General features: G+C 68.5%; 59 protein-coding genes. 33 read left to right on the forward strand and 26 right to left on the reverse strand.

What is annotated here, in order from left to right; translation table 11 throughout:
- Positions 1–976: SGNH hydrolase domain-containing protein (locus tag ON23_RS15170; RefSeq protein WP_276326894.1), on the forward strand; the 976-nt coding region annotated here is incomplete at its 5' end.
- On the opposite strand, the gene ON23_RS15175 is transcribed toward ON23_RS15170, so the two are convergent.
- The 3 genes from ON23_RS15175 to ON23_RS39585 form a co-directional block, all read right to left on the reverse strand.
- Positions 903–1,880, reverse strand: coding sequence for a glucosyl-3-phosphoglycerate synthase (locus tag ON23_RS15175; protein ID WP_051042715.1), 978 nt, complete (start codon positions 1,878–1,880; stop codon positions 903–905). The two genes, ON23_RS15170 and ON23_RS15175, sit on opposite strands and share 74 nt — an antisense overlap.
- 10 nt (positions 1,881–1,890) lie before the next feature.
- Complete coding sequence (locus ON23_RS15180; protein WP_051042716.1) at positions 1,891–3,360, reverse strand: ArnT family glycosyltransferase; 1,470 nt, start codon at positions 3,358–3,360, stop codon at positions 1,891–1,893.
- Positions 3,361–3,745: 385 nt separating this feature from the next.
- On the reverse strand, positions 3,746–5,170 hold the full coding sequence (locus ON23_RS39585; RefSeq protein ID WP_039778939.1) for a condensation domain-containing protein: 1,425 nt from the start codon (positions 5,168–5,170) through the stop codon (positions 3,746–3,748).
- A 249-nt stretch (positions 5,171–5,419) separates the two neighbouring features.
- Here ON23_RS39585 and ON23_RS15190 point away from each other — a divergent pair, with 249 nt between their 5' ends.
- Positions 5,420–6,466, forward strand: a complete 1,047-nt coding sequence (locus tag ON23_RS15190) for an alpha/beta hydrolase (protein WP_039778940.1) — start codon at positions 5,420–5,422, stop codon at positions 6,464–6,466.
- On the opposite strand, the gene ON23_RS15195 is transcribed toward ON23_RS15190, so the two are convergent.
- Positions 6,463–7,350 carry an IclR family transcriptional regulator gene (locus tag ON23_RS15195; protein ID WP_039778941.1) on the reverse strand — a complete coding sequence of 296 codons (888 nt, stop codon included), beginning with the start codon at positions 7,348–7,350 and terminating at the stop codon, positions 6,463–6,465. The two genes, ON23_RS15190 and ON23_RS15195, sit on opposite strands and share 4 nt — an antisense overlap.
- 71 nt (positions 7,351–7,421) lie before the next feature.
- Between ON23_RS15195 and ON23_RS15200 the strand changes: the two genes are divergently transcribed.
- The 4 genes from ON23_RS15200 to ON23_RS15215 all read left to right on the forward strand — a co-directional run bounded on the left by ON23_RS15200 (position 7,422) and on the right by ON23_RS15215 (position 11,518).
- Complete coding sequence (locus ON23_RS15200) at positions 7,422–8,876, forward strand: hypothetical protein (RefSeq protein WP_083903983.1); 1,455 nt, start codon at positions 7,422–7,424, stop codon at positions 8,874–8,876.
- Between the two features lie 398 nt (positions 8,877–9,274).
- Positions 9,275–10,021 carry a DUF8020 domain-containing protein gene (locus ON23_RS15205; RefSeq protein WP_036507978.1) on the forward strand — a complete coding sequence of 249 codons (747 nt, stop codon included), beginning with the start codon at positions 9,275–9,277 and terminating at the stop codon, positions 10,019–10,021.
- A 109-nt stretch (positions 10,022–10,130) separates the two neighbouring features.
- The gene (locus ON23_RS15210) at positions 10,131–10,529 is read left to right on the forward strand and encodes a BlaI/MecI/CopY family transcriptional regulator (RefSeq protein ID WP_039778942.1); all 399 of its coding nucleotides are present in this window, start codon (positions 10,131–10,133) and stop codon (positions 10,527–10,529) included.
- Positions 10,526–11,518, forward strand: a complete 993-nt coding sequence (locus tag ON23_RS15215) for a M56 family metallopeptidase (RefSeq protein ID WP_051042717.1) — start codon at positions 10,526–10,528, stop codon at positions 11,516–11,518. The genes ON23_RS15210 and ON23_RS15215 overlap by 4 nt, the downstream gene beginning before the upstream one ends.
- A 52-nt stretch (positions 11,519–11,570) precedes the next feature.
- On the opposite strand, the gene ON23_RS15220 is transcribed toward ON23_RS15215, so the two are convergent.
- Both ON23_RS15220 and ON23_RS15225 read right to left on the reverse strand, forming a co-directional pair.
- A complete protein-coding gene (locus tag ON23_RS15220) occupies positions 11,571–12,197 on the reverse strand; it encodes a hypothetical protein (protein ID WP_039778943.1) in 627 nt (208 codons plus the stop codon).
- Positions 12,198–12,253: 56 nt separating this feature from the next.
- Complete coding sequence (locus ON23_RS15225; protein ID WP_039778944.1) at positions 12,254–13,234, reverse strand: helix-turn-helix transcriptional regulator; 981 nt, start codon at positions 13,232–13,234, stop codon at positions 12,254–12,256.
- A 167-nt stretch (positions 13,235–13,401) separates the two neighbouring features.
- On the opposite strand from ON23_RS15225, the gene ON23_RS15230 reads away from it, so the two are divergent.
- From ON23_RS15230 to ON23_RS15245, 5 genes are all read left to right on the forward strand, one after another.
- Positions 13,402–14,196: a dienelactone hydrolase family protein gene (locus ON23_RS15230; protein WP_051042718.1), complete on the forward strand. Its 795-nt coding sequence runs from the start codon at positions 13,402–13,404 to the stop codon at positions 14,194–14,196.
- A gap of 4 nt (positions 14,197–14,200) precedes the next feature.
- A complete protein-coding gene (locus ON23_RS15235; protein WP_039778945.1) occupies positions 14,201–15,067 on the forward strand; it encodes an alpha/beta fold hydrolase in 867 nt (288 codons plus the stop codon).
- 155 nt (positions 15,068–15,222) lie between these two features.
- Positions 15,223–15,813, forward strand: a complete 591-nt coding sequence (locus tag ON23_RS15240) for a hypothetical protein (protein ID WP_094027302.1) — start codon at positions 15,223–15,225, stop codon at positions 15,811–15,813.
- Positions 15,814–15,915: 102 nt separating this feature from the next.
- Positions 15,916–16,047, forward strand: a complete 132-nt coding sequence (locus ON23_RS39590) for a hypothetical protein (RefSeq protein ID WP_262985074.1) — start codon at positions 15,916–15,918, stop codon at positions 16,045–16,047.
- Positions 16,048–16,053: 6 nt separating this feature from the next.
- Positions 16,054–17,193, forward strand: coding sequence for a wax ester/triacylglycerol synthase domain-containing protein (locus ON23_RS15245; protein WP_223273751.1), 1,140 nt, complete (start codon positions 16,054–16,056; stop codon positions 17,191–17,193).
- 90 nt (positions 17,194–17,283) lie between these two features.
- Here ON23_RS15245 and ON23_RS15250 read toward each other — a convergent pair whose 3' ends face one another.
- Complete coding sequence (locus ON23_RS15250; RefSeq protein ID WP_063821274.1) at positions 17,284–18,009, reverse strand: hypothetical protein; 726 nt, start codon at positions 18,007–18,009, stop codon at positions 17,284–17,286.
- A gap of 364 nt (positions 18,010–18,373) precedes the next feature.
- Complete coding sequence (locus ON23_RS15255; protein ID WP_039778948.1) at positions 18,374–18,736, reverse strand: GFA family protein; 363 nt, start codon at positions 18,734–18,736, stop codon at positions 18,374–18,376.
- Between the two features lie 256 nt (positions 18,737–18,992).
- On the opposite strand from ON23_RS15255, the gene ON23_RS15260 reads away from it, so the two are divergent.
- Both ON23_RS15260 and ON23_RS15265 read left to right on the forward strand, forming a co-directional pair.
- Positions 18,993–19,802, forward strand: coding sequence for a metalloregulator ArsR/SmtB family transcription factor (locus tag ON23_RS15260; RefSeq protein WP_039778949.1), 810 nt, complete (start codon positions 18,993–18,995; stop codon positions 19,800–19,802).
- 28 nt (positions 19,803–19,830) lie between these two features.
- The gene (locus tag ON23_RS15265; RefSeq protein ID WP_039778950.1) at positions 19,831–20,424 is read left to right on the forward strand and encodes a dihydrofolate reductase family protein; all 594 of its coding nucleotides are present in this window, start codon (positions 19,831–19,833) and stop codon (positions 20,422–20,424) included.
- Between the two features lie 13 nt (positions 20,425–20,437).
- Here the strand turns inward: ON23_RS15265 and ON23_RS15270 are convergent, their stop codons facing one another.
- Positions 20,438–21,478: an alpha/beta hydrolase gene (locus ON23_RS15270; RefSeq protein ID WP_039778951.1), complete on the reverse strand. Its 1,041-nt coding sequence runs from the start codon at positions 21,476–21,478 to the stop codon at positions 20,438–20,440.
- Positions 21,479–21,769: 291 nt separating this feature from the next.
- Here ON23_RS15270 and ON23_RS15275 point away from each other — a divergent pair, with 291 nt between their 5' ends.
- Together ON23_RS15275 and ON23_RS15280 are read left to right on the forward strand one after the other, a co-directional pair.
- Complete coding sequence (locus tag ON23_RS15275; protein ID WP_083903998.1) at positions 21,770–22,804, forward strand: alpha/beta hydrolase; 1,035 nt, start codon at positions 21,770–21,772, stop codon at positions 22,802–22,804.
- A 75-nt stretch (positions 22,805–22,879) separates the two neighbouring features.
- Positions 22,880–24,067, forward strand: coding sequence for an AI-2E family transporter (locus tag ON23_RS15280; RefSeq protein WP_039778953.1), 1,188 nt, complete (start codon positions 22,880–22,882; stop codon positions 24,065–24,067).
- Between the two features lie 9 nt (positions 24,068–24,076).
- On the opposite strand, the gene ON23_RS15285 is transcribed toward ON23_RS15280, so the two are convergent.
- Complete coding sequence (locus tag ON23_RS15285; protein WP_051042750.1) at positions 24,077–25,327, reverse strand: PucR family transcriptional regulator; 1,251 nt, start codon at positions 25,325–25,327, stop codon at positions 24,077–24,079.
- Positions 25,328–25,697: 370 nt separating this feature from the next.
- Between ON23_RS15285 and ON23_RS15290 the strand changes: the two genes are divergently transcribed.
- Both ON23_RS15290 and ON23_RS15295 read left to right on the forward strand, forming a co-directional pair.
- Complete coding sequence (locus ON23_RS15290) at positions 25,698–26,309, forward strand: dihydrofolate reductase family protein (protein ID WP_039778954.1); 612 nt, start codon at positions 25,698–25,700, stop codon at positions 26,307–26,309.
- Positions 26,310–26,477: 168 nt separating this feature from the next.
- On the forward strand, positions 26,478–26,909 hold the full coding sequence (locus ON23_RS15295; protein WP_039778956.1) for an organic hydroperoxide resistance protein: 432 nt from the start codon (positions 26,478–26,480) through the stop codon (positions 26,907–26,909).
- 59 nt (positions 26,910–26,968) lie between these two features.
- On the opposite strand, the gene ON23_RS15300 is transcribed toward ON23_RS15295, so the two are convergent.
- Positions 26,969–28,465, reverse strand: a complete 1,497-nt coding sequence (locus ON23_RS15300; RefSeq protein ID WP_051042722.1) for a flavin-containing monooxygenase — start codon at positions 28,463–28,465, stop codon at positions 26,969–26,971.
- Between the two features lie 489 nt (positions 28,466–28,954).
- Here ON23_RS15300 and ON23_RS15305 point away from each other — a divergent pair, with 489 nt between their 5' ends.
- Positions 28,955–29,752: an SAM-dependent methyltransferase gene (locus tag ON23_RS15305; protein WP_039778957.1), complete on the forward strand. Its 798-nt coding sequence runs from the start codon at positions 28,955–28,957 to the stop codon at positions 29,750–29,752.
- Positions 29,753–29,759: 7 nt separating this feature from the next.
- Here ON23_RS15305 and ON23_RS15310 read toward each other — a convergent pair whose 3' ends face one another.
- Together ON23_RS15310 and ON23_RS15315 are read right to left on the reverse strand one after the other, a co-directional pair.
- The gene (locus ON23_RS15310; protein WP_039778958.1) at positions 29,760–30,794 is read right to left on the reverse strand and encodes a Gfo/Idh/MocA family protein; all 1,035 of its coding nucleotides are present in this window, start codon (positions 30,792–30,794) and stop codon (positions 29,760–29,762) included.
- Between the two features lie 129 nt (positions 30,795–30,923).
- Positions 30,924–32,720, reverse strand: coding sequence for an MFS transporter (locus tag ON23_RS15315; RefSeq protein ID WP_245555961.1), 1,797 nt, complete (start codon positions 32,718–32,720; stop codon positions 30,924–30,926).
- A gap of 102 nt (positions 32,721–32,822) precedes the next feature.
- Here ON23_RS15315 and ON23_RS15320 point away from each other — a divergent pair, with 102 nt between their 5' ends.
- Complete coding sequence (locus ON23_RS15320) at positions 32,823–33,431, forward strand: TetR/AcrR family transcriptional regulator (RefSeq protein ID WP_039778959.1); 609 nt, start codon at positions 32,823–32,825, stop codon at positions 33,429–33,431.
- 28 nt (positions 33,432–33,459) lie between these two features.
- Here the strand turns inward: ON23_RS15320 and ON23_RS15325 are convergent, their stop codons facing one another.
- The 4 genes from ON23_RS15325 to ON23_RS15345 all read right to left on the reverse strand — a co-directional run bounded on the left by ON23_RS15325 (position 33,460) and on the right by ON23_RS15345 (position 35,762).
- On the reverse strand, positions 33,460–34,257 hold the full coding sequence (locus tag ON23_RS15325; protein WP_039779091.1) for an SDR family NAD(P)-dependent oxidoreductase: 798 nt from the start codon (positions 34,255–34,257) through the stop codon (positions 33,460–33,462).
- Positions 34,258–34,764: 507 nt separating this feature from the next.
- Complete coding sequence (locus tag ON23_RS15335; RefSeq protein ID WP_039778961.1) at positions 34,765–35,085, reverse strand: hypothetical protein; 321 nt, start codon at positions 35,083–35,085, stop codon at positions 34,765–34,767.
- Entirely contained in the window at positions 35,082–35,330 is a 249-nt protein-coding gene (locus tag ON23_RS15340) for a hypothetical protein (protein ID WP_039778962.1), read from the reverse strand. Before ON23_RS15340 ends, ON23_RS15335 begins: the two co-directional genes overlap by 4 nt.
- A gap of 33 nt (positions 35,331–35,363) precedes the next feature.
- Positions 35,364–35,762: a hypothetical protein gene (locus ON23_RS15345; RefSeq protein WP_039778963.1), complete on the reverse strand. Its 399-nt coding sequence runs from the start codon at positions 35,760–35,762 to the stop codon at positions 35,364–35,366.
- A 454-nt stretch (positions 35,763–36,216) separates the two neighbouring features.
- On the opposite strand from ON23_RS15345, the gene ON23_RS36510 reads away from it, so the two are divergent.
- Together ON23_RS36510 and ON23_RS15355 are read left to right on the forward strand one after the other, a co-directional pair.
- On the forward strand, positions 36,217–37,122 hold the full coding sequence (locus ON23_RS36510) for a helix-turn-helix domain-containing protein (protein WP_083903985.1): 906 nt from the start codon (positions 36,217–36,219) through the stop codon (positions 37,120–37,122).
- Positions 37,119–37,328: a DUF397 domain-containing protein gene (locus tag ON23_RS15355; protein WP_039778964.1), complete on the forward strand. Its 210-nt coding sequence runs from the start codon at positions 37,119–37,121 to the stop codon at positions 37,326–37,328. Before ON23_RS36510 ends, ON23_RS15355 begins: the two co-directional genes overlap by 4 nt.
- A 98-nt stretch (positions 37,329–37,426) precedes the next feature.
- On the opposite strand, the gene ON23_RS15360 is transcribed toward ON23_RS15355, so the two are convergent.
- Together ON23_RS15360 and ON23_RS15365 are read right to left on the reverse strand one after the other, a co-directional pair.
- Positions 37,427–37,966, reverse strand: coding sequence for a hypothetical protein (locus ON23_RS15360; RefSeq protein ID WP_210744294.1), 540 nt, complete (start codon positions 37,964–37,966; stop codon positions 37,427–37,429).
- A gap of 140 nt (positions 37,967–38,106) precedes the next feature.
- Positions 38,107–38,451, reverse strand: coding sequence for a PEP-utilizing enzyme (locus tag ON23_RS15365; protein WP_051042724.1), 345 nt, complete (start codon positions 38,449–38,451; stop codon positions 38,107–38,109).
- A gap of 160 nt (positions 38,452–38,611) precedes the next feature.
- Here ON23_RS15365 and ON23_RS15370 point away from each other — a divergent pair, with 160 nt between their 5' ends.
- On the forward strand, positions 38,612–39,010 hold the full coding sequence (locus ON23_RS15370) for a DUF4870 domain-containing protein (RefSeq protein WP_051042725.1): 399 nt from the start codon (positions 38,612–38,614) through the stop codon (positions 39,008–39,010).
- A 120-nt stretch (positions 39,011–39,130) separates the two neighbouring features.
- Here ON23_RS15370 and ON23_RS15375 read toward each other — a convergent pair whose 3' ends face one another.
- From ON23_RS15375 to ON23_RS35975, 3 genes are read right to left on the reverse strand one after another with little or no spacing between them, the layout of a single operon-like run.
- Positions 39,131–39,556, reverse strand: a complete 426-nt coding sequence (locus tag ON23_RS15375; protein WP_039778967.1) for a DUF2871 domain-containing protein — start codon at positions 39,554–39,556, stop codon at positions 39,131–39,133.
- A gap of 44 nt (positions 39,557–39,600) precedes the next feature.
- A complete protein-coding gene (locus ON23_RS15380) occupies positions 39,601–39,990 on the reverse strand; it encodes a DUF4267 domain-containing protein (RefSeq protein WP_210744290.1) in 390 nt (129 codons plus the stop codon).
- Positions 39,974–40,336, reverse strand: coding sequence for an antibiotic biosynthesis monooxygenase family protein (locus tag ON23_RS35975; RefSeq protein ID WP_051042727.1), 363 nt, complete (start codon positions 40,334–40,336; stop codon positions 39,974–39,976). The genes ON23_RS15380 and ON23_RS35975 overlap by 17 nt, the downstream gene beginning before the upstream one ends.
- A 79-nt stretch (positions 40,337–40,415) precedes the next feature.
- Between ON23_RS35975 and ON23_RS15390 the strand changes: the two genes are divergently transcribed.
- Entirely contained in the window at positions 40,416–40,904 is a 489-nt protein-coding gene (locus ON23_RS15390) for a MarR family winged helix-turn-helix transcriptional regulator (RefSeq protein WP_039778968.1), read from the forward strand.
- 267 nt (positions 40,905–41,171) lie between these two features.
- Here the strand turns inward: ON23_RS15390 and ON23_RS15395 are convergent, their stop codons facing one another.
- Together ON23_RS15395 and ON23_RS15400 are read right to left on the reverse strand one after the other, a co-directional pair.
- Positions 41,172–42,059 (reverse strand): LLM class flavin-dependent oxidoreductase, encoded by an 888-nt coding sequence (locus tag ON23_RS15395; RefSeq protein ID WP_039778969.1) that lies wholly within the window; start codon positions 42,057–42,059, stop codon positions 41,172–41,174.
- Between the two features lie 246 nt (positions 42,060–42,305).
- Positions 42,306–43,103 carry an SDR family NAD(P)-dependent oxidoreductase gene (locus ON23_RS15400; RefSeq protein ID WP_039778970.1) on the reverse strand — a complete coding sequence of 266 codons (798 nt, stop codon included), beginning with the start codon at positions 43,101–43,103 and terminating at the stop codon, positions 42,306–42,308.
- Between the two features lie 184 nt (positions 43,104–43,287).
- Here ON23_RS15400 and ON23_RS15405 point away from each other — a divergent pair, with 184 nt between their 5' ends.
- Positions 43,288–44,406, forward strand: a complete 1,119-nt coding sequence (locus tag ON23_RS15405; RefSeq protein WP_039778972.1) for an alpha/beta hydrolase — start codon at positions 43,288–43,290, stop codon at positions 44,404–44,406.
- A gap of 37 nt (positions 44,407–44,443) precedes the next feature.
- Here ON23_RS15405 and ON23_RS15410 read toward each other — a convergent pair whose 3' ends face one another.
- Positions 44,444–45,004: a TetR/AcrR family transcriptional regulator gene (locus ON23_RS15410; protein ID WP_039778973.1), complete on the reverse strand. Its 561-nt coding sequence runs from the start codon at positions 45,002–45,004 to the stop codon at positions 44,444–44,446.
- A gap of 169 nt (positions 45,005–45,173) precedes the next feature.
- Here ON23_RS15410 and ON23_RS15415 point away from each other — a divergent pair, with 169 nt between their 5' ends.
- Positions 45,174–45,491: a DUF222 domain-containing protein gene (locus ON23_RS15415; protein ID WP_039778974.1), complete on the forward strand. Its 318-nt coding sequence runs from the start codon at positions 45,174–45,176 to the stop codon at positions 45,489–45,491.
- 81 nt (positions 45,492–45,572) lie between these two features.
- Here ON23_RS15415 and ON23_RS15420 read toward each other — a convergent pair whose 3' ends face one another.
- Positions 45,573–46,937 carry an LLM class flavin-dependent oxidoreductase gene (locus ON23_RS15420; protein ID WP_039779097.1) on the reverse strand — a complete coding sequence of 455 codons (1,365 nt, stop codon included), beginning with the start codon at positions 46,935–46,937 and terminating at the stop codon, positions 45,573–45,575.
- Between the two features lie 187 nt (positions 46,938–47,124).
- Here ON23_RS15420 and ON23_RS15425 point away from each other — a divergent pair, with 187 nt between their 5' ends.
- From ON23_RS15425 to ON23_RS15460, 8 genes are all read left to right on the forward strand, one after another.
- Positions 47,125–48,426, forward strand: coding sequence for an O-acetylhomoserine aminocarboxypropyltransferase/cysteine synthase family protein (locus ON23_RS15425; protein WP_039778975.1), 1,302 nt, complete (start codon positions 47,125–47,127; stop codon positions 48,424–48,426).
- The gene (locus tag ON23_RS15430; protein ID WP_223273739.1) at positions 48,419–49,240 is read left to right on the forward strand and encodes an alpha/beta fold hydrolase; all 822 of its coding nucleotides are present in this window, start codon (positions 48,419–48,421) and stop codon (positions 49,238–49,240) included. Before ON23_RS15425 ends, ON23_RS15430 begins: the two co-directional genes overlap by 8 nt.
- Before the next feature lie 11 nt (positions 49,241–49,251).
- Positions 49,252–50,814 (forward strand): ABC transporter substrate-binding protein, encoded by a 1,563-nt coding sequence (locus ON23_RS15435; protein ID WP_039778976.1) that lies wholly within the window; start codon positions 49,252–49,254, stop codon positions 50,812–50,814.
- 4 nt (positions 50,815–50,818) lie between these two features.
- Positions 50,819–51,769, forward strand: coding sequence for an ABC transporter permease (locus ON23_RS15440; RefSeq protein WP_039778977.1), 951 nt, complete (start codon positions 50,819–50,821; stop codon positions 51,767–51,769).
- Positions 51,766–52,677 carry an ABC transporter permease gene (locus ON23_RS15445; RefSeq protein ID WP_174376490.1) on the forward strand — a complete coding sequence of 304 codons (912 nt, stop codon included), beginning with the start codon at positions 51,766–51,768 and terminating at the stop codon, positions 52,675–52,677. The genes ON23_RS15440 and ON23_RS15445 overlap by 4 nt, the downstream gene beginning before the upstream one ends.
- Positions 52,674–53,483 carry an ATP-binding cassette domain-containing protein gene (locus tag ON23_RS15450; protein WP_039778978.1) on the forward strand — a complete coding sequence of 270 codons (810 nt, stop codon included), beginning with the start codon at positions 52,674–52,676 and terminating at the stop codon, positions 53,481–53,483. The genes ON23_RS15445 and ON23_RS15450 overlap by 4 nt, the downstream gene beginning before the upstream one ends.
- Positions 53,480–54,253, forward strand: a complete 774-nt coding sequence (locus ON23_RS15455) for an ABC transporter ATP-binding protein (RefSeq protein WP_039778980.1) — start codon at positions 53,480–53,482, stop codon at positions 54,251–54,253. The genes ON23_RS15450 and ON23_RS15455 overlap by 4 nt, the downstream gene beginning before the upstream one ends.
- Positions 54,254–54,341: 88 nt before the next feature.
- The gene (locus tag ON23_RS15460; protein WP_051042728.1) at positions 54,342–55,553 is read left to right on the forward strand and encodes a GNAT family N-acetyltransferase; all 1,212 of its coding nucleotides are present in this window, start codon (positions 54,342–54,344) and stop codon (positions 55,551–55,553) included.
- Positions 55,554–55,555 lie beyond the last annotated feature (2 nt).

Raw genomic sequence — 55,555 nt, forward strand, 5'->3', positions numbered from 1 at the left:
GACGGACGCACCGATGTTCGGGCCGCGGTATCGCCGCACCGCCGGGGTCGCGCTGTCGGTGACCGCGGCGGTGGTCGCCACCGCCGCGGTCACCTGGAGTGCGGTCGTGCAGACTCATCCGCCGCGTGCGGTGGGCGACCTCGACCCGGTGCAGTATCCCGGCGCCGAGGCACTGGTCGGCGGCGCGTCGGTCCCGCAGGCGCGCATGCGGCCCACGCTGTACGAGGCGCCGGCCGAACTGCCCAGCCCGACCGTCGACGGCTGTATCGCCGACTGGGATCACCGCGAGGTCGTCACCTGTACCTACGGGCCGGCCGACGCCCCGCACACGCTCGCGGTGGTCGGCAACTCCCATGCCGAGCACTGGATGCCGGCGCTGCAGCAGCTGGCGGCGCAGCACAATTTCAAGATCCTGGTGCATCTGAAGATGGGCTGCCCGCTCACCCTCGATCAGAACGCGATGTACAAGGGCGAACCGAATCCCGATTGCCGCGACTGGTCACACGATGTGATCGATCTGCTGGGCAACGAGCGGCCCGAATGGGTGTTCACCACCGGCACCCGTCCGGTCGACGCGGGCGGCGACGAAACCCCGGCCGACTACCAGGATGTGTGGAAAGCCCTGTCCGACAAGGGCATCCGGGTGATCGCGGTCCGCGACACCCCGTGGCTGCGCCGCGACGGTGTGCGCTATCGCGCGATCGACTGCCTGGCCCGCCACGGCGATCGGATCAGCTGCGGCATGCACCGCGCCGATGCGCTCTCACCGGTCAACCCGGCCCTCGACGCATCCGCCGCCTTCCCGAACGTCTTTCCGATCGACCTCACCGACGCCGTGTGCGAACGCGACGTCTGCCCGGTGGAGGTCGGCAACATCCTCGTCTATCACGACGAACATCACTTCACCGCGAGCTACGCGCGTTCGCTGGCCCCCGAACTCGGCCGGCAGCTGAGCCCGCTGCTGGGTTGGTGGTGATCAGCGACGCCAGCGCCGGACGCTCGGCCGCCGACACCGGAGTCGTCACCCGCCGCCATCCCGTCGCGCCGGGCCGGAACTGAGTCAGCCCCACCCCCGAATCGGCGATGTCGAGGCGCGCGAGCAGTGTCGCGATGATCTGACGGCTCATCACGGCCAGTTCGTGGGTGGGCCGATTGCGGTGGATGCGGACGCCCAGGTCGACCTCGCCGATCGCGGCGCGCCCGTAGCGGTGCAGGGTGTCGAGCAGGATGCCGATCTCGACGCCGTAGCCGGGCGCGAACGGAATCTCGGTGAGCAGGGCGCGGGTGGCGGCGTATTCACCGCCGAGCGGCTGCCGCACATCGGCCAGCTCGGGGGCGAGCGCGGTCAGCAGCGGCCGGGCCACCAGCTGGGTCACCCGCCCGCCGCCGTCGGTATCGCCGTGCGGATCGTCGCCGAGCGGGCGCCGATAGAACCCTTTCACCAGCTGAATGCGCGGGTCACGCAGCAACGGTGCCACCAGCGCGGGCACGAAGCCCGGGTCCGGATCGTGCAGGTCGGAGTCGATGAACACGACGATATCGCCGGTCGTCACCGCCAGCGACCGCCACAGCACCTCCCCCTTGCCCGCCCGCACCGGCACCCCGGGCAGCGCCTGCTCGCGGGTGAACACCGCGCTCGCACCGGCGGCACGGGCGCGGGCGATCGTGTCGTCGGTCGAGCCGGAGTCGACGACGACCAGTTCGTCGACGAGTCCGCCGACCAGATCCCGTATCGAATCGATCACGCCCGCGATGGTGTCGCGTTCGTTCAGGGCCGGGATCACGACCGAGACGGTCCGGTCGCCTTTGGCCCGGATCAGGTCGGTCGTGCCGACATCGTCTGCGGGACAGGCTGATTCGGCGGGTGCGGCATACGTCATCGATATCTCCTCAGATACCCGGGTCCAGAATGTCGGTCGTCAGCTCCGGCCACAGCCGCGCCCAGGTGTCGCGTGGCCCGGCGCACCGCCAGATGGTCACGTGGGCATCGATACCGGGGAACCCACGCGGATCGTCGAGCCGGACGACGGGTTCGACGGTGGAAAACGTTCGGCGCAAGCGTGTTTCGGCGGTGTCGGTGTCGACGTAGATGATCGTGGTGGTGCCGGGCGGCGGGCGGCCGAACTCCGCGAAACCGCGATCGGGACTGTAGACCGGCGGCAGACCGGGCAGCCCGAAACGAGCCAGTGCCGCCGCCTGCCAATAGGTCCGGGTCAGTATCGCGGTCCGCGCGTGATCCGGACCGGATCGTTCGGCGGCCAGCGACACCCCGGCGACGAGCGCGTCCCAGCCGGTGGTGCCCGAAACCCGCATGCGCGTGGACAATTCGGCCCTCGTGCCGACCGGTCGCGCCGGGCTGCCCGACGGCAACAGCAGCACCACCCCCAGCGCGATGACGATCGACATCGTCGCGGCGGTGCAGGCCGCGACTCGCGACCATCGCGCGGGCAACCGCTCCACCAGAACGCAGGCGCCCGCCGCGAACAGCACCGGCAGCAGCCCGGCGAGGTAGTAGGGGCGCCCGCCGGTGACGGCCACGAACACCACCATGACGCAGACGGCGACGGCCAGGAAGCGGTGATCGCGCAACCGGCGACCCGCGAACCCCCGAGCGGCACAGCCGATCAGCACCACCCCCAGCACGCCGGCCATGGTCACCAACTGCACCGGCAAGCCGGCCGTCCCGCCGGTCGCCGCCCGCTGTTCGTCGCGGATCACCGCCCCCATGGCCAGCTGTGGCCACCCGTGGCGCGCTTGCCACAGCAGCGCGGGCGCCGCCGACACCGCCGCGATCCCGGCGGCGGCCCACAGCGTGGGCCGGCGCACGATCTCCCGCGGCCCGCAGCAGGCGATGCCGACGGCGAAGGCGCCCACGACCACGGGCAGCAGCAGTTTCACCTGCAGATCGATCGCCGCGACCACCCCCGCGATCAGCAGCAACCGGTCCGCTCGGGTCCGCACCCAGCGTGCCGACAACCAGGCCAGGACGGCGACGGCCGTACTGTCGAGGGCGAAGGTCGACAGCGAGGCGGTCTGGGTGACCACATAGGGACAGCAGGCATATCCGACCGCGGCCAGGATCCGCGCGGCGCGGCCGCCGCCGAACTCCCGCGCCAGCGCCGCGGTCACGACGATCGCCACCACCCCGGCCAGGATGGCCGGCAGCCGCAGCACGGTCAGGGAGTCGGGCGCGACAGCGTGCGCGGCGCGGGCGAGCAGCGGAATCAGCGGTCCCTGATCGACATATCCGGCGGCCGGGTGATATCCGGCGGCGACGAAGTACAGCTCGTCGCCGAACCAGTCGTACCGCGCGGACCGTATCGTGAGGACCGCCGCGGTGAGCGTCGCGATCACACCCACCCAGACTACGGTCCCGTGCCGCGAGACGCGTTCCAGCACAGGGCCTTTCAGCACCGCTCGCGCACATGGTGCCGGCGGGGGCGACCAGCTCGCCGCGACCGAGTCCCGATGTTGTCTCGCGGCCTTCGCGGACGACTCCCGGGAGCGGATATCCACAGCGGGTTGCCGGTCCTGCCGTGCCGGTGGAGGCGGAGCCGACGTCGCGGCATCATCGCCGACATGCCCTTCGGCCGAGAGGTTTTCGGCTGTGGCGGCGCGGACCGACTCGCCCCGCTTCCGGCCGGGGATCGCTTCCCGGTCCCCCGACTGCGACGCCCGGGTGCCGCGCCCGGACATTCCACTCACCCGCATCTCGCCGGTCGGTGACCCGGTGCGATCCGCCGCGTCACAGTAATGCGGCATCGACCCGTTCGGTGCCGGTCAGTGCGATGTCGCGGCACAGCTTCGTCAGTGTCGACAGATACTGCGCCACCGCCTCGTGCGCCCGCGGCGTATCCGGGAACACCATGCTCAACTGGGTGATGTCGGGGAAGCGGTTGATCCACAGGTAGACCTCGCTGGAACTGGCCCGGTTGCCGTACAGCCCGCCGTTGATGCGGTCGAACATCTCCGCGCCCGCCATCCGCCGCACATCGACGTAGGAGACCATCGGCGCCGAGAATCCGAGCCGGGTGTGGATGCGCGGATCGTCGGCGGCCAGTTCCAGCACCCGGTGCACGCACACCTGCGCCAGCTCCTTCGCCGCATCGGCCTGGGCCTGGGCGCGGCCCACCAGGGAGGTGAACGTCTCGTCCGGGCGCACCGCCACCGCGACCGGCACCAGACTCGTATACCAGCCGATCGCCCCCTGCTCCCCCGGGGTCGAGCGCGTGTTGACCGGCGTGAACACGAAATACTTGTCCCTGCCGGTCAATTCATGTTCGGTCAGCGCGATCGCGGCGAACACGCCGCCGAGGAACTTCCCGCCGAAGTCCTGGCACACCTGCTCGAACCGCAGCGCCTCCGCCTCCTCGAACAGCGGCACGGTGATCTGCGCGCCGCGGGTGAACCCGCTCGCGCCCGGCGCCACGCCGAGGTCCATCGGGAACGACGGCACCGCGCCGTCGTGGCGGATCAGCAACTCCAGCCAGCGCTGCACCGGCGCGGAGTCGGTGGTGAGCTCGGCGTTGTAGCTCAGTTCCCGTTCGCAGTAGGCGAGATGACCGTCGACCGGTTCGATGGGGACCTGGCCGCCGGACAGTTCGTTGCCGTAGAGCAGCAGCAGATCCACACACGACAGCGCCTGTCCCACACCGTCGGTGTGCAGGTGGTCCACGGCCGCGTAGACGGTGAACGAGTCACCGCGATCGATGACGCCGAAACCGAAACAGTCCCAATCGAATACGTCGCGCGCATGCCGCTGCACATGGTCGCGGACGGCATCGCTGTCGGTGATCTCGCCGTAGTCGCGGGGCTCGAACTCGATATCGCCCGGGTCGGCGACGTGGCGCGCGATGCGCTCGCCGGGTTCGCAGGAGAACCAGCTCCAGAACGTGTCGTGGCGGCGGGCGAACGCGGTGATCGTCCGGGTCATGGCATCGCGGTCCAGGGCGCTGGGAAAGTCGAAGGCGATCATGCACAGCCGGGAGGCGCGAGATCCGCTGCCGCGCTGGCGATACGCCGCGCGCAGATATTCGCGCTGCTGGTACGACGGGCCGACCGGATGCTCCGGGGCGGCCAGAACCGCCGCACGCGACTGCGCAGTGGGTGCCCAGGCGATGAGTCTGCCGGGCTGCGGATGCCAATCGTCGAAGAAGCCGAAACCGACCATGGAAACCCTCGTTTCGTCCAGATGTGACGACCCGCCGGCGCCGGCCGCGCCGCCGAATCACGCGGACCGAGTCAACGGCACCCGCGCCCATCCGCCAACCGTCGCCGTGGAAGTTTGTGACCTTCCCCAGATCCGGTCGAGCCCGATAGGCCGCCGGTCCCAACAGTCGGCGGAACACCTTGCGGCCGTGCCCTTCGCGGGCCTACGTTGACCGCCGTCCAGACCCGCCGGAACGAGAGAGGTAGGCGGATGATTCGCCGCTCACTGCCCACCGCCCTGCTGGCGTCGGTGCTGACCGCGGCGCTGTGCGCGACACCCGCGGTGGCCGACGACCCGCCGCCTGCCCCGGTCAGCATCGCCGCGCTCACCGCCGCCGCCGAACCCGCCGCCGACGGCGCCCACCTGCTCGGCGTCGAGCAGGAATCCGACGGCATGCTGGATCTGCGCGTGCACTCCGCGGCGATGAATCGCGAGATCGAGGTGAAAGTCCTTCGGGCGCCGGACGGTTCGGCCCCGGCGCCGGTGCTGTATCTGCTCAACGGCGCCAGCGGCGGTTCGGAGGCCAGCAGCTGGCCCGAACAGACCGATATCGTCGACTTCTTCCGCGGCAAACAGGTCACGGTGGTGACGCCGATGGGCGGCAACGGCAGCTATTTCGCCGATTGGCGCGCCGACGATCCCGTGCTCGGGCGGCAGAAGTGGTCGAGTTTCCTCACCGCGGAGCTGCCGCCGATCATCGATTCGGCCTTTCACGGCTCCGGCGCGAACGCGGTGGCCGGCATCTCCATGGCCGGCACCTCCGTGTTTCAGCTGGCCCTGGCCGCGCCCCAGCTGTACCGGGCGGTCGGCTCCTACAGCGGCTGCGCGCGCACCAGCGATCCGCTGGGGCAGGCGTTCGTCGACGGTGTGGTGCTGCGGTGGCGCGGTGATCCGCTGAATCTGTGGGGTGCGCCCGACGATCCGCTGTGGGCGGCCCACGATCCGTACGTCAACGCCGACCGGCTGCGCGGGCTGGCGATCTACGTCTCGACCGGCAGCGGAATTCCCGGTCCCTTCGACAATCCGGACGGGCCCGGAATCCACGGCAACACCCGCAAACTCATCGAGCAGCTGGTCTACGGCGGCGTGCTCGAGGCCGCCACCCACAATTGCTCGATCGCGCTGCGGGACCGGCTGACGCGGTTGAACATTCCCGCGACCTTCGACCTGCGCGCGAACGGGACCCACTCCTGGGGCTATTGGCAGGAGGATCTGCACCGCTCCTGGCCGATGTTCGAGCAGGCCCTGAACCGCTAATCCGCCGCCGCGATTCTCCGTGCGGCGGAGACGGTTTCGCGCACGTACTCGGCGCGCTCGACCGCGCCGACGGCGGCACTGAGCGGGCCGATCTGAACCTCCATCGCCACCCGCTCACCGTCGAAGACCGGGACCGTGAGATAGCTGATCGGCAGTGCGCGATCGCTGTCGAGATCGGCCCAGCTGTGCGCCGTGCCACCGATCGTGGCCAGCAGCGCCAGGACCCGCTCCCGCAACGCCTTGTCGGCGGGCCGGTCGGACAGATGATCGACCACCTCGGCCAGCACCCGCAGCGTCGGCAGGCTGGCCGCGTCCAGGCCCCACGCGCAATACCCCAGGGCGCGAACGGTTTCCAGCACCTGTTCGAATTCGGCCCGGCGCTCGGGCGGCGCTTGCTGCAACCACGCGCGCTGTGCGGGCAGCCCGGCATGGGCCAGGACGGCCGCGCCTGCCGGTGGGCGCAACGGTATCCGGGTGCCGGCCTCGATTCCGGCCGGGATCAGCCCGGGCCCACCGGCCACCGCGACGAAGATCACTTCACTACCGGCGATGGAGGTGAGCGCGGCGCCGCAGCCCACCCGTTCGGCCAGCCGGCGCAGTTCGGCCTCCACCCGATCGTGATCGCGCAGGCGGTCCCGTAACCTTCCGCCCAGCACGAGCAACGCGGGACCGGGTTCGTAGCCGAGGTCGGGAAGCCGCCGCACCCAACCGGTTTCCTCCAGGGTGCCCAGGATCGCACCCATGGTGGAGCGACTCAATCCCAGCGTGTCGGCGATCTCCGCCGAGGTCAGCGCGCCGTCGTGCGCGGCGAGCAGTTCCACCACCGACACCACCCGCCGGGTCGGGGGCGAGCTTTCGGCCCGCCCGGTGTTGCCAGTCGGCACGGGGTCTCCTAACCTGTCGCGATACGAATAATTGAATCATTCGATACGAATAATCATATCGAGGAGTGCTTGTGCGACGTAAGGGCTTCACCGAGGGCGCGATCACCTCGATCGCTGCCGCCGCGGCCGCGATACTGACCATCGGCGTGGGAACCGCGAGCGCCGCGTTCGGCCCACCCCCTCCGGTCGATCCGTATCTCGGGCCGGTCGGCACCGCCACCATGCACGGCGACGCGGAATCCTCCGACAGCACTCCGCTGCCGGGCGTCGGCACCGGCGCGGTGAACGCGCAGTTCCGGGAACTGGCCGCCGCGTGCCCGACCATTCTGCAGGGCGCCGACGGCATGCCACAGGCGTTGTGCACCACCGTCACCGACCGTTCGCCCAAGATATTCCTACTCGACCCGAACAGCGGTCAGCCGCTCACATCGCTGTCACTGCCCAAGGGCGGTCTGCTCGGCGGGGTCTACGCCTATCTGGACAATGCCGATCACTTGGTCATGGTCGACGGTGACGACAATCTGGTGCGGGTCGCGCATACGAAGGAGGGCAACGGCTGGAAGCTGGCCATCGCGTCCTCGACTCCCCTCGGCGCCGCGGTGACCGGTCACTGCGGCGGGAACGGCTGCGACAGCGTCGCCTCGCTGATGCCCGATCGCGACGGCCGGGTGTGGTTCGCCACCGCCGACGGCGCGGTGGGTGCCGTCGATCCGAAAACCGGTGCCGCGCAGTCGATCACGCTACCCGGGGAACACGTCGACAACAGCATCTCGACCGCCCCGGAGGGCACCGCGGTCACCACCGATCACGCCACCTACCTGTTCACCGCGGACGCCTCGGGCGCTCCGCACCAGGTGTGGCGCCAGCCCTACGATCGCGGCCCGGCACGCAAACCCGGGCAGCTCAGCTGGGGCAGCGGGGCCAGTCCGACCTTCTTCGGCCCGCGCGACGGTACCGATTATCTGGCCATCACCGACAATGCGGTGCCGCAGGAGAATCTGCTCGTCTACGACACCCGCACCGGCCGCCCGGTCTGCTCGGTGCCCGCGGTGGACGGCAACGAGAACTCGCCGATCGGCTCGGGTAACAGCGTCTTCGTGGCGAGCACCTACGGCTATCCGTATCCGGCACTGCCGGACAACGCCGGTCCGAGCGAGCCGGACAAAGCCGACTTCACCGGCGGCATGGTCCGCATCGATGTGAACGCCGACGGTAGCGGCTGCACCCGGAAGTGGACCAGCGATGTGAAATCCGCCGCGGTCCCCCGGCTTTCACTGGCGGACGGCAAGATCTACACGGTCGCCCGCAAGAATCGGATCGCCGGCATCGATACCGGCAGCGCCGGAGCGGTGGTCGACACCTATCACCTCGTCGTGATCGACGCGGAAACCGGCACGGAGAATTCCAGCCGGTTGATCGGCACCAGCACCGTGCACGACACCCTGCAGATGGTCGGCACGATCGCGCCGGGCCGCGTGCAGTACCAGGGCACCACGACCGGACTGTTCCGGATCACACCGAGCTGAACGACGCTTCGACTGCCACGGGGGCGAGACCGCTACGGTCTCGCCCCCGTGTTTTTCGGATCGCTCGGAGATTGCTACTGTCGACGACGGATACGTACGAACTTCTACTAAATGCGTACGTACATAGTCGAATGGCCGCGACGATGTCCGGAATCCGCTCGGCCCATTCGGTTCTCACGTTAAAGGCTTATTACGCAGCTGTATCCGCTTGGTTAGCAACATTTCTCAACCGTAAACGTTTTCGCGTCGTACCTTTACACGGGTTCGGTACTCGTTAATCTCGGTTCGCGCGGTCCGGATAATCCGGATTTCGCACCGGCAGCGGATAATTCGGCAATTCTCCCTCTGGAATTCCCGATCGCTCGCCGCCTTATCCGATCGACCACGATGAGGATCCGATGAACAAGACCACCCGTTTGGTCTCCGGCGCGACCATAGCTCTGATGGTGACCGGTGCCGTAGCCACCACCGCCACCACGGCGAACGCCGCCACCGGCACGCCCGCGGCCCCCGCCGCCGGCGCACCGATCGCCGCCGACCCGTTCACACTGACGACCGAAATCCTTCCGGGCGTGCGCTACACCAGCAACACGCAGGACGGCTCGGTCAGCATTCAGACCGGCCTGGGCTCGCTCACCACGGTGGGCACCCAGTTCCAGGTCAAGGACGGCAGCGGCGCGCTCGTCGCCGGTACCGCCCTGGCCACCTCGCCCAAGGCCGAACAGGCCGCCACCGCACCCGCCTCGCTGCCGGAGACCCAGCAGGCGGCCGCTCAGCAGCCGGCGCCCCAGCCGGCCGCCGTCGAACAACCGGTCACCTCCGCCCAGCCGATCTACACCCAGGACGAGTTCAACTCCGCCCTGAGCGTGGCCGCCACCCAGTTCGGGCTGGCGACCGGTATCGGCAGCCTCGCCGGCGGCGCGGTGGGCGGCATCACCGGTTGCGTGCTCGGCGCGACGATCGGCTTCGCCCTGGTGCCGGAGTTCTTCCTCGGCAGCGGCGCGGCCGGCTGCCTGGTCGGCGCCGGACTCGGTGCCACCGTCGGACCGCTGATCGGCGCCGCCATCCTCGGCGTGCCGGTCGGTATCGCGAGCGCGGTGCAGATGTACAACACCCTCAACGCACCTGCTCCGGCCGCTTCCTGAAATCGGCTCTCCCACCCCTGTGGCCCCGTCGTTGCGGCGGGGCCACAGCCGTTCCCGGGGGCCGGGAATGGGTACTATCCCGGTACGTAGTCGATGGTGGAGAGGTGCGATGGCACATCGTTTCGGGGATCTGGAGGCGGTGGTGATGGACCGCATCTGGTCCGCTCCCGACACCATCACCGTGCGGACCGTGTTCGAGGATCTGCTGCGCAGCCGGGAAATCGCCTACACCACGGTCATGACCACCATGGACAATCTGCACCGCAAGGGCTGGCTGGAACGCGAACGCGAGGGCAAGGCCTATCGCTATCGAGCGCGCCTGAGCCGCGAACAGTACAGCGCCCAGCTGATGCGCGAGGCGCTCGGCGGCGGCCGCTCCGATCTGGTCCTCGCTCACTTCGTCGAGCAGATCTCCGACGACGACACCGCCGCCCTGCGCAAGGTGCTGCGCCGCGCGAAATCCCGCAATACCCACACCGAGCAGCCGGGCACCGAGGTCGCCGAGTGACCCTCGCGCTGTGCCTGCTGGGTTATTCGGCACTGGTCTGCGTTCTCGGCCCACCGATCCTGACCCGGCTCACCGCGCACGGCAGCGTCCCCGCGCTCGGGGTGCTGGCCTGGCTCACCGCGATCGCCGCCGTCCTCGGCGCGTGGGCGGCCGCGGCGGTGGCTCTGGCCGTGCAGGTCGCCCACACCTGGGATCTGCCGATGGCCCACCTGTTCGACGACTGTGTGGTGGCCGTGCATGCGACCGCCGACGGCAGCCACGGTCCGGTCGCGCAGTTCGCGGCGCTGATCTCGGCGCTCGCGCTGATCGGATTCGTCGCGGTGCGGGGCGTGCGGGTGATCGGGGCGGTGGTGCGCGCGGGACGCAGCAGCGCCCTGCACGCCCGCTCGGCATCACTGGTCGGACGGCGGCTGGACGACGAGTCGGGTGCGGCCGCGGTGGTCATCGATGCGCCGCAACGGGCGGCCTACTGTGTGGCGGGGCGACCGGGGACGGTCGTGGTGACCAGCGCCGCGGTGGCCGCGCTGGATCGGCCGCAACTGGCGGCGGTACTCGCCCACGAGGACGCCCACCTGGCCGGGCGCCATCATCTGATCCGCGCCTCGACACGTGCGCTGACCACCACCCTGCCGCGCATTCCGCTGTTCGCGGCCGCCGACGACCGCATCGCCCAGCTGCTGGAAATGTGCGCCGACGACCGCGCCGCCGGTCGCCACAGCCGCAGCGCCGTACTCACCGCGCTGCTCACGCTGTCCGGAGCCACCGGCGATGCCGAGATCCGCTCGCTGCTACCGGATACCGCGCTGGGCACCAGCACGCTCGCCGTCGCCGACCGAGTGCACCGGCTGGTGCGCGCGGACTCGCGGACGCGGCGGGCCGGGCGCGGGATCCCGCTGGCGTTGTTCGCCGCTCTCGTCGCCGCCGTACCGGCGTCGGGTTATCTGCTGGTGCACTTCGGGATGGCGGGCTGTCTGCCGTTCATCCACTGACATGGCGGCGGGACCGGTTCGCCGCGAACCGGTCCCGCGCACTGTCGTCCGCTCAGTTGTAGAAGGCGCCGAACGACGGGACGGAAATGGTGCCCAGCTGGTACTGGAAACCGTCCGGGTTGGCATCGGAAACCGGGACCGGCCACCGGTGCCAGAGCGTCCCGTACACCGCGGCCACGACCATGCCCGCCCCCGGATCGAAGACGGGCGTGCGGATGGTGGTGTCCACCGGCACGTCGTTGTGTTCGAGCAGGGTTTGGGTGCCGCTGCGCCCGTTCGACAGATTGTACCAGACGACCTGCAGATTCGCCCCCGCCTGATTCGGGGCGATGGTGCCCGGGCCGCCGAAGAAGCCGAGGCGGAAACCGTCGTAGTTCAACGCGATTCCGGACCCGTAGACGCCGGGGCCGGTGCCGCGCCCGATGTCGGATTGGGCGGGAATCTGAAACGGCTGCGCGGGCAGAGCCGCCTGCTCGACGGTCGGTCCGGCGGCGAGCAGCCGGTCGATTGCCTGTTCGGCCGCCGGATTCCCGGCCGCCGCCGCACGCAGATGCGCGGTCGCCGCGGACCAGTCCACGGCGGCGGGTTCCGCCGCGACGGGACCGGCGAAGACCACGGACGCCGCCGCGGCTGCCGCCGCTGCCGCGCCGAGACGACGGGTGACACTCAGTCGACGCATAACCAGTTCTCCTCGAGTATTCCGGTACAGCTTGCTGAGAAATTGCGTATATCCGGTCACCGTAGCTTTTTCGCCCCCGGATGCGCGGGTGCGGCGCGCTGCAAACGGGCGCCGAGTTCGCGGACATGGTCGGCGAGCTCGGGCGGGGAGTCGACGCGGAAGTCGTGGCCGAGCCGCAGCAGTCGCACGACGAGCCATTGCACGGTGTCGGCCTCGGTGCGCAGCCGGCAGGTGTGCTCGTCGACCTCCTCGATCTCGCCGAGCGCACTCGCGGTGGCGCGGACGGCGGCCGCCGCAGCGAACACGGTCACCTCCGCGCGGTACACCGGCGCCATCGAATACAACGATTCGCGGACATAGGTGGCCGCGTCCTCGGCGGGCAATTCCCGTGCCTCGGTGCGCAAGCCGATCGGCTGCGGACTCTCGATGCGATCGATCCGGAAGATCCGCCAATCGTCGCGTTCGCGATCGAAGGCGACCAGATACCAGCGCTGCCCCGCGGCGACCAGGCGATGCGGGTCGACCAGCCGCCGGGTCCGCGCACCGGAGTTCGAGACGTAACCGAAGCGCAGTTGTTCCCCCCCGCCGATCGCGGCCGCCAGCACCGTCAACACGGCGGTATCGACCGGCGAATCCGATTCGGCGGCAAGGGTTTCGGTGGCCGCACTCACCGAACGCACCCGGGCCCGCAGCCGGGTCGGCAGCACCTGTTCGAGTTTGGCCAGCGCTCGCACCGCCGCCTCGTCCGCACCGGGCAATGCGTGCGCGGCGACGGTCCGCAGCCCGATCGCGGTGGACACCGCCTCGTGGTCGTCGAGCAGCAGCGGGGGCATCGCCGTCCCCGCGGCCAGCCGATATCCGCCGTACACACCCATCGTCGCCTGCACCGGATAGTCGAGTTCGCGCAGCCGATCGATATCGCGGCGCACGGTCCGGGGGCTGACGCCCAGTCGCTGCGAGAGCTCACTGCCCGACCATTCGCGCGGCGTCTGCAGCAGCGACAGGAGGGTGAGCAGGCGCTGCGTCGTATCGGTCACCGGCCCATTCTCGCGCAGAATTAGGACAGTTTCCGGCCGTTATGGGCGCCGCTCGCCGAGCGCGTGGTCCGCCACGTCGCCGATTCAGCGCTGGGGACAGCGCCCGGACTGCGGCAGAATGCCTGGGGCGCAACCTGATCCGCAGGCCGCGCACAGTGGAGGCTGAAATGACCGAGGAAATCGTGGGCCGGCATGCCGAGGTCGAGGTCGACGGTTCACCGATGGCCGTCTATCTGGCGCGACCGGCACGCGGCGGCCGGTTGCCGGTGGTGCTGGTCGGCGCCGAATTGTGGGGTCTGACAGCCGAAGTGCGGGCGGTGGTCGACCGGGTGGCCGCGCTGGGATACGTGGCGGTGGTCGCGAATCTGTATCACCGGTGCGGGCCGGAGACCGCCGCCGGACTGGCCGAATCCGACGAGAACCGGGCGCGGGCCTTCGACCTGCTCGGCACGCTCACTCGCGACGGTGTGGAGGCGGATCTGCGTGCGGCCGTGGCCTTCGCCCGCGAGCAGGGTGAGGGCGGCGACACCACCGGCGCGCTCGGTTTCAGCCTGGGCGGGCATATCACCTACTTCGCCGCGACCAGGCTGGATCTGGACGCCGCGGCGATCTTCTACCCCGGCTGGTTGCCGGTCGCCGGTACCGCGTTGAGCATCCCGGATCCGCTGCTCGCCCACACCTCCTCGATCGCCGAACGCGGCACCCGGCTGCTGTTGCTGCTGGCCGAGCGCGATCATGTGATCGACGCCGAGCAGCGCGCGGCCATCGACGCCGCGCTCGCGCAGGCCGGCGCGGATTACGAACTGGTGGTCTACCCCAGTGCGCAGCACGCCTATTTCTTCCCCGGACGTCCGGTGCACGATGCGGCGGCCGCGGCCGATTCCTGGCAGCGCGTGACCGAACTGTTCGCCGCGACACTGGGGGCGGTGACCGATGAATTTCCGGCGCCCGCCTCGTCCTAGGGGCATGCAGACAGAAATCCTCAGCACCCCCGAGGCCGACCTCACCTACGACGTCCGCGGTCCGCTGCCCACCGCCGACGGCCGGGCGCCGCTGCTCATGGTCGGCCAGCCGATGACGGCCGACGGTTTCGCCACTCTGGCCTCCTACTTCCCCGACCGCACCGTGATCACCTACGACCCGCGTGGGCTGGGGCGCAGCGTGCGCAAGGACGGGCGGACCGACAATTCGCCCGTCGTGCAGGCCGGGGATCTGCACGCGCTCATCGAACACATCGGCGGCCCGGTGGAGATCTTCGCCAGCAGCGGCGGAGCCGTGACCGCCCTGGCCCTGGTAGCCGCCCACCCCGGCGACGTGACCACACTCGTCGCGCACGAACCGCCGATCCTGCCGGTGCTGCCCGATGCGGAAGCGGCCCGCCGCGCACAGATCGGCGTGCGAGATGTGTACGAGGCCAAGGGATTCGGCGCCGGTATGGCCGCCTTCATCGCGATGGCATCGTGGGAGGGCGAATTCACCGACGAGTTCTTCGCCCTCCCCGCCCCCGACCCGGCCCAATTCGGCATGCCCACCGAAGACGACGGCTCCCGCGACGACCCGCTGGTCTCGGACCGCTCCTGGGCGGTCAGCGGCTACCGGCCCGACGTCGCCGCACTGACGGACGTCCCCACCCACGTCCTCATCGCCGTCGGCGAGGAGACAGGCAACGTACTGACCGGCCGGACCGCGGCAGCGACAGCCGCCCTCCTCGGACAGCATCCGGCCGTATTCCCCAGCCATCACAGCGGTTTCGTCGGCGGCGACGCCAGCTACGCCGGGCAGCCCGAGGCTTTCGCGAAGCGATTGCGAGAGGTGCTCGACGCCCACCGCTGATCCGGAAACCGCCGGGCGAGATCGTATCGACGATCGCTCCCCGCCGGTCCAACAGATCCGGTAACGCGATCGGTCGAATATCTCCTCCCAAGGTCTCAGGGCGACGTTACCTTCGGCCCTGGGGCGGCTACGGAGCTGTGCCGATGATGGGATCTATGACGACAGGATCCGGTGTCGGCCCGATGCTTATCGAGTCCGCGGTGCCGGCCTTCGACGCCGGCCTGATCGAGCATCTGGTGGTGCACGCTGATCCGCGTGTGACCTACCAGGCGGCACGCGGTCTGGATCTGCTGAGCGTGCGTACGCCGCTGACGACGGTCTCGATGTGGATTCGGGGGCTGCCCGCTCGCTGGAGCGGCCGGGCGGTTCCCACTCCGCAGCGACTGGTGGTGGGTGAGGGGGTCGGGCTGCCGGGCTGGCTGCTGCTCGGCGAGATACCGGGACGTGAGATCGCGTTCGGTGCGGTCGGCAAGTTCTGGCGGCCGGATATCGAATGGCGCGACGTACCACGGGCGGCCTTCGCCGGCTTCACCGAGCCGGGATGGGGGAAGATCGCGGCGAACTTTACCGTCACCGGTTATGGCGAGCACGCCAGCCTGCTCGGCTACGAGGTTCGCACCGTCACCACCGATCCGGTATCACGGCGGCGATTTCTGCGGTACTGGTGGTTGATCCGCCCGTTCGTGGCGCACATAATGCGTGCCACGTTGCGCACGATCGCTGCGGATGCGGAAACACGGGGATGAATGGATATCGCCCGGAAGTCTTTGCGAGCCGACGGATTCCGATCGCACGCTGACAGTTCACGCCGAGGCCGGATCGACCGAGCCGGGCCTGCGGACCTGACGGTGCTGGCCGCAGACCATGCCTCGGTGCCGATGAACCTCGGCGCAATCTTGATCTTCGACGGTGCCGGGCCGACCCCGGCCGAAGTCCGCGCGTTGCTGCACGAACGTGTCCCGCATGTCCCGCGGCTGTGACAGGCGCTGCGCGACACCCCTTTCGGCTGCGGCCGACCGATCTGGGTCGACGATCCGACGTTCTCGGTGGACCGGCACCTGACACACCTGCGGTGGCCGCAACCAGGCACTCGCCGGGCACTGTTCGATATCGCCGCCGACCTGCTGTGCCGTCCATTCGCACCCGACCTTCCGCTGTGGCAGGCGTATTCGGTGACCGGAACCGGCGATACCGCACTCGTCGTCGTCCTCCATCACGTGCTCGCGGACGGCCTCGGCAGTCTGGCCGTCCTGACTGCCCTGGCCGACGAAGGCAACCACGCAGCCGTCGCGCGGTTTCCACGCCCAGCGCCGAGCATCCGGGAACTTGCGGTGGACGCGACACTGGCGAAGCTGCACGCGATCGGCTCGCTTGCGGCCGATCTCCGGCGTGGCTGTGCGGGACTGCGGGAACTGACATTCGGAGCGCCCTTACTGCGTCCGGCCGAACGGATCTCGCTGCTCCGGCCCACCACACATCGCCGCAGAGTGGCATCGACCGCCGTGGCGCTGAACGAGGTGGCCGCCACCGCACACCGGTTCGGGGGCACCGTCAACGATGTCGTCCTCGCCGCAGTCACCGGTGCCCTGCTCGAGATCCTGGACGCTCGCGGGGAACGACCGCACCGGCTGGTGATGTCGATTCCGGTCTCCGGGCGCCGTACCACCACCGTGAGCGATCTCGGCAACGACACCGGCGTGCGCCCGCTGGCGGTGCCGGCCATCACCGATGATGCGGCTCGGCTTACCGCGATCGTCACCGCGACCACCGCCGCGAGAGGATCGTCGCCCCGGGCGAGCTCGGCGAGGCCGCTGGGGCTGGCATTCCGGCTGATTCATCGCTTCGGCTTGTTCCGGCTGTTCATCGACCATCAACGACTGGTGCACAGCTTCGAAACGAACCTGCACGGCCCCGCCACGGCCCTGCACCTGGTGGGCCATCGGATCGACGCGCTCGTGCCACTGGTAGCAACACCGGGAAACGTCGGCGTCACCTTCGCGGTGCTGTCCTACGCGGGCACCCTTACGGTCAACACCATCGCCGACCCCGACATCCTCCCCGAGCAAGACACCCTCACCCGCGCACTACACGCAACCTTCACCCGCCTGGCACACACCCGGCCGTGAATCACCCGCTCGGAGTCAGACGTTCCATGGATGCCCTACGGTTCGAGTTGATCCCCGGGCCATTGATCACCCCCCACCGAACCGGACCGATCAATCGAGACGGACGTCGCCTGACATGCCACCATCCGCAGGTCTTGGCTGTGGCTCGGCGAGCGCAGAGGCCGTCCGCTCGACGTTGCGCTTCAGCACGGCCAGCATGCGCGCCTGCATCGTCCACACCACTAGGGGAAAGACCCAGTCGTACATCAACCGCTCGAACCATCTGGGGCGGGCGGCTTGGTAGCCGCCGATGACCAGGCGGGTGCGTCGGCCAGGCAGCTCGGTCAGGCGAAAGCCCCAGAGCCCCTCCATGTAGGCCGAGGGCCGCGGCCGGCTCGGATCGAGCAACTGTCCCCGGAGATCGGCTAGCCAATAGAGCCCCAAGAATCGGTTCGGTTCAAGGGTTACCACCGCATAAGAGGGGAGGCCGAGGCACTTCAAACGGTCCCCGACGCCGAGGTCCTGCCACTCCGGGTGAACCTCCCGGGCGCTGGGACGGCCCGCGTTGTCGAAGAGGTCCCAGGAATAGAAGCCTCCGCGGTCCCAACCCATTTGAACCAGCCACGGCCAAACCTGCTCCACGGCCGCCTCGATGGTGACGGCCATGGTTGCTCCGCGCTCCCCCTCAGGGACGAGGTCGCCACCAGGAAAGGGGCCGGTAACTTCGTCATCGGTCGCACCCCACGTCAGCAGTCGAGGCGCCAGAAAGCGCCGGTAGGCCACCGCAGCCGCTATTCCCACTGCCGCGGCACCCGTGATGTCGAGCACACCGGTCATGCGACAACCATGCGCCACCGTGCAGGCAGGCCACCAGGGCCGAACGTCATAGCGTTCGAGCGGACCCGAGACCTCGGTCGGCGACTCGGCACACGACGCCCTCGACGTGATATGTAGCCCTCGCTTCGAATACCTGCTCCGCGCTCGAACATGAAGCCGAGCGCGGCTCCGGAGCCGCCGTTCTTCCCGTTCCAGCAGATCTGCAACTGACCGCGGGAAGAGCCTCGAACATCGTCTGGGCGTTCACGTTTCCGAGCGCATGTCGTGCGGCGCGCTCCGTGATCACGCAATTGGCCACCTGGAAGACGGAAAGCACATCGGCAAAATCGTGGACATCATCTGACGCCGACCGGGCCACCGCGTCTCATCTCAAGGGCGCCAACCACGGAACGGCGTTGTGCGCGAAGCTCTGCTTGACCGGGATCAGCCCGGAATGATTGTCCAACGCCGTGATCGTGACGCCCACCAGGCCGGGTTCATCGCCCTTGGACGCGATCGAGGAACCGCACTTCGGACAGAACCCGCGGCAGATCTGCGGGAATGTTTCGAACCAGGCCGGCTCACCGCCCGGACCGGTCCACGCGAATCCCTTCTCCGGGAACGACACCCACGCCATCACCGGCGCACCCGAGAGCCGCTGACAGTGCTCGCACGAGCACAGATGAGGAAAGTCCGGGTCGCCGGTCGCGGAGAACCGGATATTGCCGCAGAGACAGCCGCCGTCCATACCACTCCTTCACGCCGCCCGACCCGATGCCGGTTCCGAAGGGAACATACGAGAGAGGTCCGACAGACCTCCCTGGACGCCACCACCATCGGCCGACCGTGCGACGCGTCCGGACCTACTCGTATCCCACCGCGCTGACATCGCCCAGCGGATCGTCGGAGTGCTCGACAGGCCCGGCGAGCCCACGACCGGCCACTCCTCAGAGCCGCAAAGATATTCCTTGACAGGAATATTCTTCACAGTGAATACTTGGCTCATGAATCAGATCTTCTCCGCCTTGGGCGACGGTTCGCGGTGGCGGATCGTCGAGCTGCTGGCCGAGCGGCCTCGCTCGGTCGGGGAGTTGGCGGAGGCGACCGGGTTGCGGCAGCCGCAGACGACCAAGCATCTGCAGACGTTGGCGCGGGCCGGCGTGGTGGCGGTTTTCCCGCTGGGGCAGCGGCGGGTCTACGCCCTCGAGGCCGGGCCGCTGCGCGAGCTGGCGCGGCGACTGTGCGAGGTGGCGGAGACGGCCGAGGCGCATGCCGGGGAGCGGGATGTGGTTGCCCGGTACCGTGCGGCGATCGACGCGGAAACCGCTGCGGCACAGCAGGATCGATGGGCGGACGGACGCACGTTCACCTTCGAGCGCATACTGTCCGCGCCGCGTGGCGCCGTGTGGCGGCACTGGGTCGATCCGGATCTGCTGGCGGCCTGGTGGGCGCCGGCGCCGATGCGCATCACCGAATGCGTACTCGAACCCACACCCGGCGGCCGGGCCGTGCTGGACTATCGCGATCCCGAGGGGCAGCGGTATCGCTCGCAGGGGCGCGTGCTGGCAGCGGAGAAGAACGAGCGTCTGGTCTTCGATCTGTCCGTCCTGGATGCCGCGGGCGCGGTGGCTTTCACCGGCCGCTACTCCCTCACCCTCACCGAGACCGCCGAGGGCACCCGGCTGCACGTGGCGTTGACCATCACCGAAACCACCGTCGACGCGGTCGCTTTCATCGCCGGAATCGAAACCGGTTGGGCCGCAGTCCTCGACAACCTCGCCGACGCCGTCGGCGCATCCACGTCCACCGAATAACAACACGAAACAACGAAGGAGCCCCACGATGAGCGACACCCGCAGAGTGACCGCCAACCTCAGCATCACCCTCGACGGCCGGTATCACGGCCCCGCCGGCCCGGGCGATATGGGCCCGATCGTGCGCTATGCGACCACCGAGGTCGCGCGCGACCAGATGACCCGGATGCGGGAGAACGCCACGACGGCGGTACTCGGCCGGCTCAACGCGCAGGGTTTCCTCGGCTTCTGGCCCACGGTCGCCGCCGACGACTCCGCCGACCCGCGCGACCGCGGATATGCGAAGTGGCTGGTCGATACGGAGAAGGTGGTGCTGTCCCGGACACTGACCGACGCACCCTGGGACCGCACCCGCATCGTGAACGCCCCGGCCGCCGACGTGATCGCCGACCTGCGCCGCACCGGCAGCGGCGACATCCTGGTCAACAGCAGCGCGAGCGTCATCAAGGATCTGCTCGCCGCCGACCTGCTCGACCGGCTCTACCTCATCGTCTGCCCCGAAATCGCCGGTGGCGGACCGCGTCTGTTCGACGACGGACTGCCGGCGACGAATTGGTCGCTCTCCCATCAGGAAACGGGTGAGCTGGGCGAGACGGCCGTCGTCTACGACCGCGTGCGCTGACCGGGTCGCGCCCTCACGCGCCGAGGGCGTCGGCGAACAGCGGCCAGGAAGTGTGCAGGTCGTCCTGCCAGTAGCCCCAGGAGTGAGTACCGGTCGCCCGGAAATCGAAGGTCGCGGGCACGCCGAGTTGCTGCAGACGGTCGTGCAACTGGTGGGTGCAGATATTGGTCACCCCTTCGAGAGCCGCGCCGAAGACCAGTTGATACGCGAGTTGCGTCGCGTCGCCGTGGGCGCCCTGGAAAGTGTCGAGTGGCCCGGGGATCCCGGTGCCGGTGGAGACGTAGATCGCGGTGCCGCGCAAGCGATCCGCATGCAGATACGGATCGTTGGCCGCCCACGCCGGATCCGTCGGCGGCCCCCACATGTTCACCGTATTGCCCATTCGATTTCCGACCACGGCGTCGACGATCAACTGGCCCTGTGGGTCGCTGGTGCGCACACATCCGGAGTACGAGCCGACCGCCTTGTACAAACCCGGAGCGGCCAATGCCAGCTGGAAGACCGAGGTCCCCGCCATCGAAATTCCCGCGATCGCATCGACTCCGGTTCCGCCGAAACCGGAGTCGATGATCGGCGGCAATTCCTTGGTCAGGAAGGTGCGCCACCGCTGCCGGCCGAGCACCGGGTCGTCGGCGCGCCAATCGGTGAAGTAGCTGCTGGCTCCGCCGAACGGCACCACCACATTGACCTGCTTGTCGGCGAAGAAGTCGGTGATATCGGTGCGATCGGACCAACTGCCGTCGCTGATACCGCCGTTGGCGCCGTTGAGCAGATACAGCGTCGGCGCCGGCCGGTCCGGGTCGGCGGCCCGAATCAGTTGCACGCGAGTCACACTGCGCATCGCCGCCGAGTACACGCCGATATCCAGGATCCGGTCGTCGCGCCGATGGATGTCGCTGATGTGCGATCCGTCGGGCGCGGTGACGGTCGCCGGATCGTCGGGATCGGCGCCCGCGCGATCGTTCGTGGCGGTGATCGCTGCCGCGATGGTGATCACGGCCGACAGGACGGCGACGGCACGGGCGATGCGCTTTCTCGGCGGACGGCTGACCATCCTCGCACTCCGATCTCGACATGTGTTCGCGGCACGACTCCCCGACGGCCGACCACAGTCAACGACGCCGGCCCCCGCCCCGGCAGCCGATAGCGCGGAATTTGTGGCCATTACCAGGCCGGGCGCTCCCGCGCTGGCATACGGGCCAAAGCCGACGCGAGGTGATTGTCGGGCAGCACGGCCCGCCCTATCGTCGGCGTCAGCGGTTTCCGTACCCAGGAAAGGCGGCGCGTGAATTCTGCTGTCTCACAGAGCTTCCGAGCCTCGGCTCGATTGGCCGCGGCGCTGTCGATGACGGCCGGGCTCGCGTGCGGTCCGGCCGCCGCCCAACCACCACCCGTCGAACCTCCTGCCGCACCGAATTCGCCTGCCGTCGCCTCGGTTTCGTCCACCCAGGCCTTGACGGATGCCCGACCCTCCCCCGACGGTTCCGTCCTCACGACCGCGGCACCCGGTTCGCCGCGCGCACTCACGGTCACCGTCCACTCCGCGGCGATGAACAGTCCAATCCGCCTGGAGGTCCTTCCGGCGCCCGACCGCTCGCGCCCGGCCCCCACGGTGTACCTGCTGAACGGTATCGACGGCGGCGCCGACGGCAACTGGATCAACCGGACCGATATCGCGCAGTTCTTCGCCGGCGAACAGGTGAACGTCGTGGTGCCGTTCGGCGGAGCCAGCAGTTACTTCACCGACTGGCGCGCCGACGATCCGGTGCTGGGCCGGCAGCGGTGGACGACGTTCCTGACCGAGGAGCTGCCGCCGATCATCGATTCCGGTTTCGGCGGGAACGGCACGAACGCGATCATCGGCATCTCCATGGCCGGGACCTCGGTCTTTCAGCTGGCACTGGCCGCCCCGGGTTTGTACAAGGCGGTCGGCTCCTACTCCGGATGCGCGCGCACCAGCGATCCTGCCGGTCAGCTCATCGTCGACGCGGTCGTGGGCGGCGGTAGGGGCAATACGGTGAACATGTGGGGCCCGCCGACGGACCCGGCGTGGGCGGCAAACGACCCCTACGTGCACGCGGACCGCTTGCGCGGCACCGCGATCTACGTCTCCACCGGCACCGGACTCCCCGGCCCCCTCGACACCCTGGACGGACCCGGAATCCGTTCCAGCCCAGCCAAACTGGCCGATCAGATCCTCGTCGGCGGCGCACTGGAAACCGGCGCGGTCCGCTGCACACGCGAACTGCGCACCCGGCTCACCGAGCTCGCCATCCCCGCCACCTTCGACATGCGCCCCACCGGCACCCATTCGTGGGGCTACTGGCAGGAGGACCTGCACCGGAGCTGGCCGGTCTTCGCGCAGGCACTGGGACTGTGAGCCGACCCGGTTCCGGTACGGGCCCGCTCACGTAGTCCGGCCCGAGCAGGGCGCGCGGGCACTACGCTGCCAAGGATGGGCAGTTCCGCCGATTCGGACGCCGAGCGCGGCCCGCAGGGCGAACCGTCGGTGCCGGAGCCGATCGCGGCAGCCGAACGCGCGGCCTCCGAGTCGGCCGGTGCGCGGCACCCGCACGGGCGGCCGGGCCCGCGGTTCGACCGCAATTCACCGTTCGTGATCGGCGTGACCGGCGGCCTCGGCGTACTCCTCGCGATCGGCATCGTGCAGATGCTGGCGACCGCACGACAGGCCCTCGTCCTGGTGGGCGTCGCGCTGTTCCTGGCGATCGGCATCGAGCCCGTGGTCGCCTGGCTGCATCGGCACCGGTTGCCGCGCTGGGCTGCGGTCGCCGTCGTATTCGGTTGTGCCACACTGCTCGTCGCCGGATTCCTGGCCGCGGCCATCACACCGCTGATCATCCAGGGCGGCGATCTGGTCGACCACGCCACCGACCAACTGCACGACCTGGAGAACCAGTACCCGCTGATCCGATCGTGGTCGCAGCGATTGCATCTGGATCAGGAGCTCCAACACGGGCTCACCGACAACCCCTCGTTGCGGCACGGCCTGCTCGGCGCCGGTGAGCGGGTTTTCGGCGTGCTCGCCAGCGCGTTGATCGTCGCGGTGCTGACCATCTACTTCTCGGCGAATTTCCCGCGGATCCGGCACAGCCTGTACCGGTTCTTCCCGCAGTCGCGCCGGCCCCGCGCCATCCTGCTCGGCGACGCCATCTTCGCCAAGGTCGGCGGATACGTCCTGGGCAACCTGGTGATCTCGCTGATCACCGCGATCGCCACCTTCGTCTGGCTGACGGTGTTCTCGGTGCCGTACCCGCTGATCCTCTCGGTGCTGGTGGCCCTGCTGGACCTGGTGCCGCTGGTCGGCTCGACGGTCGCCGGGCTGATCATCACCGCCGTCGCGCTGACCGTTTCGCTGCCGGTCAGCATCGCCACGGCCGGATTCTTCCTCGCGATGCGGCTGCTCGAGGACTATCTGCTCGTCCCGCGCATCATGGACCGCACCGTGCGAGTGCCGGCGGTGGTCACGGTGGTGGCGATCATCCTGGGCGGCGCCCTGCTCGGCATCCTCGGCGCGCTGCTGGCGATACCGTGTGCAGCCGCGGTGCTGCTGATCGTGCAGGAGGTGGTGTACCCGCACCTGGACGGCACCACCGACCGGCCACCGACCGGCCCCGAGGCGTGAGGTCCGCGGTCAGGCGGGCCGCCGCGCCGGCGAGGCCTCGCGGTCGGCGATGCTGAGCCGCGCGATCAATGCCGAACGCAGATACCACAATCCGGTGGTGCGCGACGGGTCGAACCCGGTGAGCTGGCCGATGCGGCGCAGCCGGTAATCGATGGTGTTCGGGTGGATGCACAGTTGCCGCGCGGCGCGCTGCCGGTTGAGGTCGGTGTTGAAGAACACGTGCAGCGTCTCCAGCAGTTCGGGGTGGTCGTCCAGCGGCGCGAGGCGGGCATCGAGGATGTCGCGGCCGATCCCGGGCCGGGTGAGCTGGTAGTGCAGCGCGAGTTCGGCGAAGCGATGGACCCCGGGCCCGCGTCCGAGCCGGCGCACCGTGTCGAGCAGATCATGCGCCTGTTGCGCCGCGGCCGGCACGTCGGCCGCGGCGGCGCCCACCACCGCGGCGGTCAGCGGCACTCCGGCCAGCTCCGACAGCTGCGCGACGAGGTCGTCCAATTCCGGTTCGGTACACGCGGTTTCGGGGACGAGCACGGTGCCGCCGTCGACCGACAGCATGGCGAGCGGCTGGTTGCGCAGCAGTTTCGCCAGCGCGGCCTGCACCCGCCGCAGCTTGCGGCGCGCGACCACGTTCCGGTCCAGCCGCGGATGCGTCTCGTCGGGATGCGGCGGAATCCACAGCGCGAGAACGTGATACCGCTTGGCGATCCGGATCCCGCATTCGCGCGCCATCTTCGTGGTGGCGTGCCCGCCGAGCAGCGCCGAGGTGAGCGTGTGCACGGCGGTGTGATGCTCCACGGCGTCGGCGCGACGCTCCTGGACATAGGCCTTGCTGACGGTCGCGGTGATGAGATCCAGCAGTTCCAGCGCGGTGGCGGTGCCCTTGACGACGAGTTCGGCATCGCTGGCCTGGGCGCGGGCGAACAGCAGGTCCAGTCCGGCCTTGAATCCCTCGTGGACCGCGTGCACGACCACTTCGATCGGGATGCCGGCGCGGCACCAGCGCGCGGCCGCGGCCCGCAGGCGATCGGTGCGTTCGGGAAGATCCCCGCCGTTGACCCGGCGGATCGACCATTCCACACAGATCCGCGCGACCGCCGCCACGTCACCGGACATCACGTCGGCGGGCAGGGTGGTGAACGGCGCCACGGATCCGCCGAGGTGTAGGACCAGTTCCCGGGACATGGCCTGCGCATCCCGCATGGACAGCGAGGTGGCGCGGACGGAAATCGCGCGCTCAGCACCGACTGTGCTTGCTGTAGTCACTTTGACCTCCTTGTCACGGACCAGATCCGCAGCCTTCGCGAGATCTGCCGGATCGGTGATCGGGCGATATCGACACCGCCCGGTCACCGGCCGTATGTGTTACCTGATGGAACGGTAATGCGAGCCTCCGCTCACCTTCTACTCCGTTTTGGACATATTCGACACTTCCCGGCACAGCCTCTGACCTGGGCAAATCGGCGACAGCATCGGACGAACGGGATATTTGCCGACAAAATATGGGGAACCGCTCACTTTTTACTCCGGTCCCACCATCGCGCCCGCCTCCGCGGCGCTTTCTCCGGCAGCGATGAGTTCGCCGCGCTCGCGCCGTCGGATTGTGCAACAGGGACTTTCGGATCCAGGAGACATCATGCGCACCATCACGGCCGGCTTGTTCATCGCTCTCGACGGCGTCGTCGAGAACCCGCAGGACTGGCACTTTCCGTACTACAACGACGAGATGGGCGCGGCGGTCGATGCCCAGCTCGGCACCGCCGACACCCTGCTGCTGGGGCGCAAGACCTACGACAGCTTCGCCGGCGCCTGGCCGGAACGCGAGGCCGCGGGCGGGCCGGATGCCGACTTCGGCCGCAAGCTGGGCGATGCCCGCAAGATCGTGGTGTCGCGCAGCGATCACACCTTCACCTGGCGCAATTCCGAAGTGCTGCAGGGTGATCTGATCGCCGGGGTGACGGCGTTGAAGCAGGAACCCGGCGGCGATATCGCCATCTCCGGCTCGGTGTCGGTGGTACGCGCACTGCTCGGCGCGGGCCTGCTCGACGAACTGCATCTGCTGGTGCATCCGATCGCGGTACGGTCCGGCATGCGCCTGTTCGACGACGCCGAGGCCACCCTCCCGCTCACGCTGCTGCACTCGACCGCCTTCCGCACCGGCGTGGTCCACCTCGTCTACGGGCCCGGCCACCACCTCGAGGGCGATTATGACCAGGCCAAGCAGCATCTGGCGCGCGACGAGGACTGATCTCCGCGTCCGGGTGACGTACACCGAGTGCGTCACCCGACGGGCGCGACGGCGCGCCCCGGCGACCTACCGTTTCGGTACGACGTTCGACCTCCTGCGAAACCGGCAGCAGCACAGGGCTTTCCGCTGCCGATGGGGGTCGCGACCCGCTACCGAAAGGATCCTGCCATGGCCGACATCACCTACACCGCGGTCGCGACCTCCACCGCCGAGGGCCGCAACGGCGGCCGCGCGACCTCCGACGACGGCGCCCTGGACATCACCCTGGCCGTGCCGAAGGCACTCGGCGGCGCGGGCGGAGGCAGCAATCCCGAGCAGCTGTTCGCCGCGGGCTGGGCCTCCTGCTTCGTCGGCGCGGTCCGGCGGGTGGCAGCGGCGAAGAAGGTGACGCCGAAGGATCTGGCCGTGGTCGCCGAGGTGACCCTGCACCACGACACCGAGCGCGACGAGTTCCGGCTCAGCGCCGCACTGCATCTGGAGGCGTCCGGCATCGACCAGCAGACCGCGGACGAGCTCGTCGCGGGCGCTCATCTGGTCTGCCCGTATTCCAAGGCCACTCGCGGCAATATCGAGGTCGAACTCGACGCCACCGTCGCCTGACCGAAGGACCGCCCGGCGCAATGGCTTTCGCGCCGGGCGGTCCTTTCGGGCGGGCCGGGTCAGGCGCCGACCGCTTCGGCGGTGGCGGTGTGGTGCACCGGCGCGAAGCTCAGCGCCGGCGGGCGGCGCAGCATCCGGGCATAGGTGCGCACGGATGCCGGCCACGGATTGGCGATCGCACCGCTGTCGTGGGTGTACCAGCTGGGCACATCCGTCGACCACACCGTGGTCGCGAGCGCGTCGGCCAGCCATTCCCGATGCGCCGCCATCGCGTCGGCGCGCACCTCGATCGCCGCCGCACCGATCTCGTCACGCCAGCGCAGGCAGCGCATGATGTAGGCGATCTGATGCTCCTTCATCGTCGGATTGCTGCCCGCCGGGGTGAACGAGTTGGGTCCGGCGATGAGGAAGGCGTTGGGAAATCCCGGCACCGCCAGACCCATGAAGGCATCCGGCCCCGAACGCCATCGATCCTGTAGGGACCGGCCGCCGCGGCCGCGCACCGTGATCGGGGCCAGGAATTCGGAGGCACGGAAACCCGTGGCGTAGACGATGACGTCGGCGTCGTAGCGTCCGCCGTCGGCGGTCAGGATGCCGTCGCGGGTGATGCGCGCGATCGCGGCGGTGGTCAGGTCCACGTTGTCGCGGCGCAGCGTGCGATAGAAGTGGCTGTCGAAGACGATCCGTTTGGCGCCGATCGGATAATCCGGGGTGAGCCGGCCGCGCAGCACCGGATCGTCGATGCTCCGTCGAAGATACTGCCGCGCTGCCCATTCCGCGGGCCGGGCGGGCCAACGGCGGTGCATCATCGGCGCCAGCAACGAGTCGGCGGCTTGCTGCAGACCCCAGCGGTGGGCGCGCTGCGCACCGGGCAGCCGGAGCGCCGCACGGGTGACCGGGCCGAATTCGGGGGCGGGTTTGGGCAGGATCCACTGCGGCGTGCGCTGAAAAATCCGCACGGATGCGGCGGTGTCGGCGAGGGTCGGCAGGCATTGCGCCGCACTGGATCCGGTGCCGATCAGGGCGATCCGCCGGCCGCGCAGATCCGCGGCGTGGTCCCAGCCGGCGGTATGGAACGACGCGCCGCCGAATTCGTCGCGGCCGGGGATCTCCGGAATGTTCGGGCGATGCAATTGGCCGACGGCGAAGACCACGATATCGGCGGTGAGCCGAATCCCGTTCGCGGTCCGTAGTTCCCAGCGCGCCTCCGATTCCGAATAGGTCGCCTCGGTGACGGCGGTGCCGGTGCGCAGGTGGGCGGGTAGACCCTCGGCGGCGGCGATGGACCGTAGGTATTCCAAGGTCCGGCGGCGGCCCGGGAAGCGGACGGCCGTATCGCGATACGGCGCGAACGAGAACGAATACAGGTGCGCCGGTACGTCACAGTTGCACCCCGGATACGTGTTGTCTCGCCACACGCCACCCAATTCGGACGATTCCTCCAGGATGACGAAATCGTCCATCCCCGCGCGCCGCAGCGCCGTTCCCATGCCGATCCCCCCGAATCCGGATCCGACGACGACCACTGTGCTGTGCAAGCCCTCTACCACCTCCATGTGAGAAGAGATATCCAGTAACCGATCGGCAACCTTACGGCCTGAGGCAAGGAAATCCTAAAACCACGCTCGCGCAGACCGAATGGAACGTGTCGATTCGACATGACGATATGGACAATTTTCCAGATTGGACGCTTGATTAGTGTTGAGAGACACCAGGCTTCCGCTGTCGGCAGCGAGAGCGAGAGCGAACGCCACCCTCAGCCACCCAACACCTGGGAGTCTATCTAGCATATTTCTAGCTAACGACTCGGCGACAGCACCGTAACCCTGCGGCGCCGCGATTTCTTCCCGAATACCCTTGCCGCACACCAGCATCGGACGCATCCGCGCGGGCCGCACACTCGCACCCGCAGAGCGGTTCCGAATATTTCGGCCCTGCAACATATTCCGACACGACCGCAGCGCAGAGGTCTATACTCGCGTAGTTCGCACCGACGAGATGCCGCGCGGTTCGGCGGCGCCCACACCTACGGGAGCTCAGCACTTATGGCCATCGACGATCCGGCGCAGATCCGCACCGATATCCCGCACTCGGCGCGCATCTGGAATTTCTGGATGGGCGGCAAGGACAATTACGAGGTCGACCGCGCCGTCGGTGAGGCGAGTCTGCAGATCGATCCGGATATCGCGACCATGGCGGTGCAGTCGCGGCAGTTCCTGATCCGGGCGGTGCGTCATCTGGCCGGCGAGCCCGGAATCCGGCAATTCCTCGATATCGGCACCGGTCTGCCGACGATGCAGAACACCCACGAGGTGGCGCAGAGCGTCGCGCCCGACGCCAAGGTCGTCTACGTCGACCACGACCCGCTGGTCCTCGCGCACGCCCGCGCGCTGCTCACCAGCACCACTCCGGAGGGCGTGACCACCTACGTCAACGCCGATTTCCACGAGCCGGAGAAGATCATCGCCGAGGCGGAGGCCATCCTGGATCTGCAGCAGCCGGTGGCCGTCATGTTCATGGGCGTCCTCGGCCACGCCCGCAGTTACGAGGACATGCTGCGCATCGTGCGCACGGTGCTGGCGGCGGTCCCCTCCGGCAGCTACCTGGTGCTCTGGGACGGCACCGACGACAGCCGGCCGTATGTCGACCTGTGCGCGGAATACGCGAAAACCGGTGGTACACCGTACTATCCGCGCACGCGTGCCGAGATCGCCGCGGCTTTCGACGGACTCGAATTCGTCGAGCCCGGCTTCACCTGCATCACGCAGTGGCAGGCCGACTCCAGCGAGGTGGGCCGCACCGCCGAGATCGCGGCCTACGGCGGCGTCGCCCGCAAACCCTGACAGCCGCTCAACGCGCCGCCACCGCGCGCGCCCGCTCGATGATGCGCAGGGCCGCAACGGCATCGGCGGGATCCACCGGCGGTTCGGCGCCGTCGAGCAGGGCGGCGGCGACCCCGGCGTAGAAGTCCGGATAGGCGCCGGGTTCGCTGGGCGTCAGGCGCAGATCGCCCTCGGCTCCGAGCTGACCCCAGTCGACGGGATCGACACTCCCCCACGGCTGCCCGTCGCCGGGACGACGACCGGCCCGCAGCGCCGCCTCCTGCGGGTCCAGCCCGTAACAGACGTAACCGGCCTCGGAGCCGAGCACCCGGAAGCGCGGACCCAGCTGGGGCGCAACGGCACTCATCCAGAGATGCGACCGCACGCCCGAGGCATGGGTGAGGGCCACGAACACATCGTCGTCGGCCCGCACACCGGGGCGGCGGGCGTCGAGTTCGCTGTAGACGTCGTCGACCGGCCCGAACAGGACGAGCGCCTGATCGATCAGGTGACTGCCCAGGTCGTAGAGGATGCCGGCGCCTTCGTCGGCGCCACCGACCTCTCGCCACCCGCCCTTGATCTCCGGCCGCCAGCGCTCGAACCGGGATTCGAAGCGGCGCACCTCACCCAGGGCGCCGTCGGCCATCAGCCGGTGCACCGTGCGAAAGTCGCTGTCCCAGCGTCGATTCTGGAACACCGTCAGCATGGTGCCGGCCCGCCGGGCGGCCTCGATCATCGCCTCGCCCTCGGCGACGGTCAGGGCGAAAGGCTTGTCGACCACCACCGGCAGCCCGGCCGCCACGGCCCGCAGTGTCAGGGAGCTGTGCGTGCGGTTGGGGCTCGCGATCACCACCAGATCGATATCCGTTGCCGCGCCGAACAATTCGTCGGCGGTGGCGAATACCCGCACACCGGGATGTTCCTCGCGCGCCTGGCCGGCCCGCTCCGGCGAGGAAGTCACTACCGCGGCCACGCGGAGCCGGGGATCGGCGGCGATCAGCGGGGCGTGGAACACCGCCCCGGACAATCCGTATCCGATCACCGCCACATTCGCCTGCGCCATCGCCGCTCCTCGATTCGACCTCCGCTCGCGGGCCGACCATCACACCCGCGGGTGACCGGTGCCCGGCCCGCGACCATCACAACATGGCCGCGTACTCCGGCGCGGGGACGGCGGGCCCGACACTCCGACTCACCGCTTCCCGGCTCCGGCAGCCGATTCGGAGCCGGCAGACCCGGACCCGACAGATCCCGACCCGGCAGGACCCACCCCGGCAGAGTCGGATCCCGCAAATCCGGCACCAGCAGATCCCGACCCGGCAGATCCCACCCTGGCAGAGTCGGACCTGACAGATCCGGCACCGGCAGATCCCGGCCCGGCAGATTCAACCCTGGCAGAGTCGGACCTGACAGATCCGGCATCGACAGGTCCCTTCCCGGCCGAGTCGGCACCGGCAGATTCAGCACCGGGCGATTCGGCATCGGATCGTGCCCGAGAGGGTGCCCACACTGCGAGGATCGCCGCGACTACCAGAGTCACCACCCCGAGCACGAGGGTGGCCTGGTGCAATCCATGCGCGAAGGCGGATTTCGCTTGTTCCGCAAGTGGATTCGCCTGCGGGCCGATGCGCTCGGTCACGGCGAGCGCACCCGCGAGCGAGCCGGTGACGGGCCCGCGGATCGGTTCGGGAATCCGGTCGGCGATCTCGGCCATGCGGTGGCTGTAACCGGCCGCCAGCACACTGCCGGCGAGTGCGATGCCGAGCGCGGCACCCATCTCGCGAGCGGCGTCGTTCACCGCGGCCGCCACACCCTGTTTGTCGGCCGGCGCGCCGTCCACGATCGCCGCGGTCGCCGGCGCGGCCGCCAGGCCGAGGCCGGTGCTCATGATCAGCAGCGGCCACAGCGCATCCACGAAACCGCTCGTGGATGTCAACCGCGACAGACACAGCAGGCCGATTCCGACGACGACCAACCCGACGGTGGTCGGCAGCCGCAGCCCGAACCGCTGCGCCAGCCACGGCGCGATCACCGACAGCCCCACCATCGGCACGATCATCGGCGCCATCGCGACCGCCGAGAGCAATGGTGAATAGCCCAAAATCAATTGGAAGAACTGCACGATCACCATGAACAATCCGAACGAGACCAGAAACTGCACCGCCACCGACGCTGTCCCGGTGCCGAAGCCGCGTCCGGCGAACAGCCGCACATCCAGCAGCGGGTGCTCCGCACGCAGTTCGATCACCGCGAAAGCCGCGCCGACCGCGAGCCCGGCGACCACCGCGCCCAGCACCAGCGGATCGGTCCAGCCGCGCTGCGGGGCCTCGAGTGCCGCGATCACGATCAGGCCGACCGCGGCCGCGCCGCTCACCGCACCCCACGGATCGAACCGCGCCCGCTCGCCGTCCTGCGATTCGGGGACCGTGCACGCCGCGACCGCCAGAATCGCACCCGAGATCGCCATCGCCAGCGTGATCGACAGCCACGACCAGCGCCACAGCAGCACTCCGGAACCCAGGATGCCGATCACCGCGCCGCCGCCGACCGTCCCCGCCCAGATCCCGACCGCGACATTGCGGCGATCCGGTTCCACCCCGGCGGTGAGCAGCGACAGCGTCGACGGCATCACCAGCGCCGCACCGACTCCGGCGATCGCACGCGAGCCGATCAGCCATTCCGGTCCGGCGACCACCAGCGGGATCGCCGACGCGATCGCGAACACCGCCAGTCCGACGATCATCACGATGCGGCGGCCGTAGCGGTCGCCCAGGGCGCCGGCCGGCAGGACCAGACAGGCCAGCGCGAGCGTGTAACCGTCGATGATCCAGGTCAATTGGGACTGCGTGGCGCCGGTGGCCGAGGCGATCTGCGGCAGGGCGGTGTAGAGCGCCGCCATCGACGCGACGACCAGCGCGACGGCCAGGCAGGACACCACGATCACCCATCGGGTGCGCACGGGTACGGGCTCGGTCATGGTTGCGTTCATCGCGCCTCCCGAGAAACGATACTTTTAGTTTCGCTATGCTACTCGAAGTATCGTTTCTATCCCGTGCGGCCGCTGATCTTGCCGAGGAGGAATCCTGAGACCATGACATCGAGTGCCGCGATCGAATCCGAGGACGACCCGCGCAAGGCGCGCTCACGTCGCCGCCTGCTGGCCGCCGCGGCCGAATTGTTGCGCGACGGCGGATTGGACGCGGTCACCATCGATGCGGTGACGCGACGCTCGGGCGTCGCGCGCACCACGCTGTACCGGCATTTCGATACCGTGGCGCGGCTGCGTGCCGCGACCCTGGAAGAGCTGATGCCGCCGGTGGTCGAGATACCGGACGCGGGTCCGCTGCGGGAGCGGCTGATCGAACTGCTCACCCGGCAGGCCGCGGCGATCAACGACGTACCGCTGCATCTGACGACGCTGGCGTGGCTGGCGACCGGGGACGCGCAAGCACACGGCGACGGCGCGCGAGCCGGCACGCTGCGCGCCCATCTGATCGACACCTATCGCCGTCCGTTCGACGAACTGTTCGACGACCCGCGGGCGCGCGCACTGCTCGGCGATCGGGATCTCACCGCGGTGCTGGCGCAGCTCGTCGGGCCGATCGTCTTCGTGCGGCTCACCGGCATCGGCCGCGCCGGGCGCGCCGACTGCACCCGCATCGTCGACGACTTCCTCGCCGCATGCGAGCGCGATCGCTGAAAAATCTTGCCTGCGCTGGGGTTTCGAGTCAGTAGTAGACGGGCCCCGGGACTCCGCCACCGGCCGCGACGGCATCGCCGGTGATCGCGATGCTGCGCGGCGAGGCCAGGAAGGTGACGACGTCGGCGACCTCGCGGGCGTCGATCACCCGGCGGATCGAGTTGGCGACCAGACCGGCCTCCAATTCTTCGACGGCGGCGCCGGATTCGGCGGCCTGGGCGGCCAGCCGTTCGGTGAGTCGCTCGGTCCGGGTGAGGCCCGGGTGCACGACCGTAACGTTGATCCCGTGCGGGCCGAGTTCGTCCGCGAGATTCTTGGTCAGGGCCGAGACGCCGACGTTGCGCACCGTCTGCGCGATCGAATTCGCTTGCCGTGCACCGAGTCCGCTGATGTTGACGATCCGTCCCCAGCCCTGCGCGATCAGATGCGGCGCGACCGCGCGGGCGGTGCGCAGATATCCGAGCACCTTGATCTCGACCTCGCGGCGCACGATGTCGTCGCTGGTGGCGTTCAGATCCGCGGGCGCGCCGGCACTCCACGGCGTGGCCGCGGCATTGACCAGGATGTCGACCCCACCCAGCTCGGCCACGGTGCGCTCGACCAGTGCCCGCACCTGTTCGTCGTCGCCGGTGTCGGTGGGCACCGCGACGATCCGCCGCCCGCTCTCCTGGGCGAGTGCCTGCGCCGCTGCCGCGAGCGGTTCGGCGGATCGGGCGGCGAGCACCACGTCCACTCCCTCGGCCGCGAGTCCGCGCGCGACGGCCAGGCCGATTCCCTTACTACCGCCGGTGACGATGGCCCGCTTACCGCTCAGCTGCAAATCCATGAGGGCGACGGTAACAACGCCCGCCGCGCGCGTCGCCGATCCGGATCGGGCTGAACCGAATCCGGCTCGGTCGTCCTCGTTCTCGGCGACATCGACCCGCACCCCGCCGCGATGACCCCGAGGATCGACGCCGCAGCCCCGGTCCCGGGCTTACTGAGCCGCAGGCCCGGCCGTGACGAGCCGATCGGCCGGGATTCGGTCGCCACCGCCTCGGCCCGCCGACCCGGCACCGCCGTCGAATCGATCGTCCATCCGCGAGCGGTGCAGGTGGTCGGCAGATCGCCCAGCACATCACGCCCGTCCTCCTCGCACGGCGCCGGGTAGCTGCGCTCGGCCGGACCGCGCCGGTGACGATGAACTGATCGTGCAAACCTCGTCGTTTTTCGCGGTTTTCGCGCATTTCCGTGGCGGTTTGCACGAAAAATTCGGGGCGTCGGGACTCGTGGGCCCGGCAATCACCGACGTCGCACCGCAGGCATGTCCTCGCGACGATCTTTCCGGTCCGGACTACCAGTCCGGCTGGTAACCCCAGCACCACATGTCTGCGGGGTCGACCGTCAGCAGCGCGGCGAATCCACACACCGATTTCGGGCTGCCGCCGACATGCTCGAGGTCATGGGTGATCACCGCGACGGCGTCGGCCCGGCGCAACGCGGGTAGCAGGTCAGGTACCGGCCCGTCGGCGACGATGCCCATCAGGCGATATCCCGCCCCGGCCGCGCGGCGGCGAATCGCGGCGTCGATCTCGGTTCGCCGATCGCCCGCCAGATCGGAGCGAACGTACCCGATTGCCTTGGGCCACTTCGACTTGTCCGGCTCCGCGCTCATCCGAGGAACCGCGTCATGGGCGTCGCAGACTCCGAATTGCGTTGGCCCGGAATCCATGCGGTCCACATCTCGTGGGCGACGCGATCCCAGACGGCGGCCCAGTGGCGCGATGTCTGTTCCCGTGCCGCCGCGAGATCGGTGCCCGGCGCGAACTCGATCACGTCGCCGGTGGCCGGATCGCGCGCCCGCCTGATCTCGATATGACGGTAGTTCTGCATCGTCCACTCCGCTTCCAGACCGTTCACCGCGGTACACCTGGTCCTGTCGTCCATCACCGCCTACCTGTCCCGCATGTCGGCGACCAGCCCGTCCAGCACGCTGAGTAGCGTGCCGAGGTCCGCGCCCGTCGTCACCGGCAGTTCGCTACCGATCGGGTCGAGCCGGATACCGCGCGCCGCGGCACGCTCGCGCAGCGTGTGCACCGGGGGAACGATCTTCCCGGCCTGCACGAGGAACCCGAATGCGGCGGCTTTGCGGGGACACCGATGGGCACGACACCCCTTGTGCTGCTGCATGATTCGCCGCGCAACCGATTCGGTGAGCGGATGCGGCGGACCGGCATGCTCCGGCGCGATCGGACTGCGCGCCCACGTCTCCGGCGGGCACACCGTTTCCAGATCACACCAATCGCACACCCGCGCCGGACTGTGATCGACGGTGGTCAAGTCGTAGACCACGACCGCCGCAGCGTCGACACCGAGGGCGAGCCAGACCGTAACCGACGGGATCCGGCCGATCCTCGGGTGGCCGCACGGTGTAGACGTAGTGATAACCCAGCCGCTCGGCATGGCGTTCGATCGCGAGCGCATGCCGCGACGCGTCCGCACCGGACACGGCGGGTCGTATAAGCCCGATAGCTCTGGGGCGCTTATCATTTCGTCGTACTCCATCGGTGTCCGGTTGCGTATCCCGGTGTTCGAGCATGGGAAATTTCGACATGTTCGTGCTTCCGACGACGGGGATGTGGTTGAGGCGCTTACGGATTGCCGGGTCGGCCGCCCCACCGCTCGCACACGTCGAGTACACACCGATTGCCGCCAGAACGGAACGGTTTCAAAGCGTTTCGTGACAAGATAAAACGTTCCAAACAATCTGAATTCACTAGCGAAGCTAACGACTGACGGGGGTCAGATGCAGACCGAATCGACGACACTTCCACGCAGACTGCTGGGCCGACGGCTGATCGAGTTGCGTGAGGCCGCAAACCTCAAGAGCGACGAGGCGGCGAAACTCGCCGAGATCGGCCGACAAACCTTGTGGCGCTTGGAGAACGGGCGGACTTCGGAAGTGAAGAGGCCGATCATCCGAGCACTGTGCCGCGTGTACGAGGTCAACGAAGAGGATCAGAATGGGCTTTTGTGGCTTGCGGACGAGTGCCGCAAAGAGGAGTGGTGGCAGTCCTACAGCGACGCGATTGTGTACGCCGATCAGTTCCTCAGCCTGGAACAGGCTGCAACTCGCGTCGATTCCTTTCAACTGACACTATTGCCCGGACTCACTCAGACGGCCGACTACCGCCGGGCAAAAGCCCGGTACTACAAGCCAGAATTGCGCAGATCGCGCCTTGTCGATCAACACATTCAATACAACGAGCAGAGAAGTTTCGAGCTACTTTCGAAACGACAAGCACGCCTGGCTGATTCGAGTAACCCGCTGACCATGCAAGTCTTACTGGGCGAGGCAGCGCTACGATATCGGATCGGGGGCAACGCAGTAATGGCCGACCAAATCCGCCATCTCCATGAACTGAGCCTGCTGGCGAATATGTCGATTCGCGTCATACCGTTCACCAGTGACGGTCATATCGGACTGGAAACCGACTCGTTCGTGCTGTTCGAATTTCCGCAACACTTGAACCCGGCGCTGACACAACCTCCGGTGGTATACATCGAGGGCTACGCCGGAACCTTGTACCTGGACAAGCCAACCGAGATCGAGGTGTACCGACAGGCGCTGTCCGACATCGCCGCTGTGGCGCTGAACGAAGCGGAGTCAAGGGCTCTGCTGCAGAAGATCGAACAGGAGTACAGGGCGTGAGTACCGATACGTCAGCCGCGAAGTGGTTCAAGAGCAGCCGAAGTCGGGACGGCGGAGAGTGCGTGGAGGTAGCACACCTGACCACCGGCGCGGTCGGAGTTCGCGACTCCAAAAACCCCACCGGCCCAACTCTCATCTTCACCCCCGCCGAATGGGACGCCTTCACCACCGGCCTTCAGGACGGCAAGTTCCAGCGACCGGCGTAGCAGTGTGGCGTTCGAGCAGCCGCACACCGAGCACAGGACAACCGGTCACCGCTCCCTGATCGCGTTCGACCACGGACGGAGGCTTCGGACGTACTCGTCTAGGAGTGCTGCGTCCTGTCGATACCGAGGGTGGCGATCAAATCTTCGTGCAGTTCGAACCACACTCGGTGGGCCGAGTCGTGTTCGGTTCCGGTGACCATCTCGGGATTATCGGCGGCCAGGGCGAGGGCCGCGGCGAAGCGGGTGTCGTAACCGGCGAACCGGGCGAGTCGTTCGGTGAGAGTATTCGTCAGCGGAACCAATTCCTTTGCGAGGCTTTCCAGTTCGGCCAGGATCGGCCGGTCCCGCTGCGCGTCCCGGTGGTCGTTGTCCTGCATGCTGCCATCGGGAAGAATGGTCAGTTGCCAGGCGGTGCACGCCCGCACCAACCGTGCGTTGAGCGGGAGAAACATGCGATAGACGTCTTCCACCGACGCTTTCGCCCCACACTCGGAAAGCTCGTCGGCGAGTTGCCGCTCGTTCTGCGCACGTCCGCTCTCGGTGAGCGACCACCCCGCGTCCGTTCCGAAACGGAAGCGGTTGATCCACCCACGCTCTCGGAAGTCCCGCACGTGCGACTCGGCGAGGTCGGCAGGCATTCGGTATCTGCCGGCGACCGCGTACGTACCAATGAACCCGCCCAGGCGAATTGCGTGCAACGCGAGCAGCGAACTGCGTGAAACGTGCGTCATCGCGGACTTCCCTTCCGTGTTGAGCGGCCATGCCTGGTGAAGCGAGTTCAATGGTGGGTCGAGCGAACGGCATGAACGTGTCCCTTGGTTCCGTCGACCGAGATGATCCGATGATCGGCCAGGGTCCGCATCGCTCCCTCGGCCGCCACCACGGCTGGAATCCCGAACTCGCGGGCGACGATTGCCGCATGGGACAGCATTCCCCCGGTTTCGGTCACCACCGCCGCGGCAACGCCGAAAAGCGCTGTCCACGACGGATCGGTCGTGCGACAGACGATCACATCGCCCGGCCGAACCGCGTCGAAGTCGTCGACACTGTGCACCAGCCGAACCGGACCGGCGACAACGCCACGGCTGGCCGCAGCGCCGGTGACGATGGGCGCATCCGGCATCGTGGTTCCTCCTGTCCACCGCGATTCAAGTTCGTCAAACATAGGTTGACGATCATAAGTCCGTCAACTGCTAGTTGACGACCCGGCGAAAGCTCGTGCCCTACAGGGCTCGCGGGAAAGTTGGGATCGGTAGGGGGCGCGTCCGGCGTCTACTCACCCCATGACATTTTCTCAACCTCCCGCGAACCAACCGCAGTCCGCCGGCTTGGACAAGAAGACCAGCGCGATCCTGTCGTACGCGCTGGGGTGGCTCACCGGAATCATCTTCCTCTTCATCGGAAAGCACGATCCCGATGTGAAATTCCATGCCTCGCAATCGATCGTCTTCTTCGGCGCGGTCTCCGTGCTCAATGTCGTGCTGAGTATCGTCGGCTCGCTCCTCGGAGCTGTGGGCATCATCTTCAGCCTCGCCGGACTCGTCGTCGCGGTCTTCACGGTCGTCGTCTGGATCATGGCCATGGTCCAGGCGAACAACACCGGCGGTGTCCGCGCAGCGCTCCCTATCGTCGGAAAGTTCACCGCCCCTTACGCCGATCGGTTGGCCAACTCGATCAGGTAGCGGCATCTTCGCATGGCGGCGGATACGACAGTCCGAAGATCAACGGCCCGAGGCTATCTCGGGCCGTTGGCGTGCGCGGAGACCAGACCGAGCATCCCGGCCGTCACCGATTCGGGCGGGTCAGGCGGGAACCACCTCCTCGCGGCGGGCCGTGATCGCCTGGTGCACGGTGACGAAGAACAGCACGAATCCGATGGTCAGCAGGACGTGTCCGATGCCGGCCAGCTCCGCCAGTGGCGTGGATTCGCCGTGCCCGAGAACGGTCCGGGTGCCGATGATCGTCATGCACGACACCGTCCAGAGGACAGCGATGTTGTAGACGGTGAAGAACCAGCGATAGGCGCGCGTGTTCGACAGGGCGAGTTGATGTTCGAGCACCAGGACGATCAGGAAGAACAGTGTCCCCAACGCCAGCAGGTGAGTGTGGACCACGGCGAGTTCGGTCTTGCCGGTGAACTCATGGGCCTTGGTGAGTTCGCGGTAGACCAGGCCCGACGGCAATCCCAGTGCGGTATAGCCGACAGCGGCCCAGTAGAGCTGTTTCATCGAGTCCTCGTTCGAATTTCGTTGCGGTCGTTGGGGTATAGAGCTCAGGCCGAGAGCTGTGCGGTGCGCGCTGGGGCGTCGGCCCGCTCAGCCTCGGGTGCCTTGTCGGTTTCGCCGAGGATCAGCAGGCCCGTGAGCGCGATGAGCGCGGAGGTCGATCCGTGGACACCGAACGCGGTGGCCGCGGAGCCGTGATGCGCCAGGACGTTGATCATGTCGCCGAGCGGCGCGACGGCCGTCGTCAGCAGAATCCACCCCAGGGCGCGGCGCCGGCCCGTTACCAGCAGGATGCCCGTGCCCAGACCCATCGCGAGTTCGCGGCAGCCTTTCACGATGAGGAAGCCGTCGCCGACGGGCACGTTCGGCAGGCCGAAGCCCTGGGCGGCGGTCTCGGGAGTCAGAACGAAAGAGATCCCATCAGGACAGCACCTCACCGGGTCCCAACTCGAGAGTGGGATGGAAGATCATCGGCCGTGCGGTGAGGTCGAGATCGTTCTGCATCCGCAGGGTCAATTCCCGCCATTCCGCCGTGCCGAGTGCGTTGCGCAGGGCGGTGCCGCTGTCCCAGTCCCCGACGTTGACGAAGACCGCCTCGGCCGCCTCACCGGCCGCCTGGAACATCCGGGTTCGGCGGAAACCGGCGGCGGCCGCCATGTACTGGGCGCTGTCGCGCCAGCGCTGCAGGAACAGGTCCCGCTGAGCCGCCGGGACGGACATCGTGTTGATCACCGTGACCGGGGCGTCGGTGGCAGGAACGGAGGGTGTGTTGGAATTCGTCATATTGTCACGTTAAGTGACAATCACAATTTATGTCAATACTCTTAGATGGCAATCATGTTGGATTGCTAGTGTGGGAGTCATGACGAACCGGCCGCTGGACTCGCGCGCGGGATTCCTGTTGTCGCAGATCGGTTTCCACGTGTCGTACCAGCTCACCGAGCAGCTGGCGCGCTCGGATCTGGACCCGGCCCATTTCGCGGTCCTCACCCAGCTGGCCGTCGCGGACGGCCGCAGTCAGCAGGAACTCGCGGATCTGCTGCGGGTTCACCGCAACGCGATGGTCGGACTGGTCGACGAGCTGGAAGAACGCGCACTGGTGACCCGGCAGCCACATCCGGCCGACCGGCGCGCGCACGCGGTCCACCTCACCGACAATGCCCGCCAGGTGCTCGAGTCGATGCAATCCGAGGCCGACGCACTGGAATCGGAAGTTCTCGCACCGCTCGACGAGACCGAGCGAGCCCAGCTCCTCCCGCTACTGCAACGCATCGCCGCCCACGCGGGCCTGCCCGCCGGTGTACACCCCGGCCTGCAACGACGACGCCGCACACGCCGCGCACCGAGGTGAACGCGGTCCGAATCACCGGGCGGGTCACCGCCACGCAGCCGTGCACCTGTCGTCGATCGGTGTGCGCTGAGGTGCCGATCAGTCGAGCAAACCCGAAACCGGCAATCCCCTGCCGCTCAGAAGTAGCGGCGTATTCGCACGGCGGCCGGATGCGACAGTCCGAAGGTCAACGGCCTGAGGACATTTCGGGCCACTGGCCTCCGCACGCAACGGCCCGAGCTCCAGGCCCCTCCATCGCCGATACTCTGTCGGCGCACTCCACGAGGATCAACGCCGTGCGGCCACCACCTCGGACGCAACCTCGAGGAATTTCAGGTCGGTGACGGCCGGGACCAGGATGAACTCATCACAGCCGGCCCGCTCCGCGCCGTCGAGAATGTCGGCGAGCACCTCGGGATTCGACGCACGCGCCGACGCGGCGATCATGCCGGCCAGGTCGGGCCCGAGGAAGCCGAGGTAGCGAGCCGTGAAGGAGCGCAACGCCTCGGACGCATCGGGGACACCCAGCGCGGTGAAGCAGCCACTGACCTTGCGCGGCTTCGTCTTACGACCGGCCTCGGCCCAGCATCGGTCGGCGCGATCGCTCACCTTGGCGATCTCCTCGGCGTCACCCGCGATGCTGAAGCCGGAGATGCCGTCGGCCCACCGCGCCGCGCGGCGCATCGCCTTCGGCCCCATCGAACCGGCGAGGATGATCGGCCCACCCGGCTGCACGCACGCCGGCCCGACCGGGTCCGCGCCCTCGAACGGGGGCTCGCCGGCGAGCAGCGACTTCAGCTCGGCGACCTTGTCCTCGAGCTGCTGGTGCCGACGCGTGAAATCGGCGCCGAGAGCGCGGTAGTCGTGCTCGCGACCGCCGACGCCGACGGCTACCTCGAGGCGGCCGTTCGCGAGCTGGTCGAGGGTGCCGATCTGCTGGGCGACCATCGCCGTCGGATGTTGCGGGAGCACCCACAGGTTCGCCAGGACCTGCACTCGCTCGGTGACCGCCGCGCAGGCGCCCAGCGTCGCGACCATCTCCGGATTCGAAAACGTCACCCGCTCACCGACGGAAACGCTCGAGAACGGGCCCGCGTCGATTCGCCGAGCCCAGTCGACCGTCGTACCCGGCCCGTAGCCGGGAGCCATCTGCGGAAGTGCGACACCGATTTTCATGTGGCGACCCTCTCAGACCGACCCGGCCCCGGTCCCGCGATCCCCCATTCCGGCACATCACGGACGACGGCGTGCGCCCGCCGAACTCGCGCCGAACCGTGCGACCGGGATCAGCCCGGAATGTGATTACACCGCTTCACTGGACCTGACCTCTCACTTCCCGAGGGCATAGCTGCCCTGCTCCGCGCCTGCCGCGACGACGCCGTGGCCCATCCGTACCGGTACGCGATGCATCGCGAGGCGGGTTCAGCTGTTCTTGAAAGGGTTGAGAGTCTTTCCGGCGAGGTAGCTCAGGTGGGTGGGGAGGGGTTTCATGGCGGCGGCGGAGATCTTGTTGAGGGTGCCGGGCACGCACACGGGCTTGCCCTTCATCACGGCGGTCCAGCCTTCGGTGACGACGGCTTCTGGCTGCTGCCAGAGGATTCGGGGCAGATGGTCGGCTTTGTCGCGAGTGCCCATGACATCGTGGAATTCGGTGTGCGTGAAGCCGGGGCACAGGGCGGTGACGTGGATGCCGTGGGGTTTGAGTTCCATGTCGAGGGCCTGTGAGGTGTTGAGCACGAACGACTTGATGCCGGTGTAGAGCAGGCTGGCCGCCGGTGGGGCGAACGCGGCGACCGAGGACAGATTGACGATGCGGCCCCAGTTACGTTTCTTCATGCCGGGAACGACCAGGTGGATGAGTTCGGTCGGGGCGGTCACCATCAGCTGGATCTCCCCGGCCAGGGCGTCCCACGGGGTGTCGGCGAACGCGGTCTTACCCGACAGGCCGGCGTTGTTGATCAGGACATCGATGTCGAGGCCCTGCTGGTCGGCGTGGTTCACAATCGCGGCGGGTGCGGCGGGGTCGGTGAGGTCGGCGGCGAGCACCTCGCAGCGCACGTCGTGCCGTTCGGTCAACTGCGCGGCGAGTTCCTGGAGCCGGTCGCCGCGGCGGGCGACCAAGAGCAGTTGGTAGCCGCGCCCGGCGAGGTGGCGGGCGAACGTCGCGCCGATGCCGGCCGAAGCGCCGGTGATCAACGCGGTGCGGGGGGATGTGGTCATGGTTCCTTCGTTCGGGTGGGCCGCGGATGTCGAGGGAGCCCGCCTCATCTGTCGCTTTCTTGAATGATCATCAAGAAGAGTAGCGGCTTCTTGACTGGCGTTCAAGAAATCCCTACCGTTGCCGCATGATCTTCTTGAATGATGTCCAAGAAGAACGGCGACGAGGCGGAAAAGGGCACACGGTATGACAAGCGGCGGGCCGGATCGGCACGAGGGAACAGCGGTACAGCGACGTGAGGTCGCCTTCGCGTCCGGGACGGACATGTGCGCAGCATGGCTGTACACCCCACCCAACTCACCGGGACCGCGGCCCATGGTGATCATGGGGCACGGGTTGGGAGCGGTTCGTCAGATGCGCCTGGATGCCTATGCCGAGCGGTTCGCCGCAGCGGGCTGGTCGGTGCTGGTGTTCGACTACCGCCACCTCGGCGCGAGCGACGGATACCCACGTCAACTACTCGACATCGGCAAGCAACGCGCGGATTGGCATGCCGCCCTGGCCTTCGTACGCACCCTGCCGGAGGCCGATGTCGACCGGATCGCGTTGTGGGGCAGCTCTTTCGGCGGCGGACATGTCGTTCAGGTCGCTTCCGAAGACAGCCGCATCGCGGCGGTCGTGGCCCAGTGCCCCTTCACCGACGGACCGGCGTCGTTGCGCTCGCGGCTACGAACGGGCCCGCTGAGCGCGATAGCGCTGACAGTGGCCGGCATCCTCGACACGGTCGGTTCCCGGTTCGGCGCGAAGCCGATCCTGATGCCGATGGCGGGCACGTCCTACATGCCCGCGTTCGTGGCCTCACCCGACGCTCTCGCCGGTGCCTCCGCACTTCTGCCCGCGGGGACCCGGCTCTCGCGGCGCACCAGCGCGTTGTTGAAACGGCTGCCCTCGGTGCGGGCTCGGGTGTCGACGAACATCGAACTGACCGAGATCGACGGCGGGGAAGAACCCGCGACCGTTGTCGGTCGCGACAGCATATGGGGTGTATTACGCGGCGCGGCCGGTGAATTCGATGCCGCCAACGCCCTGGCCGCACGGCTGGCGCTGCACCTTCCGCTCTATCGGCCCGGTCGCGCGCTCGCTCGCTTCAGCACTCCGACGCTGCTGTGTGTCTGCGACAACGACGCGGCCGCGCCCGCGAAGACCACGAAGCGGCACGCGCGGGGCTTGGCACACGTGCACGTCCAGAACTACCCCTGCGACCACTTCGACATCTACGTGGGCGAACACTTCGAACGCGCCGTGCGTGACCAACTCTATTTCCTGGCAACCCAATTCGACTACACCGCCCGCACCACGCAGTAGGTCGCCCCGGGCTCGTGGACGTGCGCAGACCCGGCACTCAGCCGGCGGCTGCGGCAAGACCGCGAGCGCTGTTCAGCAACGTCTCGATCACCGCGCGCCGCCGCGCCTGATCCGTCGGATGCGTCAGCAAGCCCTCGACAACGAAAACGCCGATCGCCACCAGCGGATCCACTTCGTCAGCGGGCACGCCGAGTTCGATCAGCTCTGCCCGGAACAATCCCTCGGCCAGCGCGTGGAACTGCTCGTGCCATTCCTGAATGGACGCGGACTCCTCGGCGCGCGTGTGGACCGTGCTCACCAACCGGCCCAGCTGCTCCAATTCCCCGACCAGCCACAACAGCCGATCAGCCAGGCTCGAGCCCAGCACTTCGCTGTAGGAGGCCATCGAGTCGGCCAGGACCGAGTCCAGGACCGCGATCAATACCGCGTCCTTGTCCTGGAAGTACCAGTACAACGTGTTCGACACCACCCCGGCGTCGCGGGCGATCCGCGTCATCGACGCCGCCTCGTAGCCTTCGTCGACGAACAACCGCCGTGCAGCGGCCACGATTTCCGCGCGCTTCTCTTCTCGATCACGCGGCCGTCTGTTCCGAGGCATCTCCAGTCCTGACTCATCATCCGGCGTTGACCCAACCCTATCTTGGACAGCCCCCAAGACCACCCCGACTTGCGCTCGGAGCGTAAGCCCAGCACCCTGCCGGGAAGTCCGACGCGCTGGACGAGCCGATTATCGAACAAATGTTCGAGCATGCGGTAGGCTCCCTCGCGTGAACACACATTCGACCGCATTGGCACCGAATGCTCCGGCACGGGGATGGTCGGAACTGGCCGATGTCGACTTGCTGCGCACCCTCGTCGAAACCGAACGCCGCCGACGTCGATTGGGTGCGGCCATGGTCGCGGCCGTCGCCGAGGCCGAGCGCCGCGGCCTCGCCGCCGACACCGGCTACCGGGACACGGCGGAGCTGTTGAGTGACCTATTGCGGATCAGCGCCTCCGAGGCGCGTCGGCGCATCGAATACGCCGCCCCGCGAGCCCGCTCCCGCGCCAGAAAGGCGTGGCGGGCGATGGCGGCGGCGAGCTGACAGGCCGATGAGCGCTCGTCGGTGCGGCCGGCAGTGCGCGCGACGCAGGTCTGCCGACACCTGCGCGGGGTCAGCGGCGGATCAGGCGCCGGCCCGCACGATCCCACCGCGCGCCACCGGATCGAGACTCGCCGGACCCAAGCCCAGGTGATCACGCAGCGTCGTGCCGGTGTAGTCGGTGCGGAACAGGCCGCGGCGCTGTAGTTCCGGCACCACCAGGTCGACGAAATCGTTGAAGGTGCCCGGCGCCTGCGCGGCGGACAGGATGTAACCGTCGGCCTCGCCGCCGTGGAAGCCCTCCTCGATCTGGTCGGCGATCTGTTCGGGCGTGCCGACGAACTGCGGCAGCAGCACGCCCTGCGCGTACAGCCGGCCGATATCGCGCAACGTCAGGTTGTCCCGGACGCTGAGCCGGCGCGCCACGTCGAACAGCCCCTGCGTGCCCGGCACCACGACGTCTTCGATCGGTGCGTCGAGGTCGTAGCGCGAGAAGTCGTGGTCGGTGTGCACCGACAGCGTGATGAGCCCGGAGACCGGATCGGCGAGTTCGTTGTGGAAGGCCTGCTTCTCGCGGGCGATCGACTCGGTCTCCCCCACGAACGGCACGAACGACGGGAAGATCTTGATGTCGTCCGGGTTGCGGCCGAAATCGGAGGCACGCGATTTCAGGTCGTCGTAATAGGCGCGCCGGCCCTCCGGAGTCGGATCGATCTCGAAGACCGCCTCGGCCCAGCGCGCGGCGAAATCCTTACCGACAGGCGAGGATCCGGCCTGGATGATCACCGGCCGGCTCTGCGGCGAATGCGGCACGGTCAGCGGCCCGCGCGTCTTGAACCAGGTTCCGGCATGGTCGACCACGTGCACTTTGTCCGGGTCCGCGAAGACACCGGTCGCCTTGTCCTGCACGAGCGCATCGGGTTCCCAGCTACCCCACAGGCGGTAGGCCACCTCGAGGAATTCCTGCGCCCGCTCGTAGCGTTCGTCGTGGCCCAGATGGTTGTCGAGACCGAAGTTCTGCGCCTCGGCCTGATTGAGCGAGGTGACCACATTCCAGGCCGCGCGCCCACCCGAGAGGTGATCCAGCGTGCCGAAGATCCGCGCCACCTCGTACGGATGAAAGTAGGTGGTGGACTTGGTGATCGCGAGCCCGATCCGGTCGGTCACATTGGCCAGCCCGGCCGCCACCAGCGCCGGATCGATCGTGGCCGAGGCCTGGGTGCCGCTGCGCAACGGCACCCGGATGTCGTCGCCGTAGCGCACCGGCGTCGCCAGGAGATCGGCGAAGAACAGGAAGTCGAACTTGCCGCGCTCCAGCGTCTGCGCCACCCGGCGGTAGTAGCCGGGCCCCAGATAGTCGGTCTCCGAGCCGGGATGCCGCCACGCCGCATGCGAATGGGTGACGTGCGAAGCGATCAGGAATCCGGCCAGATGCAATGCGCGAGACATGAGCCCAGCTTCGGCCACCCCGTGCGGAACGGTCACCGGTTGCGATCAGCGGGAACCGAAAAGCTACCCTCCAGCGAATCGGATCACGCTGAATCAATGGGGATCGCCCGGACGCCGGCGCGCCTACCATCCGGAGCATGAGTGTCCGCGATGCGCCTGCCGAACAGCGGAATTCGGCGGTGCGTTCATGAGCGAACCACCCACGGGACGCTCGTGGTCGTTCGAGACCCGGCAGATCCACAGTGGCGCACAACCGGATTCGGGTACCGGTTCCCGGGCGACCCCGATTCACCAGACCACGTCCTATGTCTTCCGCGACACCGACCACGCCGCGGAGACCTTCGCGCTGCGCGACCCGGAAACCCACGCGTACACGCGGGTCTCGAATCCGACGACGGCGGTCGCCGAACAGCGCCTGGCGGATCTGGAAGGCGGGCTCGGCGCGGTGGCGGTGGCGAGTGGTCAGGCCGCGGTCTCGCTGGCGCTGCTGACGATCGCCCGGGCCGGTGACCACATCATCGCCGCCGCGACGCTCTACGGCGGCACCTACAATCTGCTCGCCCACACCTTCGCCGACCTCGGGATCACCGTCGAGTTCATCGCCGACCCCGACGACGCGGCACAGTGGCGGCGCGCGATCCGGCCGAACACCAAGGCGCTGTTCGCCGAGACGATCGGCAATCCCCTCGGCAACGTGCTCGACGTCGCCGCGGTCGCCGACCTCGCGCATACCGCCGGGATACCGCTGGTGGTGGACAACACCGTGCCCACCCCGTACCTGCTGCGCCCGATCGAGCACGGCGCCGACATCGTCGTCCATTCGACCACGAAGTTTCTCTCCGGCCACGGCACGGCGATCGGTGGCGCCGTCGTCGATGCCGGGCGGTTCGACTTCCGGGCCGACCCGCACCGGTGGCCGCAGCTCAACTCCCCCGATCCCAGCTATCATGGCCTGGTGTTCGCCGCGGAATTCGGTGAACTCGGCTACCTGACCCGGCTGCGCACCAAGCTGCTGCGCGACCTCGGTCCGGCGGTCTCCCCGTTCAACAGCTTCCTGCTGCTGCACGGGCTGGAAACCCTGTCGCTACGGGTGGCCCGGCACAGCGACAATGCCGCCGCGATCGCCGAATGGCTTTCCGCGCGAACCGAAGTCGAGCGCGTGCACTACGCTGGGCTGCCCGGCAGCCGCTGGCACGACGCGGCCCGGCGCTATCTGCCACGTGGTGCCGGCGGCGTGCTGGCGTTCGAACTGACCGGCGGCGCGGCGGCCGGCCGACGCCTGGTCGACCGCCTGCACCTGTTCAGTCACCTGGCCAATATCGGGGACGTGCGCAGCCTCGTCATTCATCCGGCGTCCACGACGCACGCCCAATTGGACCCGCGTCAACAACGCGACAGCGGCGTGACACCCGGTCTGGTGCGGCTGTCGGTGGGCCTGGAGAGCAGCACGGATTTGATCGCGGATCTGGAAGAGGGACTCGGTGAGTGACATCAGTACGGCCGACTTCTCCGCCGCGGACTTTCCTGGCGCCACGGGAAGCGTTCACTACCGGCGCTGGATACCACCCCGGCCCCGCGCGGTGCTGGCGTTCTTCCACGGCCTCGGCGAACACGTCGGCAGCTATCACCCGTTCGCCGCGGCGCTCAATTCCGCCGGAATCGCAGTGTGGGCCAACGATCATGCCGGACACGGCCGCAGCGACGGTGAGCGCGTGCTGATCTCGTCGGTGGACACCCTCATCGACGACGCCGAGACCCTGGTCGGCCTCGCCCGCGCCGCGCATCCGGACGTTCCGCTGATCGTGGCGGGCCACTCCTTGGGCGCACTGGTCTCGGCGCTGCTGGTCGCCGAACGCGATGTGCCCGCGGCCGCTCTCGTCCTGGCGGGTTCGTCGCTGCTCGTCGAGGGCGAGAGCTGGGTGCTGCGGGTGCTGGCCGACGGTGTCGACCCCTGGGAACTGCGTCGCGATCCGAGCGAAATGACCCGCGACACCGCCTACGCCCAGCAGATCCGCGAGGACCCACTCACCTGGCAAGGCGGGCTGCGGCTGGAAACCCTCGGCGCATTGGGCGCGGTCGCGCCGCGCATCCCCGCGGCACTGGACACACTCACGCAGCCGGTGCTGTTCGTGCACGGCGCCGAGGACGATATGGCTCCGGTCGCCGGGGTGCATCGCGCGGTGGCCCAACTCCCCGACGCGCGGGCGGCGGTTTTCCCGGAGGACCGGCACAACATTCTCAACGAGATCGACCGCGATCAGGTCTACCGGGTCGTGGTGGATTTCATCGCCGAGCACCTGTGAGGCATTCGGAAATGACACGCGCACACCGGCTTTCGCTGCTACTGGCGGCGGTGACCGCGATCGCGGCCGTACCGCTGAGTTCCTGCGGCACCGGCGGTGACAGCGGCGGCTCCCCCGCCGTGCAGACCACCCAGGCACCGACCCCACCCGAGGATCGGCTCGACACCGACGCCACCGTGAACGTCAGACTGACGCTCGAGCCCACCAGTCTCAACACCTTCACGACGGCGGGCGTCGCCCTCGACCAGGTGCTGCTCGACAACGTGTACCAGGGCCTGGTCAGCATCGACACCAACGACCGCGACAAGATCGTCCCCGCGTTGGCGCGTACCTGGGAACTGTCCCCGGACGGCCTGCAGTACACCTTCCACCTGGCCCCGAACGCCACCTTCCACGACGGCTCACCGCTGACGGCCGCCGACGTGGTGTGGTCGCTGCGGCAGGAGATCGCGCCGGGTGCACGGGCACTGAAGGCAGCCGACTTCTCGTCCGTGGCCGACGTATCCGCACCCGATCCGGCGACCGTGCGGATCGTCGCCAAGCAGCGCGACACCACCCTGCTGTGGGCGCTGTCGCAACGCGGCGGGATCGTGTACAAGCAGGGCACCGACTTCGCCGGACTCGACGGCGCCGAGAACGGATCCGGGCCGTTCCGGCTGGCGCAGTGGAACCGCGGCTCCTCGATCACACTGGCGCGCAACGACTCCTACTGGGGCGCACGACCCAAGGTGGCGAAGGTGGTGTTCCACTACATCAAGGATCCCAACGCCGCCAACAACGCCGAAGCCACGGGACAGACGGATATCCAGGCCGGCGCCGATCCGACCCTGCTGCAACCGTTCACCGGTAACGATCGGTTCACGGTGTTGCGCGGCACCACCACCGACAAATACACGCTGGCGTTCAACGGGACCCGGGCGCCGTTCACCGATCCCGCTGTGCGTCATGCCATCCGGCAGGCCACCGACACCCAGGCCGCCATCCGCACCTATGGCGCGGGCATCGCCATCGGCAGCGATGTACCACCGCAGGATCCCTGGTACGAGGACCTCACCGCGATCGATTCCTACAATCCCGACAATGCCCGCAAGCTGCTGGCCGGCGCGGGATTCGGCAACGGTCTGGCGCTGACGCTGGATGTGCCCAACATCTACCCGGCCTCGATCACCGATCTGCTGGTCTCGGACCTGAAGAAGGTCGGGATCACGCTCACGGTGCACCAGGTGGAGTTCCAGACCTGGTTGTCGAAGGTGTACGCCGGCAAGGATTTCGAGCTCAGCCTGGTCGATCACGCCGATGCCCGCGACCTGGCGAACTACACCAAGCCCACCTACTATTTCGGCTACGACAACAAGCAGGTGCAGCAGTGGTACGACCAGGCACGCACCGCCGCCACCGACGCCGAGCGCGACGCGTTGCTGAAGAAGGTGGCGCGGCAGATCTCCGAGGACGCCGCCGCCGAATGGCTGTTGCTGGCGCAGACGACCACCGTCGTCCGGCAGGGGGTCTACGGCGTGCCGCAGGCAGAAACCAGCAACCGGTACAACCTCGCCACGCTGGCGGTCGCGAAATAACGCCGTGGCCGTATTCCTGGTGCGCCGCAGCGCGTTACTGCTGATCTCGCTGGTGGTCGCGAGCACCCTGGTGTTCGGCCTGCTGCGACTGCTGCCCGGCGATGTCGCCACCACGATCGGTGGCATCGAGGCCGGGCCGCAGCAGCTCGCCGCGATCCGCGCCGACCTCGGCCTGAATCGGCCGCTCCCGGCGCAGTACCTGTCCTGGATGGGTGGGGTGCTACACGGCGATTTCGGCCACTCACAGCTCAACGGCGCCTCGGTCGGCGCCGAGCTGGCCCGCAAACTTCAGGTCACCGTGCCGCTGGCGGCCGGGGCGCTCGCCGTCGCGGCCGCTATCGCGGTACCGCTGGGCACCTGGGCGGCCGTACGTAACCGGAGCGCGGCCGGCAGCGCGGTGGGCGCGGTGTCGCAGCTCGGCGTCGCGATTCCGAGCCTCTGGCTGGCGCTGCTGCTGATCACCGCCTTCGCCGTCGAGTTGCGCTGGCTGCCGGCGCAAGGGTTTCCGGTCGACGGGTGGGCTCGACCGGAGGCGGCGCTGCGCAGCCTGATTCTGCCGTGGCTCGCGCTGGGGCTCACCGAAGGGGCAGTGCTGCTGCGGTTCGTCCGCTCCGCGGTGCTCGGCGTGCTGCATGCGGACTTCCTGCGCACGGCTCGCGCCAAGGGGCTCACCCGCACGCAGGCCTTGCTGCGGCACGGCCTGCGCAACGCATCGCTGCCGGTGGTGTCGATCCTGGGGCTGCAGGCGGCGGCGTTGCTGGCGGGAACCGTGGTGATCGAGACCGTCTTCACCCTGCCGGGCGTCGGCAGCATGCTGGTAACCGACGTCGGCAATCGTGATCTGGTGAAAGTCCAGGGTGAGATCCTCATCCTGGTCGCCGCGGTGCTGACGATCGGTTTCGTCGTCGACATCGCCCACCGGCTGATCGATCCGCGGCTGCGGAGCACGGTGTGAGCGCGGCGAGCCGCCGACGGCGGCAGACACTGCGCACGGTAGCGCTCGCGGTCCTGCGGCGGCCGGGTGGGGCATTCGGGCTGGCGGTGGTGGCCGCGCTGGTGGCCGCGGCGGTGGTGTCGCTGTGGTGGACACCGTTCGACCCCCAGGGCACCGATGTCCGTGCGGCCTGGCTACTACCGATGCACCGGGGGCACCTGCTGGGAACCGACCGGGTCGGCCACGACCAATTCAGCCTGCTGCTGGCCGGCAGTCGCGAAACCCTTGTCGCCGCAGTGGGTTCGGCGTTCGTGGCCGCGGTGCTCGGCCTCTCGCTGGGCACCGCCGCGGTGCTGGCGCCGCGGCGGCTCGGCGCGACGCTGGTGCAGGCGATCGATCTCCTGATCGCCTTCCCCGGACTGTTGCTGGCCATGGTGCTCGCCGCGGTGTACGGCGGATCCCTGGCGACCGTCGTGGCCGCCATCGGGGTCAGTGCGGGAGTCGCGGTGGCGCGGGTGTCGCGCGGGGAGATCGCCCGTGTGCTCGCGCTGGATTTCGTCCTCGCCGCCCGCGCGTGCGGGGCGTCCACCACCCGCATCGTGCGCACCCACCTGCTGCCCAATATCGCGCCCACGATGATCGTGCAGTTGTCGCTGGTCATGGCGCTCGCCGTGCTGACCGAGGCCGCGCTGACCTACCTCGGCTACGGCAGCTCGCCGTCGACGCCGTCCTGGGGCGGGCTGCTGCACGCGCAGCAGGACTACATCGCCGCACGTCCCCTGCTGGTCGTCTGGCCCGGGCTCGCGGTGGCGCTGACCGTACTCGGCTTCAATCTGCTGGGCGACGCACTGCGCGACGCGACCGATCCCCGGCTACGGACCGAGAGGCCTTCTCCGCGACCGCAATCGGCGGACGGGATCCGACAGTGACCCTGCTGGAAGTCGCGGATCTGACCGTGCGGATCGACGGCCGGACGGTGCTCGACGGCGTCGGATTCGACCTGGCCGCCGGAGACCGGCTCGGCGTGATCGGCGCCTCCGGATCCGGGAAGTCGCTGACGGCGCTGGCCATTCTGGGCCTGCTCCCCGACCACGCCGACGTACGCGGCAGCATCCGGTTCGACGGGGTGGAACTGCTGGGTCGCAGCGATCGGGAGCTGTCCGCGATTCGCGGCCATCGCATCGCGATGGTGTTCCAGGAGCCGCTGTCGGCGCTGAATCCGCTGATGCGGGTGGGCAGGCAGATCGGCGAACCGCTGCGCATCCATCGCGGCCTCTCCCGCAAACAGGCACTCGCCGAAGCGCTCTCGCTGGCGGACCGGGTCGGCCTGCCCGATCCGGAACATCTGATCCGGGCCTATCCGCATCAGCTTTCCGGCGGCCAGCGCCAGCGCGTCGGCATCGCGATGGCATTGGCCTCCCGTCCGGCGCTGCTGCTGGCCGACGAACCCACCACCGCCCTCGACGTCACCGTCCAAGCCGAAATCCTCGGGCTGCTCGACGATCTCGTGGTCGACCAGGGCACCGCCCTGCTGTTCGTCACCCACGATCTCGCCGTGCTCGCCCGAATCGTGCGACGGGTGCTGGTCCTCGGGGACGGCCGGGTCCTGGAAGCCGGTGACCTGCCGCAACTGCTGCGCGAACCTGCCCACCCGTATACCCGCACGCTGCTCGAACTCGCGCGGGCGAGCGCGTTCCGGCGCGGCACGCCGGATGCGGTAGGAGGCATGCGATGACGCTGCTCGAAGCGACCGGGTTGTCACGCCGATTCAGGCTCCCGCGCCGCTCGCCGTGGGAGCGCCCACCGTTGCGGCACGCCGTGCGGGATGTCGGATTGTCGCTCGCCGAGGGCGCCCGGCTGGGGATCGTCGGCGAATCGGGGTCCGGCAAATCGACGCTGCTGCGTTTGCTGCTGGCCCTGGACCGGCCCGACGCGGGACGGATCCGATACCGCGACCGGCCCGTCACCGGCCGCGACCTCGCCTGGTTCCGTCGCGAGGTCCAGGTGGTGCTGCAGGATCCACTCAATTCGCTGGACCCGCGACTGCTGGTGGGCGATTCGATCGCCGAACCCCTGCGCTGTCTGCGCGTTCCCGGCGACCACGAGGAACGCATCGCCGAAGTGCTCGCCGCGGTCGGCCTGGAACCCGATGCGGCGCAGCGGTATCCACACGAATTCTCCGGCGGGCAACGGCAGCGGATCGCGATCGCGCGGGCACTCGCGCCGCGGCCACGGGTACTCGTCGGCGACGAGCCGTTCTCCGCGCTGGACGCGGCGATCCGCGCTCAGATCATCGACCTGGTCCGCGACCTCGCCGACGAGTTCGGCCTCTCGCTGATACTGGTCTCGCACGATATCGGCGTCGTCCGGCAACTCTGCGACGAGCTGCTGGTGATGAAGGACGGGTCGGTCGTCGAATCCGGCTCCACTGCAACGGTTCTCGACAATCCCCGCCATCCGTACACCCGCACGCTGCTGGACGCCGTCCCGACGTTGCCATGGTGACCTCCACCAGCACCACGGCAGCGGCCCGCTACCGTGGTCCGGGACGTGTGGCCCGCGAAGTACCCGCCCACTACCTCGGAGGTGACCGATGACCAGCGGCACATCAGCGATCGAGCTCGAGACGTTGACCGACGCCGGCGAGGTGCGCGCGGCCGGAGACATCTTCCGCACCGCGATGGTGGGGCTGCCGCCGCTGCCACGAGAGGCCGACGGACTGGTGGAGCCCGGACGTACGCTGGGCGCTCGCCTGGACGGCCGGCTGGTCGGCGCCGCCGACTCCTACACCAGTTGGCTCGTCGTTCCCGGTGGGGAGCGCGTGCCCCACGCGGCGGTGACACATGTCGGCGTCCTTCCGACCCACACTCGCCGGGGCGTGGTGAGTGCGCTGCTGCGGCGTCAGCTCGCCGATATCGCCGCGCGCGGCGAAGTGGTCGCGAGTCTGCGCGCCACCCAGGGCGGTATCTACGAGCGGTTCGGCTACGGCGTGGCCGGCTCGTACGCGACGCTCGAGCTGGATCGGCGGCAGGCCCGGTTGCGCGACACCGTGGCCCAGGGTGGGCCGGTGCGCTACCTCGACGCCGAGAACCGGTGGGAGACGCTGGCGAAAATCTATGCGGCAGCCGACATTTCGTGGAACGGCGCGATCGACCGGACGCCGTATTGGTGGCGATTCCAGGAGTTGGTCGCCGGCACCGCAGGCTGGACGGTAGTGCACGGCGAACCCGGCGCCGAGGACGGATTTCTGCGCTACCGTCCGGCCGAGGGCACCGGCTGGCCGCGCAATCCGCAGCGCACGGTCATTGTCGACGATTGGGTCGCCACCACGCCCACCGCCTACCGCGGACTGCTGCGGCATCTGCTCACCCATGACATCGTGGACCGGATCGTGGTCACCTTCGCACCCGTCGACAGTCCGCTGCGGCACCTGTTCACCGACGAGCGCGTGGTCACCGTCGCCGGCGTGCACGACGAGACCTGGTTGCGGCTCGTGGACGTCCCGACGGCACTGGAACGGCGCAGCTACCGCCAGGCACCGCCCGTGGTCCTCGCGGTGACCGATGACATCCTGCCCGCCAACACCGGCTCCTACCGGATCGCCGCCGATGCCGTCACCCGCGTCGACGCCCCCGCCGATCTCACCACCGACGTGGCCGCTCTCGCCGCGGCATACCTCGGCGGATCCACCTGGCACCAGCTGGCCCTGGCCGGTCGCGTACGCGAAAACCGCAGCGGCGCAATCGAAGACGCGGACGACCTGTTCACCACTACCTCGGCCCCGTTCGCCGGCACCTACTTCTGAAC

This window comes from Nocardia cerradoensis NBRC 101014 (assembly GCF_000308535.1).
Lineage (GTDB): Bacteria > Actinomycetota > Actinomycetes > Mycobacteriales > Mycobacteriaceae > Nocardia > Nocardia cerradoensis.

Excerpts from the sequence above, each read along its gene's own strand:
- ON23_RS15290 (WP_039778954.1), top strand. The coding sequence starts at position 25,698 with ATGCGCACCATCACGGCCGGCTTGTTCATCGCTCTCGACGGCGTCGTC.
- ON23_RS15400 (WP_039778970.1), bottom strand. The coding sequence starts at position 43,103 with ATGACCACATCCCCCCGCACCGCGTTGATCACCGGCGCTTCGGCCGGC.
- ON23_RS39585 (WP_039778939.1), bottom strand. The coding sequence starts at position 5,170 with ATGGTCGGTTTCGGCTTCTTCGACGATTGGCATCCGCAGCCCGGCAGA.
- ON23_RS15270 (WP_039778951.1), bottom strand. The coding sequence starts at position 21,478 with ATGGTCAGCCGTCCGCCGAGAAAGCGCATCGCCCGTGCCGTCGCCGTC.
- ON23_RS15410 (WP_039778973.1), bottom strand. The coding sequence starts at position 45,004 with ATGCCTCGGAACAGACGGCCGCGTGATCGAGAAGAGAAGCGCGCGGAA.
- ON23_RS15315 (WP_245555961.1), bottom strand. The coding sequence starts at position 32,720 with ATGAACGCAACCATGACCGAGCCCGTACCCGTGCGCACCCGATGGGTG.
- ON23_RS15300 (WP_051042722.1), bottom strand. The coding sequence starts at position 28,465 with ATGGAGGTGGTAGAGGGCTTGCACAGCACAGTGGTCGTCGTCGGATCC.
- ON23_RS15335 (WP_039778961.1), bottom strand. The coding sequence starts at position 35,085 with ATGAGCGCGGAGCCGGACAAGTCGAAGTGGCCCAAGGCAATCGGGTAC.
- ON23_RS15310 (WP_039778958.1), bottom strand. The coding sequence starts at position 30,794 with ATGGCGCAGGCGAATGTGGCGGTGATCGGATACGGATTGTCCGGGGCG.
- ON23_RS15295 (WP_039778956.1), top strand. The coding sequence starts at position 26,478 with ATGGCCGACATCACCTACACCGCGGTCGCGACCTCCACCGCCGAGGGC.
- ON23_RS15360 (WP_210744294.1), bottom strand. The coding sequence starts at position 37,966 with ATGCCTGCCGACCTCGCCGAGTCGCACGTGCGGGACTTCCGAGAGCGT.
- ON23_RS15240 (WP_094027302.1), top strand. The coding sequence starts at position 15,223 with ATGACGACAGGATCCGGTGTCGGCCCGATGCTTATCGAGTCCGCGGTG.
- ON23_RS15435 (WP_039778976.1), top strand. The coding sequence starts at position 49,252 with ATGACACGCGCACACCGGCTTTCGCTGCTACTGGCGGCGGTGACCGCG.
- ON23_RS15220 (WP_039778943.1), bottom strand. The coding sequence starts at position 12,197 with ATGCGTCGACTGAGTGTCACCCGTCGTCTCGGCGCGGCAGCGGCGGCA.
- ON23_RS15320 (WP_039778959.1), top strand. The coding sequence starts at position 32,823 with ATGACATCGAGTGCCGCGATCGAATCCGAGGACGACCCGCGCAAGGCG.
- ON23_RS15235 (WP_039778945.1), top strand. The coding sequence starts at position 14,201 with ATGCAGACAGAAATCCTCAGCACCCCCGAGGCCGACCTCACCTACGAC.
- ON23_RS15460 (WP_051042728.1), top strand. The coding sequence starts at position 54,342 with ATGACCAGCGGCACATCAGCGATCGAGCTCGAGACGTTGACCGACGCC.
- ON23_RS15280 (WP_039778953.1), top strand. The coding sequence starts at position 22,880 with ATGGGCAGTTCCGCCGATTCGGACGCCGAGCGCGGCCCGCAGGGCGAA.
- ON23_RS15395 (WP_039778969.1), bottom strand. The coding sequence starts at position 42,059 with ATGAAAATCGGTGTCGCACTTCCGCAGATGGCTCCCGGCTACGGGCCG.
- ON23_RS15210 (WP_039778942.1), top strand. The coding sequence starts at position 10,131 with ATGGCACATCGTTTCGGGGATCTGGAGGCGGTGGTGATGGACCGCATC.
- ON23_RS15370 (WP_051042725.1), top strand. The coding sequence starts at position 38,612 with ATGACATTTTCTCAACCTCCCGCGAACCAACCGCAGTCCGCCGGCTTG.
- ON23_RS15325 (WP_039779091.1), bottom strand. The coding sequence starts at position 34,257 with ATGGATTTGCAGCTGAGCGGTAAGCGGGCCATCGTCACCGGCGGTAGT.
- ON23_RS15175 (WP_051042715.1), bottom strand. The coding sequence starts at position 1,880 with ATGACGTATGCCGCACCCGCCGAATCAGCCTGTCCCGCAGACGATGTC.
- ON23_RS15365 (WP_051042724.1), bottom strand. The coding sequence starts at position 38,451 with ATGCCGGATGCGCCCATCGTCACCGGCGCTGCGGCCAGCCGTGGCGTT.
- ON23_RS15230 (WP_051042718.1), top strand. The coding sequence starts at position 13,402 with ATGACCGAGGAAATCGTGGGCCGGCATGCCGAGGTCGAGGTCGACGGT.
- ON23_RS15405 (WP_039778972.1), top strand. The coding sequence starts at position 43,288 with ATGACAAGCGGCGGGCCGGATCGGCACGAGGGAACAGCGGTACAGCGA.
- ON23_RS15455 (WP_039778980.1), top strand. The coding sequence starts at position 53,480 with ATGACGCTGCTCGAAGCGACCGGGTTGTCACGCCGATTCAGGCTCCCG.
- ON23_RS15275 (WP_083903998.1), top strand. The coding sequence starts at position 21,770 with ATGACGGCCGGGCTCGCGTGCGGTCCGGCCGCCGCCCAACCACCACCC.
- ON23_RS15255 (WP_039778948.1), bottom strand. The coding sequence starts at position 18,736 with ATGGACGGCGGCTGTCTCTGCGGCAATATCCGGTTCTCCGCGACCGGC.
- ON23_RS15375 (WP_039778967.1), bottom strand. The coding sequence starts at position 39,556 with ATGAAACAGCTCTACTGGGCCGCTGTCGGCTATACCGCACTGGGATTG.
- ON23_RS15425 (WP_039778975.1), top strand. The coding sequence starts at position 47,125 with ATGAGCGAACCACCCACGGGACGCTCGTGGTCGTTCGAGACCCGGCAG.
- ON23_RS15305 (WP_039778957.1), top strand. The coding sequence starts at position 28,955 with ATGGCCATCGACGATCCGGCGCAGATCCGCACCGATATCCCGCACTCG.
- ON23_RS15260 (WP_039778949.1), top strand. The coding sequence starts at position 18,993 with ATGAATCAGATCTTCTCCGCCTTGGGCGACGGTTCGCGGTGGCGGATC.
- ON23_RS15190 (WP_039778940.1), top strand. The coding sequence starts at position 5,420 with ATGATTCGCCGCTCACTGCCCACCGCCCTGCTGGCGTCGGTGCTGACC.
- ON23_RS36510 (WP_083903985.1), top strand. The coding sequence starts at position 36,217 with ATGCAGACCGAATCGACGACACTTCCACGCAGACTGCTGGGCCGACGG.
- ON23_RS15205 (WP_036507978.1), top strand. The coding sequence starts at position 9,275 with ATGAACAAGACCACCCGTTTGGTCTCCGGCGCGACCATAGCTCTGATG.
- ON23_RS35975 (WP_051042727.1), bottom strand. The coding sequence starts at position 40,336 with ATGACGAATTCCAACACACCCTCCGTTCCTGCCACCGACGCCCCGGTC.
- ON23_RS15420 (WP_039779097.1), bottom strand. The coding sequence starts at position 46,937 with ATGTCTCGCGCATTGCATCTGGCCGGATTCCTGATCGCTTCGCACGTC.
- ON23_RS15250 (WP_063821274.1), bottom strand. The coding sequence starts at position 18,009 with ATGACCGGTGTGCTCGACATCACGGGTGCCGCGGCAGTGGGAATAGCG.
- ON23_RS15265 (WP_039778950.1), top strand. The coding sequence starts at position 19,831 with ATGAGCGACACCCGCAGAGTGACCGCCAACCTCAGCATCACCCTCGAC.
- ON23_RS15390 (WP_039778968.1), top strand. The coding sequence starts at position 40,416 with ATGACGAACCGGCCGCTGGACTCGCGCGCGGGATTCCTGTTGTCGCAG.